We start from the raw sequence: 50,367 nt of genomic DNA, 5'->3' as shown, positions 1-50,367 counted from the left end.
GTGCATGAGTGCTCCATGGCGGGCGGGTTGGCTGGGCGGGTTGTGGCGGCATCCCGTACGATGCGGCTTGTCATTTTCCACGCCCATCGTGCCATGCGCCAAGCTGTCCTGAACCTCGAAGAATCCCGTATCCGTGAAGTTGCCAATGTTGGCTTGGGGCGCAGCGATGTGCTGGCCTTCTGGTTTGGCGAGAGTGATGAGGGCACGCCCGATGTGGTGCGCCAGGCGGCTATCGACTCGCTGCAGCGCGGCGAAACGTTTTATGCGCACAACCTGGGCTTGCCCGAGTTGCGCGCCGAAGTGGCGGCCTACACCAGCCGGTTGCACCGGCCCGTGGGCGCTGACCGCATTGCCATCACTTCGGGCGGCGTCAATGCGCTGATGCTGGCGGTGCAGGCGCTGGTGGATGCGGGCGATGAGGTGGTCGCCATCACGCCGGTGTGGCCCAACCTGACGGCGCAGCCCTTGATCATGGGGGCAAAATTGCGCTGCGTGTCGTTGCGCCCACAGCCGGGCGGCGCCTGGGCGCTGGACATGCCCGAGTTGCTGGCGGCCATCACCCCGGCCACGCGGTTGCTGGTGGTGAACGCGCCCAACAACCCCACGGGCTGGACGCTAACCGCGCAGGAGCAACAAACCATATGGGCGCATTGCCGCGCCACAGGCACCTGGATCCTGGCCGACGAGGTGTATGAGCGCCTGTATTACGAGCCCACCGCCAACGGCTGTGCGCCCAGTTTTTTGGACATTGCCGAGCCCGAAGATCGCCTGGTGGTGGTGCACAGCTTTTCCAAAAGTTTCTTGATGACGGGCTGGCGACTGGGCTGGCTGGTGATGCCGCCATCAATGACGCACCACATGGGCAAGCTGGTGGAGTTCAATACATCGTGCACCAGCGTGTTCGCACAGCGGGCGGGCATTGCCGCCTTGCAGCATTCCGACGAGATCACGCCGCGTGTGGTGGCGCACCTGCAGCAGTGCCGCGACACCCTGGTGCCGCTGTTGCAGGCGCTGCCCGGCGTAGAGGTGGCCAGCGCGCGCGGTGGCATGTATGCGTTCTTTCGCCTGCCGGGGCATGGTGATTCGCTGACCACCGCCAAACGCCTGGTGGCTGAGGCGGGGCTGGGCCTGGCGCCCGGCAATGCCTTTGGCGATGAGGCGCAGGGCTGGCTGCGCTGGTGCTTTGCCTCCAAAGACCCGCAGCGCCTGGTGCAGGGGGTGGGGCGGCTAAAAAACTGGCTCGGGTTATAATTTGCGGGTTTTGCACGGTGCAAGACGCACGCCAATGGCCGTTCCAGCCGCTGGCGCAAGTAAAAACTATTGACCTGCGGCATTGCTGCCGGTCTCCATCAAGGAAAAATCAATGATCGCATCCTCTATCAAGGCCGAAGTTGTCAAGGCCAATGCACGCGCTGCCAACGACACGGGCAGCCCAGAAGTGCAAGTGGCCCTGCTGACGGCCCGCATCAACGAACTGACCCCTCACTTCAAGACGCACGCCAAGGACCACCACGGTCGCCGCGGCCTGCTGCGCATGGTGAGCCGTCGTCGCAAGCTGCTGGACTACCTCAAGGCCAAGGACGCCGACCGTTACACCGCACTGATCGCCAAGCTGGGTCTGCGCAAGTAATCTGATTTGCATGTCAAAACGCCTGGGTTAGTCCGCTAGCTCAGGCGTTTTTTACTTCGGAGCCGCAAAACAGAGCGAAGCTGTGTCATTCCAATGGCCTTGATCCCACACTGGTGGCAGGCAAGTTCACTGGAATGGCATCGTGTTCTGAATTGCCCTCCAAGCCAATCTGGCAGAGCGCTGCCAGCTATTAAAACAGGAGCTGAACATGAGCATTTTCAACAAAATCACCAAGACTTTCCAATGGGGTGACAAGACCGTCATCATGGAAACGGGCGAAATCGCCCGCCAGGCCGGCGGCGCCGTGCTGGTGAACATCGACGACACCGTGGTGCTGGCCACGGTGGTGGCGTCCAAGGTAGCCAAGGCGGGGCAAGACTTCTTCCCGCTGACGGTGGATTACATCGAGAAGACCTACGCTGCAGGCAAGATTCCCGGCAGCTTTTTCAAGCGCGAAGCCAAGCCCAGCGAGCACGAAACCCTCACCAGCCGCCTGATCGACCGCCCGATCCGCCCGCTGTTCCCCGAAGGTTTCTACAACGACGTGCATGTGGTCATCCACACGGTGTCGCTGAACCCTGAAGTCGATGCCGACATTGCCGCCCTGATTGCCACCAGCGCTGCGCTGGCCATCTCGGGCATTCCGTTCAGTGGCCCGATTGGCGCTGCGCGCGTGGGCTATATCAACGGCGAATATGTGCTCAACCCCGGCCAGACGGCGCGCAAGAGCTCGCAGATGGATCTGGTCGTCGCCGGCACCGAAGCGGCTGTGCTGATGGTCGAATCCGAGGCGCAGCAACTGTCCGAAGAAGTCATGCTGGGTGCCGTGGTGTTTGGTCACCAGCAGGGCAATGTGGCCATCAATGCCATTCATGATCTGGTGCGTGAGGCTGGCAAGCCCATGTGGGACTGGAAGGCGCCCGCCAAGGACGAGTCGCTCATCGCCAAGGTGACGGCCCTGGCCGAAGACAAGCTGCGCGCTGCCTACCAGATCCGCAACAAGCAGGCCCGCACGCACGCTTGCCGCGAAGCCTATGCCGTGGTCATGGCCGACCTGAAGGAAGACGGCGTTGCATTCGACAGCGTCAAGGTCGAAGGCATGCTGTTCGACATCGAGGCACGCATTGTGCGCAGCCAGATCCTGGCCGGTGAGCCCCGCATCGACGGCCGCGACACGCGCACCGTGCGCCCTATTGAGATCCGCAGCAGCGTGCTGCCCCGCGCGCACGGCTCGTCGCTGTTCACGCGTGGCGAAACCCAAGCGCTGGTGGTGACCACGCTGGGCACCGAGCGCGATGCACAGCGCATTGATGCGCTGGCAGGCGAGTATGAAGACCGCTTCATGATGCACTACAACATGCCTCCCTTTGCCACGGGCGAAGTGGGTCGCATGGGCAGCACCAAGCGCCGCGAAATCGGCCACGGCCGTCTGGCCAAGCGTGCTCTGGTGGCGGTGTTGCCAACCAAGGAAGAATTCCCCTACACCATGCGCGTGGTGTCGGAAATCACCGAGTCCAATGGCTCGTCGTCGATGGCTTCGGTCTGCGGCGGCTGCCTGTCCATGATGGACGCTGGCGTGCCCATGAAGGCGCATGTGGCCGGTATCGCCATGGGCCTGATCAAGGAAGACAACCGTTTTGCCGTGCTGACCGACATCCTGGGCGATGAAGATCACCTGGGCGACATGGACTTCAAGGTGGCGGGCACCACCGCCGGTATCACGGCGCTGCAGATGGACATCAAGATCCAGGGCATCACCAAGGAAATCATGCAGGTTGCCCTGGCACAGGCCAAGGAAGCGCGCATTCACATCCTGGGCAAGATGCAGGAAGCCATGGGCGAAGCCAAGACCGAAGTGAGCAACTTCGCGCCCAAGCTGTACACCATGAAGATCAACCCCGAGAAGATCCGTGACGTGATCGGCAAGGGCGGCGCCGTGATCCGTGCGCTGACCGAAGAAACCGGTTGCCAGATCAACATCGAGGAAGACGGCACCATCACCATCGCCGCCACCGACAACGCCAAGGCCGACGAAGCCAAGCGCCGCATCGAGCAGATCACGGCCGAAGTCGAAATCGGCAAGATCTACGAAGGCCCGGTCACCAAGATCCTGGACTTCGGCGCCCTCATCAACCTGCTGCCCGGCAAGGACGGCCTGCTGCACATCAGCCAGATCGCGCACGAGCGTGTCGAGCGCGTGGGCGACTACCTGACCGAAGGCCAGATCGTCAAGGTCAAGGTCATGGAAACCGACGAAAAGGGCCGCGTCAAGCTGTCCATGAAGGCCCTGGCCGAGCGTCCCGCTGGCGGCAGCGATCGTCCAGCACCGGCTGAGCGTGGTGACCGTGGTGGCGATCGCGGTGGCGAGCGCCGTGACAGCGGTCGTGATCGCCAGTCCGCCGATCAGCAGCAACAGCAGCAGCAAGCGGTGCCTTCCGAAGGCAGCGCAGGCCAGTTGAACGGTTGATTGATCTGCTATTGATATGAGAGCTGCTGGCGCTTATCCATCAAGCGCTAGCGGCCAAAATCATTCAGATTGACGTGCGAAGGATTCCTGTATGCGCGCTGTAGAAATCACTGCCTTTGGCGCCGCCGATGTGCTGCGCCTGGGCGAGCGCCCCAAGCCCCAGGCGGGGGAGGGCGAGTTGCTGATTCGCGTCAGTGCGAGCGGTATCAATCGGCCCGATGTGCTGCAACGCCTGGGGCATTACGCGCCTCCACCTGGCGCCACCGATCTGCCGGGGCTGGAGGTGGCGGGTGTTGTCGAAAGCGGCGATGCGGCGGCCCTGTTGCGCGCCGGCTTGCAGGTGGGCGACCGCGTTTGCGCGCTGGTGGCTGGTGGCGGCTACGCCGAGTGGTGCGTGGCGCCTGTCGAGCAGTGCCTTCCAGTGCCCGCGGGGCTTTCCGACATTGAGGCGGCATCTCTGCCCGAAACCTTCTTCACGGTGTGGAGCAATGTGTTTGACCGGGGTCGCCTGCAGGCAGGCGAAACCCTGCTGGTGCAGGGCGGCACCAGCGGCATTGGCGTTACCGCCATTCAGTTGGCGCGCGCTATGGGTGCCACGGTGATCGTGACGGCGGGCAGCGATGAAAAATGTGCAGCCTGCCTGGCACTGGGCGCGCACCACGCCATCAACTACAAGACCCAGGATTTTGTCGAGGAAGCAAAACGCATCACTGCCGGCAAAGGCGTGGATGTGGTGCTCGACATGGTTGCTGGCGACTATGTGGCGCGCGAGGTGGAGTGCCTGGCCGAAGATGGCCGCCTTGTCATCATCGCCGTGCAGGGCGGGGTCAAGAGTGCCCTCAATGCGGGCTTGGTGCTGCGGCGTCGGCTGACCATTACGGGCTCGACCCTGCGTCCACGCCCGGTGGCGTTCAAGGGAGCCATCGCGCGTGCGCTGCGTGAGCATGTCTGGCCCCTGATCGCGGCGGGCACGGTTCGTCCCGTCATCTATCGCACTTTCGCGGCGGTGGATGCGGCGCAGGCCCATGCGCTGATGGAATCCAACCAGCACACAGGCAAGATTGTTTTGACGTGGTCATCATGAAAAAGAAACTCATCGCTGGAAACTGGAAGATGAACGGCAGCCTGGCTGCCAACGAGGCACTGGTGCGGGCCCTTGTCACCGGCATGGGGCAGCAACCCGTCTGTGATGTGGCGGTGGCCGTGCCGGCGCCGTATCTTGCCCAGGTGGCGGGCATCGTGGCGGGGTCTGCGCTGGCGCTGGCCGCGCAGGATGTTTCGGTGCATGAGGCGGGCGCCTACACAGGCGAAACGTCGGCCGCCATGCTCAAGGAGTTTGGCGTGCGTTATGTGCTGGTGGGGCACTCGGAGCGGCGCCAGTACCATGGCGAGAGCGATACCGTGGTGGCCGTCAAGGCGCAACGGGCGCTGGCGCAGGGCATCACGCCCATCGTGTGTGTGGGCGAAACCCTGGCCGAGCACGAAGCCGGGCAGACCGAGGTGGTCGTCAAGCGCCAGTTGGCGGCGGTGATTCATCTCAATGGCCATTGCATCAGCGAGATCGTGGTGGCGTATGAACCCGTCTGGGCCATTGGAACAGGGCGCACGGCGTCGCCAGAGCAGGCCCAGCAAGTGCATGCCGTTTTGCGTGCCCAGCTGGCAGCAGCCAGTGAACACGCCGACCGGATTCGCCTGCTGTATGGCGGCAGCATGAACGCCGCCAACGCCGCGCAATTGCTGGCACAACCGGACATCGACGGTGGCTTGGTTGGCGGCGCGGCCTTGAAAGCCCAAGACTTTTTGCAAATTATTGCCGCAGCCCAATAAGGGCGTGCGCTTCAAGCTATCAAATTAGGAGTAAACAGAGAATGAGCGTGCTTGTAAATGTGATTTTGGGTGTGCAGATGCTGACGGCTCTGGGCATGATTGGCCTGATCCTGGTTCAGCATGGGAAGGGCGCAGACATGGGGGCAGCGTTTGGCAGTGGCAGTTCGGGTAGCCTGTTTGGCGCCAGTGGCAGTGCCAACTTTCTTTCGCGCACCACGGGCGTGCTGGCAACGGTGTTTTTTGTGGCAACTCTGGCGCTGGCCTATTTTGGCAACGCGCGCCCCACCGGTTCGGGCAGCGTGCTGGAAACGCCAGCCGCTGTGGCTCCCGCTGCGCCGGTAAATGGGCCTGCAGATGCTGGTTCTAACGCAGCGGTGCCCGCACCTGCGGCTGCTGCTTCGGGTGCCGGTCAGATCCCGACGAAATAATCTGCACTAAATTGGGTTTCAGGCTCTGGGGAAGGGTTTTTCCGGAGTAGAATCCCGGATTGTCTGGGAAGCCAAAACCGCAAGGTTCCTCATGCCATCCAGATAAAAAACAGCCGTCGTGGTGAAATTGGTAGACACGCTATCTTGAGGGGGTAGTGGCGAAAGCTGTGCGAGTTCGAGTCTCGCCGACGGCACCAAAACATAGGCCAGCCTGTATGACCCGGCCAGGGTTCTTGCAGGCTAGGCCACAGCGGTGAGCACATCCTCCAGATGAATCTCGAACAGTACCTCCCCGTCCTCTTGTTTATCCTGGTTGGCATTGCTGTAGGTATAGTGCCGCTGGTTCTAGGATATGTGCTGGGCCCCAATCGCCCGGACGCCGCAAAAAATTCCCCTTACGAATGTGGGTTTGAAGCCTTCGAAGATGCGCGCATGAAGTTCGATGTGCGCTATTACCTCGTGGCCATTCTTTTCATTCTGTTCGATCTGGAAATCGCCTTTCTTTTCCCCTGGGCTGTCTCGCTGCAGGAGGTGGGGGTGACCGGCTTTGTGGCCGTGGTGATCTTCCTCACCATCCTTGTCGTGGGTTTTGCCTACGAGTGGAAAAAAGGCGCCCTGAATTGGGAATGAACGGGCTGCAACAAGGACTGATGCAATGATTGAAGGCGTGATGAAGGAAGGCTTCATCACCACGAGTTACGACTCTGTGGTGAACTGGGCCAAGACCGGATCCCTGTGGCCCATGACCTTTGGTTTGGCGTGCTGTGCGGTCGAGATGATGCACGCGGCCGCTGCGCGCTACGACATTGGTCGTTTTGGCGCCGAGGTGTTTCGCGCCAGCCCGCGCCAGTCCGATCTGATGATTGTGGCGGGCACCCTGTGCAACAAGATGGCTCCTGCCCTGCGCAAGGTATATGACCAGATGTCGGAGCCCCGGTGGGTGCTGTCGATGGGGTCGTGCGCCAATGGCGGTGGTTACTACCACTACAGTTATTCCGTGGTGCGTGGCTGCGACCGTATCGTGCCGGTCGATGTGTATGTGCCTGGCTGCCCACCCACGGCCGAAGCGTTGATCTACGGGATCATCCAGTTGCAGCAGAAGATTCGCCGCACCAACACCATTGCTCGTGTCTGAAGGGTTGATGATGACTGCAGTTGCCATTCGGCCTGAAAAACTCAAAGACAACATTGCTGCGGCGCTGGGTGCCAAGGTGCGGCAGATCACGGTGGCTCTGGAAGAGGTGACCGTGGTGGTTGCCGCTGCTGATTACCTGGATGCCATGCGTGTGTTGCGCGATGCCGATGGCTGCCGTTTTGAGCAGCTGATCGACCTTTGCGGGGTGGATTACTCGGCCTACGCAGATGCCGTGAACGAAGGTGCGCGCTATTGTGTGGTGTCGCATCTGCTGTCTGTCAGTCTCAACCAGCGCGTGCGCGTCAAGGTGTTCTGCCCGGACGATGATTTTCCGGTGGTGGCCTCGGTCACCGAGTTGTGGAATTCGGCCAACTGGTTTGAGCGCGAGGCGTTCGACCTGTTTGGTATCGTTTTCGATGGTCACAACGATTTGCGCCGCATCCTGACCGACTACGGGTTTATTGGTCATCCCTTCCGCAAGGATTTCCCGCTGTCCGGACATGTGGAGATGCGCTACGACGCCGAGCAGCGGCGAGTGGTTTATGAGCCAGTTTCCATCGAGCCGCGAGAAATCACGCCCCGCATCATTCGCGAAGACAAGTACGGAGGCCTGCACTGAGCCGCTGGGCGACTCATGTGATCCATCATGGCGGAAATCAAGAACTATTCCCTGAACTTTGGTCCGCAGCACCCGGCCGCGCACGGTGTGTTGCGCTTGGTGCTGGAGCTGGACGGCGAAGTGGTGCAGCGCGCCGACCCGCACGTTGGTCTGCTTCATCGCGCCACCGAAAAGCTGGCCGAGCACAAGACCTATATCCAGTCGCTTCCCTATATGGACCGGCTCGATTACGTCTCGATGATGTGCAACGAGCATGCCTATTGCCTGGCAATTGAAAAGCTGCTGGGCATCGAGGTGCCGCTGCGTGCGCAATACATCCGGGTGATGTTTGCTGAAATCACGCGCCTGCTCAATCACCTCATGTGGCTCGGTTCGCACGGCAACGACTGCGGCAGCTCCACCATCCTGATCTACACCTTCCGCGAGCGCGAAGACCTGTTCGACATGTACGAAGCAGTGTCGGGCGCGCGCATGCATGCGGCCTACTTCCGTCCTGGTGGTGTGTACCGCGATCTGCCGGACAGCATGCCGCAGTACAAGGTCAGCAAGATCAAGAATGCCAAGGCGCTTGAGGCGATGAACCACAATCGCAAAGGTTCGTTGCTGGATTTCATTGACGACTTCACGCAGCGCTTTCCGGGCTGTATGGATGAGTATGAAACCCTGCTCACCGATAACCGCATCTGGAAGCAGCGCACCGTGGGCATTGGTGTGGTCCCACCCGAGCGCGCGCTGAACCTGGGTATGACCGGGCCCATGCTGCGGGGCTCGGGCATTGCGTGGGACTTGCGCAAGACCCAGCCGTACGATGTGTACGACCGAATGGACTTTGATGTTCCGGTTGGCAAAACCGGCGACTGCTACGACCGGTATCTGGTCCGCATGCAGGAAATGCGCGAGTCCAATCGCATCATCAAGCAGTGCGTCGACTGGCTGCGCGTCAATCCGGGCCCGGTGATTACGGACAACCACAAGATCGCCCCCCCCGATCGCGAGTCCATGAAGTCCAACATGGAAGAGCTGATCCACCACTTCAAGTTGTTCACCGAGGGCTTCCATGTTCCCGAAGGCGAGGCCTATGCTGCGGTCGAGCATCCCAAGGGAGAGTTCGGTATCTATCTGGTGAGCGACGGAGCCAACAAGCCGTATCGACTGAAGATCCGTGCCCCTGGCTTCGCGCATCTGGCCACGCTGGACGAAATGGCCCGTGGCCACATGCTGGCCGACGTGGTTGCCATCATCGGCACCATGGATATCGTGTTCGGAGAGATTGATCGATGATTACCGAAGCGACCAAAGCGCGATTTGCGCGCGAAGTAGCCAAGTACCCGGCCGAGCAGAAGCAATCTGCCGTGATGGCCTGCCTTGCCATCGTGCAGCAGGAACAGGGATACGTGAGCGAGGCCAGCGAAGCCGGCATTGCCGAATATCTTGGTATGCCGCAGATCGCCGTGCACGAAGTCACCACGTTCTACAACATGTACAACCAGCAAGCGGTGGGCAAATACAAGCTGAACGTTTGTACCAATCTGCCATGCCTCTTGCGTGATGGTGGCAAGGCGCTGGAGCATCTTGAGCACAAGCTGGGTATTTCCATGGGCGAAACGACGCCAGACGGCATGTTCACCCTGCAGCAGTGCGAGTGCCTTGGCGCCTGTGCCGATGCACCCGTGATGCTGGTGAACGATCGCAGCATGTGCAGCTTCATGGGCAACGACAAGCTCGACCAGCTGGTGGACAACCTGCGTGCGGCGGAGGCAAAGCAATGACTACAGCTGCCCAGGTGCTTGCACAATTTCAGGCAGCAGGTGTCGAAACCTGCTTCCATGACCGGCATATCGCGCCGCAGATTTATGTCGACCTGAATGGTTCCAACTGGGGCATCAAGGACTATGAAGCCCGTGGCGGATACCAAGCCCTGCGCACCATTTTGGGCGCGAATGGCGGCGAAGGTCTGACGCAGGATCAGGTGATTGCGACCGTCAAGGAGTCCGGACTTCGGGGGCGCGGCGGTGCAGGGTTTCCCACGGGATTGAAGTGGAGCTTCATGCCCCGGCAGTTCCCGGGGCAAAAATACCTCGTGTGCAACTCTGACGAGGGTGAGCCGGGTACATGCAAGGATCGCGACATCCTGATGTACAACCCGCACATCGTGATTGAGGGCATGATCATTGCTGCTTACGCGATGGGTATCAGCGTGGGCTACAACTACATTCACGGCGAAATCTTCCAGACGTACGAGCGCTTTGAGGCGGCTCTGGAAGAGGCCCGTGCGGCAGGCTACCTGGGCAATGGCATTCTGGGCAGCAGCTTCAGCTTTCAGCTGCATGCGCACCACGGTTTTGGTGCCTACATCTGCGGCGAGGAAACCGCCCTGCTCGAATCCCTGGAAGGCAAGAAAGGCCAGCCACGATTCAAGCCGCCGTTTCCGGCCAGTTTTGGCCTGTACGGCAAGCCTACGACCATTAACAACACCGAGACGTTCGCTGCGGTGCCTTGGATCATCCGCAACGGCGGAGCTGCCTACCTGGCGTGCGGCAAGCCCAACAACGGTGGCACCAAGATCTTTTCGGTCAGTGGCGATGTGGAACGGCCCGGCAACTACGAGGTGCCCATGGGCACGCCGTTTGCCAAGCTGCTTGAGCTGGCTGGCGGTGTGCGCACGGGTCGCCAGCTCAAGGCGGTGATTCCTGGTGGTTCTTCGTCTCCCGTTTTGCCGGCATCCATCATCATGGAATGCACCATGGACTACGACTCGATTGCCAAGGCCGGTTCCATGCTGGGTTCTGGGGCGGTGATCGTGATGGACGACTCGCGCTGCATGGTGGAGTCGCTCAAGCGCCTGTCATATTTCTACATGCATGAGTCGTGTGGGCAGTGCACCCCTTGCCGGGAAGGTACGGGTTGGCTCTGGCGCCTGGTGGACCGCATTCACCGCGGCGACGGGCGTCCCGCCGACATGGATGTGCTGGATTCCGTTGCCAGCAACATCATGGGGCGCACCATCTGCGCCCTGGGCGACGCGGCAGCGATGCCCGTACGCGCCATGATCAAGCACTTCCGTCCCGAGTTCGAAGCGTTGATCCGGAACAAGACCCCTCAGGCTGCACCCTCTGCCTGATCGCGAGAAAAGCATATGGTTGAAATTGAACTGGACGGTCAGAAGGTAGAAGTCACCGAGGGTTCCATGGTGATGCATGCTGCCGAAAAGGCCGGCACCTACATACCCCACTTCTGCTACCACAAGAAGCTCTCGATTGCGGCCAGTTGCCGCATGTGCCTGGTGGACGTTGAAAAGGCGCCCAAGCCCATGCCCGCATGTGCCACGCCAGTCACGCAGGGTATGGTGGTGCGAACCAAGACCGACAAGGCCATTCAGGCGCAAAAGTCGGTCATGGAATTTTTGCTCATCAACCATCCGCTGGATTGCCCCATCTGTGACCAGGGGGGTGAGTGTCAGTTGCAGGATCTGGCGGTGGGCTACGGAGCATCGTCGTCCCGCTACGAAGAAGAAAAGCGCGTAGTACCAGTTAAAGATGTGGGCCCGCTGATCTCTATGCAAGAGATGTCGCGTTGTATCCACTGCACACGTTGCGTGCGCTTTGGCCAGGAAGTGGCCGGCGTGATGGAACTGGGCATGATTCATCGCGGCGAGCACGCCGAGATCACCACCGTGACGGGGGAAACGATCGACTCCGAGCTCTCGGGCAACATGATCGACATCTGCCCGGTAGGTGCGTTGACCAGCAAGCCGTTCCGCTACAGCGCCCGCACATGGGAGCTCTCACGCCGCAAGTCGGTCAGCCCGCACGATTCCACAGGCGCCAATCTGATTGTCCAGGTCAAGAATCACAAGGTCATGCGTGTCGTGCCTTTTGAAAATGAGGCAGTCAACGAATGCTGGATTGCAGACCGCGACCGTTTTTCGTATGAAGCACTCAACAGCGACGAGCGCCTGACCCAGCCCATGCTCAAGCAGGGCGGAACATGGCGCGAAGTGGACTGGCAGACGGCACTGGAGTACGTTGCCAATGGGTTGCGATGCGTTCGCAACGACCACGGTGCTGGCGCCATTGGTGCTTTGGTCAGTCCGCACAGCACTCTCGAAGAAATCTATCTGGCCGGCGCACTGGTGCGTGGGCTAGGTAGTGAAAACATTGACTATCGACTTCGCAATGCCGAATTCCCCGCTCCCTCCGGGATTCGCTGGCTGGGAACGTCGATTGCGTCTTTGTCCACCTTGCAGCGTGTGCTGGTGGTGGGCTCCAATCTGCGCAAGGACCACCCGCTGTTTGCACAGCGGATTCGTCAGGCAGCGCGCCATGGTTGTGCTGTCAGCGCTGTCAATTCAGAAGTTTTTGACTGGGCCATGCCTGTCGCGCACTCTTTGGTGCTGGCGTCTGGCGCATGGGAGCAGGCGCTGGCCGGCGTAGCCGCAGCGGTCGCCCAGGAAAAGGGCGTGCAGGCTACTGACGACACGGTTCAGGTGGGCGATTCTGCCTTGGCTATTGCTCGCTCGCTGCTGGGCGGCGAACGCAAGGCAATATTGCTCGGTAACGCAGCCGCCCACCATGCGCATGCCAGCCGTTTACTGGCACTGGCGCAGTGGATCGGAGAGCACACCGGTGCCACGGTGGGCTATCTGACCGAGGCTGCCAATACGGTCGGTGCACAGTACGCTGGCGCAGTGCCCGTCAATGGCGGCCACAATGCAGGTCAGATGCTCGCAGGGAGCCTCAAGGCCGCCATTCTTTTGAACACGGAACCTGCCTTTGACTCTGCTGGCGGTGAGGCGGCCTGTCAGGCGCTTGCCAATACCGACATGGTTGTCACCCTGAGTCCCTTCAAGGCCAACATGGCTTTCAGCGACGTACTGCTGCCAATTGCCCCGTTTACTGAAACCTCGGGCAGTTTTGTGAATGCCGAAGGCCGGTTGCAGAGTTTCCATGCGGTCGTCCGGCCGTTGGGTGAAACCCGGCCTGCCTGGAAGGTGTTGCGAGTGCTCGCCAACCTTTTGAATGTTCCGGGCTTTGATTTCGAGACATCTCAGGATGTACTGGCCCGGGCAACCAACACACCGGCGGGTGGCATCGCTGAAGTTTCGTCCGTACAGCTGAGTAACGCCCAAGCTTTGCTGCCACAGGCGGCAAGTCCTGCGACCGGTGAGCCGGCAGTGGCATCCATCTACCAGCTGGATGGAATCGTGCGTCGGGCCACTTCATTGCAACTGACGGCGGATGCCCGTCGCACGCAGGAAGGAGCCGCGGCGTGATTGATGCTATCCACAACGCAGGTCTGAATCTGTTGAGCTACGGCTGGTGGACAGCCATCGTCTGGCCGGTTCTCTGGATTCTTTTGAAGATTGTTGTCATCCTGGCGCCGTTGATGGGGGCTGTTGCCTACCTGACACTTTGGGAGCGCAAATTGCTGGGTTTCATGCAGGTTCGCCATGGTCCGAATCGTGTCGGTCCCATGGGCTTGCTGCAGCCCATTGCGGATGCGCTCAAGCTGCTGACCAAGGAAATCATCCAGCCTACCGCTGCCAGCAAGGGTTTGTTTGTGCTGGGGCCGGTCATGGCGATCATGCCCGCATTGGCGGCCTGGGTTGCGATTCCTTTTGGCCCGGATGTTGCGTTGGCCAATGTGAACGCGGGTTTGCTGCTGGTGATGGCCATCACGTCCATTGAAGTCTACGGCGTGATCATCGCTGGATGGGCATCCAACTCCAAGTACGCATTTCTGGGCGCCTTGCGAGCTTCCGCGCAGATGGTCAGCTACGAAATTGCCATGGGGTTCTGCTTCCTGGTGGTAATCATGGTGTCTGGCAGCATGAACCTCACGGAGATCGTGATGGGGCAGGGGCGTGGCATGGCAGCCGACAAGGGACTGGTCTTTCTGTCTTGGAACTGGTTGCCATTGCTGCCGATTTTCCTCGTGTACCTGATTTCTGGTGTGGCAGAAACCAACCGCCATCCCTTCGACGTTGTCGAGGGCGAAGCCGAGATTGTTGCCGGGCACATGGTGGAGTACTCCGGCATGGGGTTTGCCATCTTCTTCCTTGCCGAATACGCCAGCATGTGGCTGGTGTCCATCCTGGCTGCGCTGATGTTCCTGGGGGGCTGGCTCTCGCCAATCGACAGCGCATTGTTCAACTGGATTCCGGGCTGGATCTGGCTGGGCCTCAAAACCTTTGTGGTGGTGTCGATGTTTATCTGGATCCGGGCGACTTTCCCCCGCTTCCGTTACGACCAGATCATGCGTCTGGGCTGGAAGATCTTTATTCCGGTCACGCTGGTGTGGTTGCTCATTGTTGGCGGGTGGTTGCTCTCGCCTTGGAATATCTGGAAATAAGCGGGGACACAAATGACTGCTGTTGCTGCTGCTGCACCTTTTTCGTTCAAAGACTTTCTCAAGAGCTTCATGCTCGTGGAGCTGCTCAAGGGCATGGCCCTGACTGGGCGCTATGCCTTTCGCCGTAAGGTGACGGTGCAGTTCCCTGAGGAAAAGACGCCCTTGTCACCACGGTTTCGGGGGTTGCACGCGTTGCGTCGCTATGACAACGGTGAAGAGCGTTGCATTGCCTGCAAGCTGTGCGAAGCCGTTTGCCCTGCGATGGCCATCACCATCGAATCCGATGTCCGTGACGATGGGTCACGCCGCACCACGCGCTATGACATTGATCTGACCAAGTGCATCTTCTGCGGCTTTTGCGAAGAGAGTTGCCCGGTGGATTCGATTGTTGAGACGCACATCCTCGAATACCACGGCGAGAAGCGCGGCGACCTGTATTTCACCAAAGACATGCTTTTGGCGGTGGGTGACCGCTACGAGGGTGAAATTGCTGCGGCCAAGGCCGCTGACGCCAAGTACCGTTAACGCGCTACTGCTGCGAATCCCTTAGGCCAGACTTTATACAAAGACCCGATTCATGGACGCCAAGACTGGTTTTTTCTATCTCTTCTCGGTAGTGCTGCTGTTTGCAGCCTTCCGGGTGATTACTGCGCGCAATCCAGTGCATGCGGTGCTGCACCTCATCCTTGCCTTCTCGCAGGCTGCGGCAATCTGGTTGCTGCTCAAGGCGGAGTTCCTTGCCATCGTGCTGGTCCTTGTGTATCTGGGCGCAGTCATGGTGCTGTTCCTGTTCGTAGTGATGATGCTCGACATACACATCGACACGATCCGCAAGGGGTTTTGGAAGCATTTTCCACTGGCCGCCTTTGTCGGTGCCGTGATCGCCCTGGAAATGGCAGCGGTGGTCATCGGAGGGTTCCGTGGTATGGACGAACCCAAGGCTGCAGCGGTGGTGCTGGATGCCGCGGGGCAGGTGGTCCCTTACTCCAACGCGAAGGCGCTTGGCAAATTGCTCTACACGGAATATTTGTATCCCGTGGAAATTGCCGCTGTCATTTTGCTCGTGGCCATGGTTGCCGCCATTGCTTTGACGCTGCGCCAACGCAAGGACACCAAGGCGATCGACCCCTCGATGCAGGTCAGGGTGCGGGCGCGTGATCGTCTGCAAGTGGTCAAGCTGACGGCAACCCAGAAGCCTGGCCCGGAAGTCGCCAGCGAGCCTGCGGGCGAGGAGAAAAAAGCATGACATTGACGCTGGGCCATTTTCTTTCACTGGGCGCCATGCTGTTCGCCCTTGCAGTGATCGGTATTTTCCTGAATCGCAAGAATCTGATTGTCTTGCTGATGGCGATTGAGTTGATGCTGTTGGCGGTCAACATGAATTTCGTGGCGTTTTCGCACTATCTTGGCGATATGCACGGTCAGGTTTTCGTGTTCTTCATCCTGACAGTGGCGGCTGCCGAGTCGGCCATTGGTCTGGCCATTCTGGTGCTGCTGTTCCGCAATAACTCCAGCATCAACGCGGAAGATCTCAACACCCTCAAGGGTTGAGTCGCCCACATTCCCAAGGTTCTCAAGAATGAGTCAAACCCTCTCTGCTTCAACGCTTTTGGCGGTTCCTTTGGCACCGCTGGCAGGCGCATTGCTGGCCGGTATATTTGGTACCACGTTTGGCGGCAACTGGATTGGTCGTCGCCTCAGCCACACGCTGACCATCCTGGGCGTGTTGGTTGCATTCATCCTGTCTGCCATGACGCTCAAGAGCGTGGCACTGGATGGTGCGCGCTTCAATGAGACGCTGTACACCTGGATGGTCGTAGGAGGCCTCAAGATGGAGGTGGGCTTCCTGGTGGACAGCCTTACAGCCATGATGATGGTGGTAGTCACTTTTGTGTCGCTCATGGTGCACATCTACACCATTGGCTACATGGAAGAGGATGACGGCTACAACCGTTTCTTTGCCTACATCTCGCTGTTCACGTTCTCCATGCTCATGCTCGTCATGAGCAACAACTTGCTGCAGCTATTCTTTGGCTGGGAAGCGGTGGGCCTGGTTTCCTATCTGCTGATCGGCTTCTGGTTCAATAAGCCCTCTGCCATCTTCGCCAACATGAAGGCCTTTCTGGTCAATCGCGTGGGTGACTTCGGTTTCATCCTCGGCATTGGCCTGATCGCGGCCTACGCTGGCACGCTCAATTACGCCGAGGTGTTTGGCAAGACCGCCGAGCTGGGCGGGCTTGCGTTCCCCGGCACCGACTGGATGCTAATTACGGTCATCTGCATCTGCCTGTTCATCGGCGCAATGGGTAAAAGCGCCCAGTTCCCTCTGCATGTGTGGTTGCCTGATTCCATGGAAGGCCCAACTCCCATCTCCGCCTTGATTCACGCGGCGACCATGGTGACGGCCGGCATTTTCATGGTGGCCCGCATGTCGCCGCTGTTCGAGCTGTCGGATACGGCACTCAACTTCATTTTGGTGATTGGTGCGATCACTGCGCTCTTCATGGGCTTTCTGGGCATCATTCAGAATGACATCAAGCGTGTGGTGGCTTACTCCACCTTGTCGCAGCTCGGTTACATGACGGTGGCCCTGGGGGCATCGGCTTACTCTGTGGCGGTGTTCCACTTGATGACCCACGCATTTTTCAAGGCGCTTTTGTTCCTTGGTGCTGGTTCGGTCATCATGGGCATGCACCACAACCAGGACATCCGCTGGATGGGGGGCGTGCGCAAGTACATGCCCATTACCTGGATTACCTCGTTGCTCGGCTCTTTGGCACTGATCGGCACACCTCTGTTCTCGGGGTTCTACTCCAAGGACAGCATCATTGAGGCTGTTCACTTCAGTCAACTTCCGGCTGCAGGTTTTGCACACTTTGCGGTGTTGGCCGGGGTGTTCATCACGGCGTTTTACTCGTTCCGCATGTACTTTCTGGTTTTTCACGGCAAAGAACGCTATGACCAGAATCCAGACGCACACCATGCGGGCGACCATGGCCACGGTCATGATGACCACCATGAACCGCACGAATCGCCATGGGTGGTTACCGTGCCCCTGGTTTTGCTGGCGATTCCTTCAGTCGTGGTGGGCTTCATGTTCATCCAGCCGATGCTGTTTGGAGATTTTTTCAAGGATGTGATTTTTGTGGATGCAGTCAAGCATCCCGCGATGGCCAAGCTGGCCGAGATCTTCCACGGTCCCATGGGCATGGCCCTGCATGGGCTGCAGACAGCGCCGTTCTGGCTGGCGTTGGCGGGTGTTGGGCTGTCCTATTACATGTACATGGTCAATCCCGCATTGCCAACGGCCATCAAGGCGCGAGTGCAGCCCCTGTATGCGTTGTTGGAAAACAAATACTACCTGGACTGGATCAACGAAAACATCCTTGCGCGTGGTGCACGTGCCTTGGGCACCGGTCTTTGGAAGGTGGGAGATCAGGCCATCATCGACGGTGCCATGGTCAACGGTTCATGGAAGCTGGTTCGCTGGGTTTCCAGTGTGGTGCGGTGGATGCAGACGGGTTTCATCTTCCACTATGCCCTCGTGATGATTCTGGGGGTGTTTGCGCTGATGACCTGGTTTGTCTGGCGCGACTATTTCCTGCAGCTCATCAAATAAGGAAAAGAACAAAATGGGTTTGTTGAGTCTTGCAATCTGGACGCCAATCGTTTTTGGTGTTCTGCTGCTGGCGGTGGGTCGGGATGAACATTCCCGTGCTGTCCGCTGGATCGCCCTGATTGGCGCTGTCATCGGCTTGTTGGTAACGCTGCCTCTGTATGACGGCTTCAAGCTGGGCACTGCTGCCATGCAGTTTGTAGAGAAGACCACGTGGATTGAACGTTTTAACGTCCACTACCACCTGGGTGTGGACGGCCTTTCCTTCTGGTTTGTGCCCCTCACCGCCTTCATCACGGTCATTGTGGTGATCGCTTCCTGGGAGTCGATTACTGAGCGGGTCAACCAGTACATGGGTGCCTTTCTGATCCTTTCAGGATTGATGATTGGTGTGTTCTGTGCACTCGACGGCCTGCTGTTCTATGTGTTTTTTGAGGCAACCCTGATTCCGATGTACCTGATCATTGGTATCTGGGGCGGGCCTAACAAGATTTACGCGGCCTTCAAGTTTTTCTTGTACACGCTGCTCGGCTCGCTGCTGATGCTGATTGCGCTCATCTTTCTGTACAACCAGTCGGGTGGCAGTTTTGATATTGCGGCGTGGCACAAGTTGCCCCTCAGCTCCACGGCGCAGACGATGCTTTTCTTCGCATTCTTTGCGGCCTTTGCTGTGAAAGTGCCTATGTGGCCTGTGCACACCTGGTTGCCTGATGTGCACGTGGAAGCCCCCACAGGCGGTTCTGCTGTCTTGGCGGCCATCATGCTTAAGCTGGGCGCCTACGGTTTCCTGCGCTTCTCGATGCCGATTGCCCCGGATGCTTCCCGGGAATGGGCGTGGTTGATGATCGCGTTGTCGCTGGTGGCCGTGATTTATGTCGGTCTGGTGGCCATGGTTCAGAAAGACATGAAGAAGCTGGTGGCTTATTCGTCCGTTGCACACATGGGTTTTGTGACGCTCGGCTTTTTCATCTTCAACGATCTGGGTGTTTCGGGTGGTCTGGTGCAGATGATCGCGCACGGCTTTGTTTCCGGTGCCATGTTCCTTTCGATCGGTGTTCTTTACGATCGAGTGCACTCGCGAGAAATCTCCGCCTATGGCGGCGTGGTCAATACCATGCCCAACTTCACGGCATTTGCCTTGCTGTTTGCCATGGCCAACTGCGGGCTTCCAGGAACCGCCGGGTTTGTGGGCGAGTGGATGGTGATCCTTGGCGCAGTGAAGGCCAACTTCTGGATTGGTGTTGCAGCTGCCACAGCACTGATTTTCGGTGCAGCCTACACGCTTTGGATGTTCAAACGGGTTTATCTGGGTCCCGTGGGTAACGACCATGTCAAGGCACTGCAAGACATCAACAGCCGTGAATTCTTGGTGATGGCATTGCTGGCTTTGGCTGTTCTGGCCATGGGCCTTTATCCACGCCCCTTCACCGACGTGATGGACACCTCCGTGGCGGAGTTGCTCAAGCATGTGGCCCTGTCCAAGCTGAACTGACCAGACTGAACTGAGAGATTCGAGATGATTGACAACATCAGCTGGCTTGCCATTTACCCCGAGATCGTGCTGTTGGCCATGGCCTGCGTGATCATGCTTGTGGACCTGGGGGTTCACAGTCCTCGCCGTACCGGCACCTATGTGCTCACCATGCTCACGCTGGCAGTGGTTGCTGTTCTGCAGGGTGTGTACGCCAGCAGTGGAAACACGTTCTATGGTTTCGGCAACATGGTGGTCAGTGATGCGATGGGCAACTGGCTCAAGTGCTTCGCCACTGTGGCAGTGATGGTGACGCTGGTTTACGGCCGTCCTTATGCCGCCGATCGTGGAATGCTGCGCGGTGGCGAGTTGTTCACCCTGTCGATGTTGGCTTTGCTGGGCATGTTCATCATGATCTCCGGTAACAACTTCCTCGTGATTTACCTGGGCTTGGAACTGCTCACCCTGTCCAGCTACACGCTGGTGGCATTGCGTCGCGACAACGCCATGGCAACGGAAGCTGCCATGAAGTATTTTGTGCTGGGGGCCATGGCAAGCGGGTTCCTGCTTTATGGTTTGTCGATGCTTTACGGTGCCACGGGATCCCTGGATATCGGGCAAGTGTTCAAGGCCGTCAATTCTGGCCAGATCCGCCACCAGGTGCTGGTGTTTGGATTGGTCTTCGTGGTGGCAGGTCTGGCTTTCAAGCTGGGCGTGGTGCCTTTCCACATGTGGATTCCCGATGTCTATCAAGGTGCCCCCACTGCAGTCACGCTGATGATTGGTGGCGCACCCAAGCTTGCTGCGTTTGCAATCACCATTCGGCTTTTGGTGGACGGTTTGTTACCACTGGCCATCGATTGGCAGCAGATGCTGGCAGTGCTGGCCATTGGCTCGCTGCTGGTGGGTAACCTTGCAGCCATTGCCCAGACCAATCTGAAGCGCATGCTGGCTTACTCCACCATTTCTCAGATGGGTTTTGTCTTGCTGGGCCTGTTGTCGGGTGTCATCAACGGCAATGTGGATGCCGCTGCCGTTGAGAGCGCCTACAGCTCCGCCATGTTCTACGTGGTGAGCTATGTCCTTACAACCCTGGCAGCGTTCGGCGTGATTTTGCTGCTGGCCCGTGAAGGCTTTGAGAGCGAAGAAATCGCAGATCTGGCGGGTCTCAATCAGCGCAGCCCCCTGTATGCGGGCGTGATGGCTGTCTGCCTATTCTCCATGGCCGGCATTCCACCGCTGGTGGGTTTCTATGCCAAGCTGTCTGTCTTGCAGGCCTTGGTGGCGTCCGGACAGGGGCTTTACATTGCGTTGGCGGTGTTTGCTGTCCTCATGTCGTTGATTGGCGCTTTCTACTACCTGCGCGTCGTGAAGGTCATGTATTTTGATGCCCCTCTGACGGCAACCAGCGTGTCTGCGCCCCTGGATGTTCGCGTGGTGTTGACTGTCAACGGTGCACTGGTGCTGGTGCTCGGCTTGTTGCCCGGTGGTTTGATGGCCCTGTGTGCAGATGCCATCGTGCGTGCCCTGGCCACCTGAACCCAATCAAAGTACTTCTGTGTCTCAAACTGGATCGATCTGGCTTGTCATCGTGGCCGCGTTCATCGCGGCCAACCTGCCGTTTATCAACCACCGGATGATGGTGGTCGGGCCCTTGGCCCAGACCAAGAAGGCGTTGATTGTTCGTCTTGTTGAGCTGGTGGTGCTGTACTTTCTGGTCGGCGGCATTGCCCTTCTGCTGGAACGGCGTGCCGGGCAGATTGCACCACAGGGGTGGGAGTTCTATGCCGTTACTGGAACCTTGTTTCTTACGCTGGCATTTCCGGGTTTTGTTTACCGCTATCTGCTGCGTCGCCACGATTGACCACGGTTCAAAGAGACTGCCTTCATGAAGGTGCTTGACCTGCATTGTCAGCAGGGCCACGTATTTGAGGGGTGGTTCGCCTCGGAAGAAGATTTTCAGGGGCAGCTGCGCGATTCGCTCGTGCAGTGCCCGTTGTGCGCTGACGTCCACATTTCCAAAAGACTGAGTGCGCCCAGGCTGAATCTGGGTGCTCGGCAATCCACTGCCACACCCGTCGTTGCGGATTCGTCGGTGGCAAGCAGCACTGTCGACGCGTCTGGCGCTGATCGTCAGGCGGCATGGTTGTCGCTGGCGCGCAAGATCATGGCCACCACAGAAGACGTAGGTCCACAATTTGCGCAAGAAGCCAGGCGCATCCACCGCGGAGAGGTTGAAGAGCGGGCGATTCGGGGCCAGGCGTCACCCGACGAGACCCTGCAGTTGCTCGATGAAGGCATTGCGGTTCTGCCACTCCTGTTGCCAGAGGCAGCGAAAGAAACCTTGCAATAAGGCCACGCCGTGCGGCTGCGCTGGCCCTTTCGCATCGATCTTACTGCTGTCACTACGGAGTCGGTCATACGGTGAATTGCAGTGCAGCAAGACGCGCATAGATACCGCCCTGCGTCAGCAGCACGGCGTGGGTACCCTGTTCGACGATGCGTCCATTTTCCAGCACGACGATCCGGTCAGCGTTTTGAACTGTGGCGAGACGGTGTGCAATCACCAGTGTCGTGCGCTGGCCGGTGTGTCGCTGCATGGCCATCTCCAGTGCGGCTTGCACCATGCGTTCGCTTTCCGCGTCGAGCGCGCTGGTGGCTTCATCCAGTAGCAGCAGGGGAGGATTTTTCAGCATCGCGCGCGCAATGGAGATGCGCTGGCGTTGTCCGCCAGAAAGGCGCACGCCCCGCTCTCCCAGAAAGGTGGAGTATCCCTCCGGCAGGGCTTCAATGAAGTCGTGGGCGAAGGCCGCCTTGGCAGCAGCGATCACCTCATCGGTAGATGCATTGGGGCACCCATACCGGATATTGTCGAAAGCAGAAGCCGAAAAGATCACGGCGTCCTGGGGCACGGTACCAATGTTGGCGCGCAACTCCTCCAGTGCCAACTGCCGGATTTCGACGCCGTTGAGAGCAATGCGGCCTTGCAACGCGCCATTGGCACGCTGGTCTACGTCGTAGAAGCGTTGGAGCAGTTGAAAAACGGTGGTTTTTCCTGCACCGCTGGCTCCGACCAGCGCGATCGTTTCTCCCGGTTGCAGGTGCAGCGTGAAGCCTTGCAATGCCGGTTGGTCGGGCCGCGACGGGTAGTGAAAATCAACCGCTTCAAAGTCCACCCGAAGGCCTTGGTTTCCCGTGGGCAGCGGTTGGGGTGCCCGAGACTCTGCCACGGGGGACTCACTCGCTATCAGTTCCATCAGGCGTTCTGTCGCGCCTGCGGCGCGCAGCAGGTCGCCATAGACCTCGCCGAGCACCGCCACTGCGCCAGCCAGCAAGATGACATACACCACGGTCTGCCCCAGGTGACCCGCTGTCATTTGTCCGTCCAGCACAGCCTGGGTTCCCCGGTAGAGGCCCCACAGCAGCAGGCCGGCGTTGGCAATGATGATGAACGCCACAAGAAAAGCGCGCGCACGTGTGCGCCGGATGGCGGTCAGAAAGGCGTTTTCGGTGGCTTTGCCAAAGCGAGCCGACTCACGCGCTTCGGCCGTGTAGCTTTGCACCACTGGAACGGCATTGAGCACCTCGGCCGCGATGGCGCTGGAGTCGGCCACGCGGTCCTGGCTGTCGCGCGAGAGGCGCCGTACGCGCCGCCCTATCCACATGCTGGGCAAAACCACCAGTACCAACACCAATAGGACAACCGCCATCACGTACGGGTTGGTCCACACCAGCATCACCAGTGCGCCCACTCCCATGACGGCGTTGCGCAGCCCCATGGAGAGTGATGAACCGACCACCGTCTGTACGAGCGTGGTGTCGGCTGTCAGCCGCGACAAAACCTCTCCGGTCTGCGTGGTTTCAAAGAACTGCGGGCTTTGCCGCAGCACATGGCTGTAGACGGCATTGCGCAGGTCGACGGTGATTCGTTCGCCCAGCCAGCTCACCATGTAAAAGCGTGCCGCCGAAAAAATGCCCAGGGCGATGGCGACGCCGAACAGTGCCAGAAAATGCCCGCGCAGCGCCATCGTCTGGTCGCTATGGTCGGATGCCATCAGGCCTCCATCGATCAGATTGCGCAATGCCAGCGGAAACGCCAACGTGGCCCCCGCCGCCAGCACCAGAAAAATCAGCGACAGACCAATCTGGGCGCGGTAGGGCCGCAAAAAAGGAAGCAGGCCAGACAGAGAGCGCGGAGCGCCGCGCGCGCGCAGGGGAGAAGATGTTGCCATCAGGGCAGTGTAGGCTGCCCCGAAGGGTGGTGGACAGTGGGCACGCGTGCCTTTTGGGCCCTGTGCTTTTACACGGTGGTGGCAGCTCGGGTGGTGCATAGCGGCGGCCGCGGCCGGTGGTGCCGGATGCACCCCGTCCACCCGACAAAAAACGAAGCCGCAGGCGCACCCCATTTGGTGACCCGAAGCTGCGCCATCGCCCGCTTGAATGCTCCGCACGGACCATTGCGACGCCCGTTGCGCAAACGCGTGTTGGCGCGGTGGGGTGGGCGTTCTTACGTAGGCATTTATACATAGGCATTTGTCCCAGTACCTGCGTGCCCATGCCGGGACTTACGATGCAACTCAACAAAACGCATCTTCCGAGACCTTGCGGCAAGGCTCTTTCCTCAGCATCCCCATGGAGCGATCAAGGCGCAATGAGCGACGTCATTCTTGAAACACAAAGCCTGACCAAAGAGTTCAAAGGCTTCACCGCGGTCAGCAACGTGACCCTGTCGGTGCGCCGTGGCTCCATCCACGCCCTGATTGGACCCAATGGCGCCGGCAAGACCACCTGCTTTAACCTGCTCACCAAATTTCTGGAGCCCACCTCGGGTCTGATCCGTTTTAACGGGCAGGACATCACGCGCGAAAAGCCCGCTGAGATCGCGCGCCGCGGCGTGATCCGTTCGTTCCAGATATCAGCGGTGTTTCCGCACCTGACGCTGATGGAGAACGTGCGCATTGGGCTGCAGCGCAAGCTGGGCACCGCCTTTCATTTCTGGCGCAGCGAGCGCAGCCTGCGCCAGCTCGATGCCCGCGCCATGGAGCTGCTCACCGAAGTGGGCCTGGAAGACCTGGCCGACGAACTCACGGTGAACCTGCCCTATGGCCGCAAGCGCGCCCTCGAAATCGCCACCACGCTGGCCATGGAGCCAGAGCTCATGCTGCTCGATGAACCCACGCAGGGCATGGGTCACGAGGACGTGGACCGCGTCACGCAACTCATCAAGAAGGTCTCGGCTGGCCGGACCATCCTGATGGTCGAGCACAACATGAAAGTGGTGTCCACCATTGCCGATTGCATCACCGTGCTGCAGCGTGGTGCCGTGCTGGCAGAAGGGCCTTACGCCGAAGTTTCGAATAACCCCCAAGTGATGGAAGCCTACATGGGCACGACCGATGGCCAACTGCAGGGAGCCCACTGAAATGGCCACCACTGCCTCCAACACCCCTGCGCTGGAAATCAGCCATCTGGAAGCCTGGTACGGCGAGTCGCATGTGCTGCATGGCGTGGACATCATGGTGCGGCCCGGCGAAGTCGTGACCTTGCTCGGGCGCAACGGCGCTGGTCGCACCACCACCATGCGGGCTGTCATGGGCCTCACCGGCGCCCGCAAGGGCTCTGTGAAGATCAATGGTGTGGAGACCATCCACATGCCGACGCACCGCATCGCCCACCTGGGCGTGGGCTATTGCCCGGAAGAGCGGGGCATTTTCTCCAGCCTGTCGTGCGAAGAAAACCTGCTGCTCCCGCCGGTCCTCAAGACCGGCACGCAGGGCATGTCGCTCGACGAAATTTACGCCATGTTCCCCAACCTGGCAGAACGCCGCAACAGCCAGGGCACGCGCCTGTCGGGCGGCGAGCAGCAGATGCTGGCCGTTGCGCGCATCCTGCGCACCGGCGCCAAGCTGCTGCTGCTCGACGAAATCTCTGAAGGCCTGGCGCCGGTCATCGTGCAGGCGCTGGCCCGCATGATCATCATGCTGCGCGAGCGTGGTTACACGGTGGTGATGGTCGAGCAGAACTTCCGCTTTGCCGCACCGCTGGCCGACCGCTTTTATGTGATGGAGCATGGCCGCATCGTCGAGAAATTCGGCGCCAGCGAGCTCGAAGAAAAGATGCCGGTGCTCACCGACCTTCTCGGCGTCTGACCGGTCAGGCCGCCACCTCCCGTGTTTTTGCAATCCCCCTCACCACAACAGGAGACACTCATGAAATACAAACTCAAAGCACTGGCATTGATGCTGGGCGCAGCCGGTCTGGCCACTTCGGCCGTCCAGGCGCAGGAAAAGGTCAAGATCGGCTTCATCACCGACATGTCCAGCCTGTATTCGGACGTCGAAGGCAAGGGCGGCGCCACCGCCATCCAGATGGCCATCGATGACTTCGGTGGCAAGGTGCTGGGGCAGCCGATCGAGTTGCTCACGGCCGACCACCAGAACAAGGCCGATATCGCCGCCTCCAAAGCCCGTGAATGGATCGATACGCAAGGCGTGACGATGGTGTTCGGTGGCACCAATTCCGGCACCGCACTGGCGACTGCCAAAGTGGCCCAGGAAAAGAAGCGCGTCTATTTCAACAACGGCGCCGGCAGCTCTGCATTGACCAATGAGCAATGCACTCCTTACACCGTGCATTACGCCTACGACACGGTCGCGCTGGCCAAGGGCACGGGCGGTGCCGTGGTGGACAGCGGCGGCAAGAGCTGGTTCTTCCTGACCGCCGACTACGCGTTCGGTCATTCGCTGGAAAACGACACCTCCGCAGTGGTCAAGGCCAAGGGCGGCACCGTGGCGGGTGCCGTGCGCCACCCGCTCAACGCATCCGACTTCTCCTCGTTCCTGCTTCAGGCACAAAACTCCAAAGCTCAGATCCTGGGGCTGGCCAACGCGGGCGGCGACACCATCAACGCCATCAAGGCCGCCAAGGAATTTGGCATCAATAAGACCATGAAGACCGCGGGTCTGCTGGTTTTCCTGAGCGACATCCACAGCCTGGGCCTCAAGAACACCGAAGGCCTGCTGCACACCACGAGCTGGTACTGGGACAAGGACGACGATTCGCGCAAATTTGCCAACCAGTACTTTGCCAAGATGAAACGCATGCCTACCGACGTGCAGGCAGCAGACTACTCTGCCACGATGACCTATCTGAAGGCGGTTGCCGCCGTCAAGAGCACGGATGCCGACAAGGTCATGGAATACCTGAAGAAGACGCCCATCAATGACTTCTACGCCAAGGGCGGTGTGATTCGTCCGGACGGCCGCATGGTTCACGAGATGTACCTGGTACAGGTGAAGTCGCTGGCTGAATCCAAGAAGCCCTGGGACTACCTGAACATCGTCAAGAAGATCCCGGGCGACCAGGTGTTCACCGCCAAGGCCGACAGCAAGTGCGCGCTCTGGAAATAACCCTTTAACCTGAACTCTCCCCACCTGCCGTCTGCCATGGAAATTTTTGGTGTCTCATTGCCGGGTCTATTGAGTCAGCTCCTGTTGGGGCTGGTCAATGGCTCGTTTTACGCAATCCTCAGCCTTGGGCTGGCCGTGATATTCGGCCTGCTCAACGTCATCAACTTTGCGCACGGTGCGCTGTTCATGATGGGGGCTGTGATTACCTGGATGGCCATGAACTACTTCGGCATCAACTACTGGTTGATGCTGGTGCTGGCGCCGCTCGTGGTGGGGGTGTTCGGGGTCGTGATCGAGCGGCTGCTGCTGCGCTGGATCTACAAGCTGGACCATCTTTATGGCCTGCTGCTCACACTGGGCCTGACGCTGTTGATCGAGGGCATCTTTCGCTCGATCTATGGCGTATCGGGCCTGGGTTACGACACGCCCGAGTTGCTTGAAGGAGCCACCAACCTGGGCTTCATGATCATGCCCAACTACCGTGCCTGGGTGGTCGTTGCTTCCATCACGGTATGCATTGCCACCTGGTACGTGATCGAGAAGACCAAGCTGGGCGCCTACCTGCGCGCCGGCACCGAGAACCCGCGTCTGGTGGAGGCATTCGGCGTCAACGTGCCGCTGATGATCACGCTGACCTATGCGTTTGGTGCCGGTTTGGCGGCCTTTGCCGGTGTGCTGGCTGCGCCGGTGTACCAGGTGTCGCCGCTGATGGGGCAGAACCTCATCATCGTGGTGTTTGCCGTGGTGGTGATCGGTGGCATGGGCTCCATCATGGGCTCCATCCTGACCGGTCTGGGCCTGGGCATCGTCGAAGGATTCACCAAGGTGTTCTATCCCGAAGCCTCCTCGACCGTGGTGTTTGTCATCATGGTCATCGTTCTCCTGATTCGCCCCGCCGGCCTGTTCGGCAAAGAAAAATAAGGGGCTGTTCACATGAATTCCAAGAACCTTACCGCTATTGGCTACGGCCTGTTGTTCATCGGCCTGCTGGTGGCGCCGTTGCTGGGCGCCTACCCGGTGTTCGTGATGAAGCTGATGTGCTTCGCGCTGTTTGCCTCCGCCTTCAACCTGCTGCTTGGCTACACCGGCATGCTGTCTTTTGGCCATGCGGCCTTTCTGGGGGGCTCGGCCTATGTGGCAGGCCAGTCCATGAAGGTGTGGGGCTTTACCCCCGAAATCGGCCTGCTGCTGGGCACGGCCAGCGGCGCGTTGCTGGGCCTGGTGGTCGGTTTCTTTGCCATTCGCCGCACAGGCATCTACTCCACGATGATCACGCTGGCACTGGCGCAGATGCTGTTCTTCATCTGCCTGCAGATGCCCTTTACCGGTGGTGAAGACGGGCTGCAAGGCGTGCCACGCGGCAAGCTGTTTGGCGTGTTTGATCTGCAAAATGACCTGGCCATGTACTACGTGGTGCTGGTCGTGGTGGTGGCGGCGTTTTTGCTGATCGTGCGCACCGTGCACTCGCCCTATGGTCAGGTGCTCAAGGCCATCAAGGAAAACGAGCCGCGTGCCATTTCGCTGGGCTACGACACCAACCGCTTCAAGCTGCTGGCGTTTGTGCTGTCGGCTGCGCTGTCGGGGCTGGCAGGCTCGCTCAAAACCCTGGTGCTGGGCTTTGCCACGCTCAGCGATGTGCACTGGTCGGCATCAGGCCACGTGGTGCTGATGACGCTGGTGGGTGGCCTTGGCACGCTGTCGGGGCCGCTGGTGGGCTCGGCCGTGGTGGTGTTGCTGGAGAACAAGCTGGGTGAAATCGGCAGCTTCCTGGCCACGCTGACCAGCGTGGAATGGTTCAACACGCTGGGTGAGTCGGTCACCATGGTGACGGGCCTGATTTTTGTGATCTGCGTGCTGGCATTCCGCCGCGGCATCATGGGTGAAATCATTGCCTGGCTGGCCCGCCGCAAGGCCGGCAGCAAGGGCTGAGTTTCACGTTTTCTTGCGCGCTTTGTAAAGGCCGCTGCGTCACAAGCGCAGCGGCTTTTTGTATCCCGTCATTTCCAGATAACCCCGGCCAACGGCTTCGCCTGCGCCATTGCGCAACTCCGACAGGCCTTCCCAGTAAATCGCCCCGGTAGAGCTGCTGCTGTCGAGCTCCTGGTCGTCCAGCAGTGCACGCACACCGAACTGGCCGGCGGGGGTTGTCACCAGCCATTGCACCGGGTAGCGGGCGCCGCTCAAGGGGCTGCTCCAGTGGCGTTGTGCGGCAAACACCACGGTGTTGTCGGCAAATACCTGGGTCTGCTGGCGCGCCGGGCGGAACGAGCCACCCGTCCACAGCGTTGAGCCATCGGCGCGCCGCAAGCGAAACGCCGTGAGCGCGCTGCCGTCGTAGAGGTTCATGCCTATCCAGTCCCAGCCCACGGCGTCGGGGTGCATCAGCGCATCGCTCCATTCATGGTCCAGCCAGGCGCGGTTGGTGCCGTTGTCGGTGGTGCTGCTTTCAATGACCATACGGCGCCCGTTCAGCACAATGGCGCCGCTCACGGCCAGCTGTGGCTGGCTGTAGTAATAGCTGGCCTGGGCAGCCTCAGGGCCTTTGCGGGACAGGCCCTGCCGGCCCTGCAGCAGTGGCGGCTGGGCCGTGTCGCAGCGCAAGTCGAGCCCGAAGCCGTCGCCCTCGACCCGTGCGAGATAGCGGCTGCCGCTGGTGATGGGGCTTTGTCCAGCGCTGCCGGGCGCTGCACGCTGGGTGCCGTCGGGCAGGGCGGTTCTGGCAAGCGACCAGTCGCGCAGCTTGACGGCCGTGTCGGACTCGCTGGCCTGCGCCACGCCAAAGCCCGCGCGGGCGATGCGCTGGTCGTGGTGCAGGCGCTGGCCGTGGATGTCCGTCAGCGCCGCGTGGGCGAACAGCAGCTGCCTGGCCGCAAAGGCCGACTGCATGCCTTGCGTGGCATCCACCCGCGAGCGGAAAAACGTCACCTGAAACCCCCACAACCTGCCCTCGGCCTGCACATGGCCCGTGAGGTACCACCATTCGGTGTGCAGATCCGGGTGGCTGCCATGGTCGCGCGGAAATTGAAGGGCTCGCGCGGGCAGCGCCAGCGCATTGGCCGCGCCCGCTCCCAGGGTCAGCGCCAGCCATTGGCGGCGCGTGCACAGGGCAAAGCGCCCGGGCGGCGGTGTGAGGGGCATGGGCAGCTGCGCGACGGGCATGTCAGGCTTGACTGGCATACCGGCGCTGGTGGGGCGGGGTGCCGTGGCCAGAGCCGCAGGCGGCGCCGTGGGGTTCGAAAAATGGGGGCTGCGCGGTCATGGCGTGAATTGTCTTTCAATGCTTGCGGGCCGGTTGTGGGGTTTAGCGGGCATCCGGCCTGACCTACCAGTCTTCCTTGACGGCCAGCACCGCATCCTGTCCGGCTGCCGCCCGGCCCGCCAGCCATGCCGTGAGGGTGCCTGAGGCCACCACGACGGCGCACAGTGCCAGCAGGCGGGCTGCGGGCACGCGCAGGTCCATGGTCCAGTGAAAGCTTTGCGGGTTGACCACATGCACCAGCACAAATGCCACGGCCAGGCCCAGCAGCACCCCCACGGCTGCGCCCACGCCGGTCCATGCCGCGCCTTCGCCGGCTACCACGGCCAGAATCTGGCGGCGTGTGAGGCCCAGGTGGGCCAGCAAACCGAACTCCTTGCGCCGTGCCAGCACCTGCGCGCTGAAGCTGGCCGCCACACCAAACAGGCCGATACCAATGGCCACCGCCTGCAGCCAGTAGGTGACGGCAAAGCTGCGGTCGAAGATGCGCAGCGAGCGCTCGCGGATGGCACCGGACGAGACAAATTCCAGCCCTGCTGCGCCTGCCTCCGTGGGGGCCTCTGTGCCAGCATCGGGCCCGGCCAGCGCGCGGATCGCCTGCTGTAACTGCGCCAGGTCGGTGCCGTCGCGCGGCCACAGTGCCAGATCGCTGGCGCGTGTGTCGCCCGTCAGGCGCAGGTAGTCGGCCCGGTCCATGGCCACGGTGCCCGACTGGCGGGCATAGTCGCGCCATACGCCTGCTATAAAAAATAGAGCTGCTTGCGCTTGCCCATCATGCTTCAGAGGGCTAAAAGACCTTGAAAGTGCAGGCCACTCCATGCCGGGCTGCAGGCCATACAGGTCCACCACCGCCTCGCTGATGTAAACCCCCATGCGGCCTTCGGGCACGGGCAGTGCCGCCGCCACCAGCGGCAGCGCGCGCGCGGGATCGCTGCCCAGCGGGCGACTCATCAGCGTGAGGGCGGGGCGTGCGGCGTCCAGTTGCAGGGGGCCGATGCGCAGCGGTTGCACGCGGTCCACGCCGGGCAACTGCGCCACGGCTTCGTCGAACCCCGGCGGTAGCAGGGCCGATTCGCCCCCTGCCGCACTCAGGGCCGAGCGAACATACAGCGGAGATGGCAGCACCGCATCGAGCCATTGGGTGACCGAGCCGCGAAAACTGGCCACCATCACCGTCAGCGCGACGGCCAGGCTCAGGCTGGCCACTACGCCGCCCACCGCAATGGCGGCCGTGCCGCGCATGCGGCGCGCGCGCTCCAGGGGCAGCATCAGCAGCAGATGGCTGGCCGCCAACGGGCGCAGGCGGTGCAACAGCCAGGCCATGCCCCAGGGCAGCAGCGCAATGCCACCCAGCAGCAGCAGGCCAATCGCGACGTAGGCGGCCAATGCAATGCCAAATACGGGTGGAGCGCTTGCCAGTAAAGCGCCAGCAGCTATCAAAATGATACCTGTGGTGGCGCCTGGCCCTGGGCCGACCGGGGCGCCCAGACCCTTGAGCGTTTGCGCCGGCGGCAGCTGGCGGGCCGCACGCGCGGGCCACCAGCCACCCACCAGCGCGGCGGCCACACCCAGCGCGCCGTAGAGCAGCGCGGCCGGGCCGCTCCAGTGCAGCGTCGGTTGTACGCCGGCAAAGTAGCCGCCACCCAGGTCGCCCCCCAGCAGTTGCAGCGCGGTGGCCGCCAGCGCCGTGCCCAGCGCAATGCCGGCGGCACTGCCCACCAGCCCCAGCAGGGCCGACTCGGCCAGCACCAGCGCCAGGCGCTGGCCTGGCGTGGCGCCCAGCACCGCCAGCAACGCAAACTGCGGCGCACGCTGCGCCACGCTGAGCGCCAGTACCGAAAACACCAGAAATGCCCCGGTGAACAACGCCACCAGCGCCAGCACCGTGAGGTTGACGCGGTAGGCGCGCGACAGGTTGCCGATGCGCTGCACGGCATCGCCAGGCTCGGCCAGCACGGCGTTGGCGGGCCAACCCGGCAGGGATGGCAGCGTCTGCGCAAACGCCGTGCGGTCGGTGCCCGGTTGCAGCTGCAGATCGATGCGGGTCAGGTGCCCCGCCTGGCCCCACAGGTCCTGCGCTGCACCGATGTCCATCACGGCCAGCGGCGCGCCGCCTGCGGCCACGGTGCCGGCCACGCGCACCGTGTGCGACCCGTGTGGGCCGGCCGGCAGCCGAAGCTGTGCCGGGCCCGCGCCATCGCTCGGCAGGCCCAGGGCCTGCAAGGCCGCCGCGTTGAGAAACACCGTGGCGGGCGCCAGCATGGCCAGTCGCTCGCTGCTGGCGAAGGCGCGGGGCATCAGTGCGGGCGCCACGGCAGGCAGCAGCAGCGCATCGGCCCCCACCACCCGCAGCACCACGCGGGCGGGTGCGGGCGCGGGTGCCACCGCTGGTGCGGTGGCTGGTGGCGTGGCGGGCTGTGTGGTCGGTGGGGCATCCACCTGGGCCATGGTGGACAGCTCCAGCCAGGGGCTGGCACGCGCCACCTGTGGGTGGTTGGCCAGCTGCGCATAAAGCGCTTCGGGCAACGGGCCCTGCATGGCGCGCAGCTCCAGATCGGGCTGGCCGTTCACGGCGCGCACGGCCTGCGAAAACTCATCGAGGGCCGAGGTGTTGATCACATGCACGGCAAAGGCCAGCGCTACGCCCAGCATCACGGCGGCCACTGCGGCGGCGCTGCGCCAGGGATGGTGACGCAACTCTTGCCAGGAGAAGGTGCGAAGCAGTGCAAGCATGACCCGATTGTGACGGCCCAGCACAGACAGGGCAGGCCATTGAGGAAGATCAAACGCACCCGCAGCGGCTCTTGAAATCGGGCCAGGCTGCTCGTATGTTGGACTTAGGGCTGGTGCTCTTCCTTGCCGGCCCGGTTGTCCAACCCGTTCAGGAGCTTCACCATGAATTCTCTGGTTACACGTGGCAGTTTGTTTGATGACTTCTTCAAGGACATCGCCCCCGGCTTTTATGTGCGTCCACTGCATGGCGACGGTGTCCCGACGCCCTCGCAGATCAAGGTGGATGTGAAAGAAACCGATGGCGGCTACACCGTGCAGGCCGAAGTGCCCGGTGTGCCCAAGGAGGACATTCATGTCTCGATCGACGGCAATGTGGTCAGCCTGCGCGCCGAGGTGCGCCAGCACGACCAGAAGACAGAGGGCGAGAAGGTGCTGCGTTCCGAGCGCTATTTCGGCTCGGTGGCGCGCAGTTTTCAGTTGCCCGTCGATGTGGATGCCGCGCAGGCCAAGGCCAAATACGACAACGGCGTGCTGACGCTCACGCTGCCCAAAAAGCAGGGCGGCAACGCGCAGCGGCTCTCCATCGAATAAGCGGGGCCGGCGGCAGGCTGTCGCTCGGCATGGCTGGCGCCGTGCTCAGTTGGCGATACCGTCGGCTGTGAGGCGCAGCACCCGGTCGGCGCGCGCGGCAGCGGCGTCGGAGTGCGTGACCAGCACCAGCGAGGCGCCGTGTTCGCGCGTCTGGGCGAGCAGCAAGTCCATCACGCGGGCGGCCGTGCCGGGGTCCAGGTTGCCGGTGGGTTCATCGGCCAGCAGCAACCCGGGGCGGTGCACCAGGGCGCGGGCAATGGCCACGCGCTGCAGTTGGCCACCGCTCAGTTGCTGGGGCAGGCGCTCGCCCAGGTCGGCCAGGCCCACGGCCGCCAGCATGTGCTGCACCCGATCGGGTTCGGTGCGGCCCAGCAGCATGAGCGGCAAGGCCACGTTCTGCGCCACGCTGAGGTGGGGCAGCACATGAAAGGCCTGAAACACAAACCCCACATGGGCGCGCCGCCACAGGGCGCGCTGCGTCTCGTCGAGCGGTGCCAGGTCGGTGTCGCCATGCACGATGCGCCCTGCATCCCAGTGGTCCAGTCCCGCCAGGCAGTTGAGCAGGGTGGATTTGCCCACGCCCGAGTCGCCCACGATGGCCACAAACTCCCCCGGCTGCACCGTGAACTGCACGTTGGCAAACACGGGTGTGCCGCCGTAGTGCTTGGCCAGGGCCTCGACGTGAAGAACGCTGTTCATGGCGCGACGTGCTCTGTGCGCTCCAGGCGCTGCAGCACGGCCTGCACCAGGCGCGCGGTGGCGTCGGGCTGGTCGCAGGCAATGGTGTGGCGGTGCGGCATGCTGCGCAGCCAGGTGATCTGGCGCTTGGCCAGCTGGCGGGTGGCGGCTATGCCGCGCTCGCGCAGCCCGGCCAGGTCCAGCGGTGCTTCGGGGCCGGCCGCCGTTTGGGCATCGAGCGCTTCCCAGGCCTGGCGGTAGCCCACGCAGCGCATCGACGGCAGGTCGGGGTGCAGGTCGCCGCGCGCACGCAACTGGCGCACTTCGTCCACAAAGCCTTCCGTGAGCATGGTGTCAAAGCGCCGTGCAATGCGCTCGTGCAGCCAGGCGCGGTCTTCGGGTTCCAAAGAAAAAAGGGCGGTAGCGCTTATGGAGTCTGCGCTAGTAGCTCTCTTTTTTGTAGTGTGAAAGTGGGAGATGGGTTGGCCCGAAACATGCCACACCTCCAGCGCACGCTGGATGCGCTGGCTGTCGGCGGGCGCCAGTCGTGCGGCGGTGGCGGGGTCCACGCGGGCCAGTTCAGCGTGCAGCGCGGGCCAGCCCTGGTCAAACGCCTGGGCCTCCAGCCGCGCACGCACGGCAGGGTCGGCGGGGGGCATGTCGTCAATGCCGTCAAACAGTGCCTTGAAATACAGCATGGTGCCGCCCACCAGCAGCGGCAGGGCGCCGCGCGCGCGGATTTCTGCGATGAGTCGCTCCGCGTCCTGCACGAACTCGGCGGCGCTGTAGGCCTGCAGCGGGTCGCGGATGTCGATCAGGTGGTGCGGCACGGCGGCCAGCTCGGCGCGCGTGGGTTTGGCGGTGCCAATGTCCATGCTGCGGTACACCAGGGCCGAATCCACGCTGATGATCTCTACCGGCAGGCGCGGTGCCAGCACGGCCGCCAGCGCCAGCGCGCCGGCCGTTTTGCCTGAGGCCGTGGGCCCGGCAATGGCGATGATGGGTAGCGGTGTGGTCATGCCTTGGCCGGCTCCCCGAATTTCTGCACCAGTGTCCACGCGGCCAGGGCGGCGCACACGCCCCAGAACCACACGCCCAAGGCAAGCGGCAGCACCGTGCCGTCCATGCGCTGGCCCAGCCATTGGCCCACACCAAACGCCACCAGCATCATGACAAAGCCGTTCAGTGCGGCGGCCGTGCCGGCGGCATGCGGAAAGGGGCCCACGGCGCCGCTCTGGCTGCAGGGCATGTGGATGCCATGCGCGATCTGGTAGAGCAGAAACGGCAGGGCATAGGCCCAGCCGTTTTGTACGCCAGCAAGCGCGAATACACCCATCAGCGTGCCCCCTGTGGCGCTGAGCAGGCCCGCCAGCGCGATGCTGCGGCGCAGCCCCCAGCGCACCAGCAGGCGCCGGCACAGCACCGTGCCGGTGATGTACATCGCTGCGTTGCACGACAGCAGCAGCCCATAGGCCGTGGGGCTCCAGCCCAGCACCTGGATGAAGGTGAACGACGAGGCCGCCAGGTACGTGAACAGGCCCGCATAGGTGAAGGTCGTGGTGGCCGAGTAGGCCAAAAAGGTAGGGTGGCGCAGGATCTGCACCCAGGTGCGCGCCAGGTGCGCAGGGCGCAGGGCCTGCGGATTGGGGCGGGCCAGGGTTTCTTCAAAACGCAGCAGGACCAGCAGCAGCGCCATGCCGCCAAAGCACGCCAGTGCCACCATCGTGGCGCGCCAGCCGAGGTGCCCCGCCAGCAGGCCGCCCAGCGGCGGGCTCAGGCACGCAATGATGCCCAGGCCGGTGAGGGCGCGCGACATGGCGTGCGCCCCTTCCACCGGGGCATACAGGTCGCGCACCACGGCGCGTGCGCCCATCACGCCGGCGCCCATGGCGGCGCCCTGTACGGTGCGCCAGAAGATCAGCGCTTCCATGGACTGCGCCAGCGCGCAGCCCAGCGCGGCCAGCACATAGGCCACCAGCCCCGCTTGCAGGATGGGGCGGCGCCCCCAGCGGTCCGACAGCGGCCCCCACACCACCTGCGAGCAGCCAAACGCCAGCAGCAAGGCCGTGAGCGTGAGTTGCGATTGGGCCATGCTGGCCTGGAGTTGTGCCTTGAGCGTGGGCAGCGCTGGCAGATAAAGATCGGTGGTGACCGGCTGCAGGCCCAGCAGCAGCGCCAGCAGGCCAATGACCAGCCAGGCTGGCATGGCCGCAGCACCCGTGTGTGCCGGGGCGTTGGAAGCGTCAGACATGCGCTGGAGGGTAGCAGATGCCGGCAGCAGACAAAGCCTTGCCAGGCCCCGGGTACAACCCGTTTTGGAGGCCGCTCAAGACAGTCGGGACGCCGACTGCAGGGGCGTGGACGTGTCGATGGACAGCTCCCCCGCATCCGATGTGCTCACGCCGGCTGCCAGCCGCACACGCAGGGCCAGATCGGTGCGGGAATCGGCATTGTGCAGGGCTTCCTCCAGCGAAATCCGGCCTTCCGTGTATAGCGCGTACAGCGCCTGGTCAAAGGTGCACATGCCGATTTCGGTGCTGCGCCCCATGGTCTCTTTGATGCCCGAAAACTCGCCCTTGGCGATCAGATCGGCGATGTAGGGCGAGTTGAGCATCACCTCGACCGCCGGCACCAGCTTTTCGTGCAGACCCGGAATCAGCCGCTGCGACACCACGCCTGCCAGGTTCATGCTCAGGTCCAGGAGCAACTGGTGGTGCGCGTCTTCGGGGAAGAAGTTGATGACCCGTTCCATCGCCTGGTTGGCATTGTTGGCGTGCAGCGTGGACAGGCACAGGTGGCCGGTCTCTGCGTAGGAAATGGCCTGTTTCATGGTCTGGCGGTCGCGGATCTCGCCGATCATGATCACGTCGGGCGCCTCGCGCAGCGCGTTCTTGAGCGCATCTTCATACGACAGGGTGTCGATACCCACTTCCCGCTGGTTCACCACCGAGCGCTTGTGGGCGTGCAGAAACTCCAGCGGATCCTCGATGGTGAGGATGTGCCCGGTCACGTTTTCGTTGCGGTAGTTGATCATGGAAGCCAGCGTGGTCGACTTGCCCGACCCGGTGGCCCCGGTCACCAGCACCAGCCCGCGCTTGCGCAGCACGAGCTTTTCAAGGATTGGCGGCAGGCCCAGTGCCGCCAGCGGCGGAATCTTGCTCTTGATGTAGCGCACCACCATGCCGGTCTCGCCGCGCTGCACAAACACATTCACCCGAAAGCGCCCCAGGTTTTCTGCCGAGATGGAGAGGTTCATCTCCATCTTTGCCTCGAACGCGCTGATCTGCTTTTCGTTCATGACCGAATAGGCCAGCTGCTTGACCTGGCCGGGTTGCAGCGCAGGCATTTTCAGGGGGTGGGTGACGCCTTCGATCTTGAGATTGACGGGCGCGCCCACGCTGAAGAACAGGTCGGAGCCGCCTTTCTCGACCATGGCGTTCAGAAAGCTGAATATTTCCACTGTGAGTCCCGTGACTTGTGGCAATTTGTATCAAGCATCAAGCATAGCCTGCAAGCTGCCGCAGCCAAAAAAAAGGGGCCGAAGCCCCTTGATGCTGGTGCGCGAATGCGCGTGGGTGGCTTACACCACACCCTGTGCCAGCATGGCGTCGGCCACCTTCACAAAGCCGGCGATGTTGGCGCCGTCGATGTAGCTGATGGAGCCATCGGCGCGCTGGCCATACTTCAGGCAGGCGGCATGGATGCCTTGCATGATTTGCAGCAGGCGGGCGTCCACTTCTTCGGCGGGCCACGACAGGCGGGCCGCATTCTGGCTCATCTCCAGGCCCGAGGTGGCCACGCCACCGGCATTCGATGCCTTGCCGGGCGCGTACAGCACGCCAGCGGCTTCAAACGCCTTGGCGGCTTCGATGGTGGAGGGCATGTTGGCGCCTTCTGCCACGCACAGCACGCCGTTTTTGATCAACGTGGCGGCATCGTCGGCGTTGAGCTCGTTTTGCGTGGCACAGGGCAGGGCCACGTCCACGGCGATATGCCAGGGCGTCTTGCCCGCCTGGAACTCGGCGCCTACCAGCTGGGCGTAGTCGTTGACGCGGCCATATTTGTGGTTCTTCACTTCCATCAGGATGGCCAGCTTTTCGGCCGTGAACCCGTCCTTGTCGTACACCGTGCCGCTGGAGTCGGACACCGACACCACCTTGGCACCCAGGGCCATGGCCTTTTCCACGGCGTACTGCGCCACGTTGCCCGAGCCGGACACCGACACCGTTTTGCCGTCGAACGACTGGCCACGGGTCTTGAGCATCTCCTGCGCAAAATACACCGTGCCGTAGCCGGTGGCCTCAGGGCGGATCAGCGAGCCGCCGAACGACAGGCCCTTGCCCGTGAACACGCAGTCGGCACGGTTGCTGAGCTTCTTGTACATGCCGGCCATGTAGCCCACTTCGCGGCCGCCCACGCCGATGTCACCGGCCGGCACGTCGGTGTCGGCGCCCACATGGCGGAACAGTTCCGACACGAAAGCCTGGCAAAAGCGCATCACTTCGCCGGGGCTTTTTCCCTTGGGATCGAAATCGGAGCCGCCCTTGCCGCCACCCATGGGCAGCGTGGTCAGCGCGTTCTTGAAAGTCTGCTCGAACCCCAGGAACTTCAGCACCGACAGGTTCACCGAGGGGTGAAACCGCAGACCGCCCTTGTAGGGGCCGATCGCCATGCTGTGCTGGATGCGGTAGCCGCGGTTGACCTGCACGCTGCCGTGGTCGTCCACCCACGACACGCGGAACATCACGGTGCGCTCGGGCTCGACCAGACGCTCCAGCAGGCCGTGTTCGGCGTAGCGGGGGTGCTTTTCAATGAAGGGCCACAGGCTTTCCATGACTTCGGTGACAGCCTGCAGAAACTCAGGTTGACCAGGGTTGCGCTGTGCGACCTGCGCGAGGAAGCTGTCTACGGAGTCGTACTTCATGAAAAAGGGCTTTCTGTGCAAAAAAACGAAGAATGCGGCGTTGCAGCATCGAATTATGTCAAAAAGACATGCGCTCATGCATGGCAGCGCACGGTGTTGGGGCATTGCTTGCGTGTGTTGCCAGTTTTTGGTGCGTTCTGATGGTCGATTTTGGTGCGTGTACGTCAGGCGTTTGTCTCCATGCCGTACCACAGCGGTCCGCTTCAACAACCTACGAGAGGGCTGGACGACATGCATCAACAACAAGCCGCAAATGCCGCCGTTCTGCTGCCGCCAGTGGCCGCCGCGCTGGTGGCGTGCAGCGGCAGCGGTGAGTCGAATGACCCCACGCTCAGCGGCGACGGGCCGTTGGTGATCGGCCACCCACCACGTCAATCTGGGCCTGAAGCTGGAAGACAGGCGGCTGACCATCCTGGTCAGGTAGGGCATCACCACGAAGACGTCACCGGTCTTATGACTTGGCCGTGGCGGGCGATGCACGCACCTTTGCCAGCCTGCTCACCCCCGCGGGGCTGAAGGAAGTGAAGACCTATGCCGACGGCGTAGGCCCATGGAAGCCACATCTCATCCCTTCCAGGCAGGTGGACGCCAACCACGATGGCAAGCCGGAAGACCTCAATGGTGACGGCAAGATCGACGAACGCGACCGCGTGATGATGGCGCCCACAGAGGTGGTGAAGAACGCCCACGCCGCCGGCCTGTTCGTGCATGCCTACACCTTCCGCAGCGAGGCCAAGCGCCTGGCATCGGATTTCAAGGGTGACCCCAAGGCCGAATACCAGCTGTTCTACCAGCTGGGCGTGGATGGCGTATTTAGCGACTTTGCGGACCACGCCGTCGCGGCACGCAACCGTTGATCAGGTCGTTGTCCGATTGTCCGCAGGGCTGAGCGCAGCCGTGCGCCGCTGGATTGCTATGAAAATAAAAGCATTCAGTGCTTATGAATAAAGCGCCTGCTGCGGTTTGTTCACAAAAATAACGTCCACCTGACTCGCCGCAGGTGCCCGTCAGCATCGGGGCGGTTGTGACATGGTCGCCCGCTTGCCGATGGCATGCGGGCGATGTCAGTGTCCGTGGGCACCGGGCGCCCTCCAGAGGCTGTGCGAATCCAGCAGCAGCCGGGCATGGGACTGCATTTCATCCAGCGCTGCCGAATCGGCGGCCAGTTGGGCTTCGAGTGCGTTGCGCCGTGCCAGCAGCAGATCCGCCAGCGGGCTCTCGCCCAGCGTGTAGGCGCGTGCCTGCAGCTGGGCGCTGCGCTCGATTTGCCGCTGTGCGCGTTGCAGTTGCACCCGAGTGTGGCGGGTCTGCTCCAGTACACTGGCGGTGCGCCAGGCTTCGGCTTCTATGCGCACCCGCTTTTGCGCCAGCTCCTGTTCGGCCATTTCGGCCTGTGCCAGTGCTGCCTGTGCATCGGCCCTGCGCCCGGCGCTGCCCAGGGGGATCGACACGTAAACGCCCAGCACGCGCTCCTGCCCGCCGCGCTCGCGGCTGGCCCGCACGCCTACGGTGGGGTCGCCATGCCGTTCCAGCGCGGTGCGTTGTGCCTGCTGGCGGGCCTGTTGCGCTTTGGCCTGTGCCAGTTTCAGCTCGTGGTTGTCGTCCAGAATTTTGGAGGCCCACTCGGCGGCCGTGAAATCTGCGGCGGCCGAGGTGGCCGTCCCAGCTGGGCTGCCGGTGGGGGCCATGTCCACGGGTTTTGGCAGGCCCGGGTACAGGCGCTCCAGTGTCTGCAGCCGCACCTGCAGTTGCCCTTGCGCCCGTGCAGCCAGGGCGTCTATCCGGGCGGCTTCGGCCTGGGCTGCCAGCCGCTCCAGTGTTGCGGCCTCGCCAGCCGCCACGCGCCGCTCGGTACTGGCCATTTGCTGGGTGACCAGCCGGGCCTGGTCCTGAAGTACGGAGGCGGTGCGCATGTCGCGCAGAGCATCAAACCATGCCGCCATCAGGCCGCGCGCGGCCTCGTGCCAGGCGTCGGCCAGGGCTAGCTCGCCCAACTGGATTTCGGTGGCGCCCAGTTGCCGGTCTGCGGCGGCCTTGGCGGGCCAGCGTAGCCCAGTCTCCAGGGCCACATCGGCTTCGGAAAAACTGGGGCCCTGGCGTTCGGTGCGCCGGTTGGTGCCCGCCTTGGCCACCCAGTCGTGGGGCCCCGCTTCCAGGCGCTGGTTTCGCGCCTGGGCCAGGGGAACGCCCGCGCTGGCCGCGCGCACCTGAGGCAGTTGCGATAGCACCTGCATCACCGTCTCTGCGGGTGGCAGCACGGGCGGCAGGGTGAGCGCGGGAGGCGTCTGGGCCATCGCCACGCTCAGCCCTGCGGCGCCGGCCCAGGCCAGGCACACCGCCGCAGCGGTGCGCCGCAGCATGGCGAGCGGGGAACGAGGTTGCAATCGCGTCATGGCAGGTCTCCAAATCTTCCAAAAGTCAATAACGGAACCACCCAGTAGGCGACCTGGGGGCTGGGCAATGCCGCCCGCAGGGTGTCGATCAGGGGCTGTACCTGGGCCTGCTCCATGGCCACTTGCACCAACACGCGGCGGGCACGGCCCTGCACCTGTTCCATGGTCGATGCCAGCTCCACATGCCAGCCGATGCCTTGCCCGGGCACGACCGTGAAACCGGGTGCCAGTGTGGGCAGCGACAGGAGTGCGTCGAGGATCTCCTCTTCGAGGGCCTTGGGCACGGCCAATGTGAGCAGGCAATCGGGCGTACTGCGGGATGGCGGGGTGGGAGTGAGGGTAGGCGTATTCATGAGGCCAGCTGGGGTTGGGGGGCCGAGAAACGGCGGTACAGAATGGGCAGCAGCACCAGCGTGAGCAGTGTGGAGCTGACGAGCCCGCCAATCACCACAATCGCCAGCGGGCGCTGGATCTCCGAGCCCGGACCGGTGGCTAGCAGCAGCGGAATCAGCCCTAGGGCCGTGATGCTGGCCGTCATGAGCACCGGGCGCAGGCGGCGCAGAGCGCCCTGGCGCACTACTTCCTGGATGGGCATGCCGCGTGCCGACAGCTGGTTGAAGCAAGTCACCATCACCAGTCCGTTGAGCACGGCGATACCCATCAGCGCAATGAAGCCCACCGATGCCGGCACCGACAGGTATTCACCCGAAATGACCAGCGCCACGACGCCGCCCACCAAAGCGAGCGGGATATTGGCAAACACCAGCACGGCCTGGCGCAGGCTGCCCAGTGTGGCAAACAGCACGCCCACAATCAGGGCCAGTGCCACGGGCACCACCAGCCCCAGGCGGGCAGCAGCGCGCTGCTGGTTTTCGAACTGGCCGCCCCAGGTGATGCGGTAGCCCGCAGGCAGGGGCACCTTCTGGGCCACGGCTGCCTGGGCATCGGCCACGAAACCCACCAGATCCCGGCCCCGCACATTGGCGCGCACGACCGACATGCGTGACGACTGCTCGCGCTCAATCTTGACCGGGCCATCGGTCACCTCCAGCCGGGCCAGCTGGCTCAGCGCCACGGCCTGTCCATCGGGCGTCGGAAGGCGCAGCTGGGCAAACTGCTGGGGTGAGATGCGCAGGTCCTCGCTGCCACGCAACACCAGCGGCACACGGCGCGCCTGCTGCATCACCACGCCCACTTTCTGTCCTTCGACCAGGGCGCGCAGGTCGTTCTGGATCTGGTCCACCGTCATGCCCAGGCGTCCTGCCGCCTGGCGGTCGATGTCGATGCGGTAGTACTGCACGCCGCCGTTTTGCGCGGTGATCACATCCTCGCTGCCCGGCAGCGCTTGCAGAGTCTGGACGATTTCACCGGCCAGGCGCGCCAGCTCTTGGGTGTCGGGGCCAAAGATCTTGACCGCCAGGTCGCCTCGCACGCCCGACAGCATCTCCGAGGTGCGCATTTCAATGGGCTGGGTGAAGCTCAGTTTCACGCCCGGAATCGCCTCGCCAGCCTGCCGGATGGCGTCGATGAGTTCTTCCTTGGTCTTGAAGCGCCATTGCTCGCGGGGCTGCAGCACCAGAAAGCTGTCTGTTTCGTTGAGCCCCATGGGGTCGAGGCCGAGTTCATCGGAACCGACCCGCGCAACGATGTTCTTGACCTCAGGAACCGCTTCCAAGATGCGCCGCTGCAGTGCCAGATCGGTGGCCACCGACTGCGCCAGGTGAATGGAGGGGAGCTTTTCCACCTGCATGATGATGTCGCCTTCGTCCAGCGACGGCATGAACGATTTGCCGATCAGCGGAAACAGCGCCACCGCGCCGGCCAGCGCTACCAGCGATACCGCCACCACCACCTTCGAGTGGCGCAGCGCGGCTTCGAGCAGCGGCGCGTAGCCCGCTTCGAGCTTGCGCACCAGCCAGGGTGCGGCATGGTGACCCGTTCGCAGGGCCACCGATGCCAGCACCGGGATCACGGTGAACGACAGCAATAGCGAGGCGCCCAGCGCAAACACAATGGTCAGCGCGACCGGGCCAAACAGCTTGCCCTCCAGCCCCTGCAGGGTCAGCAGCGGCAGGAACACGATCATGATCACCACTACACCCGCACTCACCGGCGTGGCCACTTCCTGCGTTGCGCGGTAAAGGTTGTGCAGGCGCGAAATGCCGGGTTCGGCCTGCCGTGCCTCGATGTTCTCCACCACCACCACGGCTGCATCCACCAGCATGCCGATGGCAATGGCCAGGCCGCCGAGCGACATCAGGTTGGCCGACAGCCCCCATTGCTGCATCAGCACGAAGGTGGCCAGGGCCGACAAGGGCAGGATCAGGGCCACCACCAGCGCTGCGCGCAGGTTGCCCAGAAACAGCAGCAGCAGCACCAGCACCAGCACGATCGCTTCGCCCAGGGCCTTGGTGACGGTGGAGACGGCGCGCTCGACCAGATTGCCCCGGTCGTAGAATGGCACGATCTTCACGCCCTGCGGCAGGGTGGGCTCCAACTCGGCGATCTTGGCCTTGACGTCGCGCACCAGTTTTTGCGCGTTGGCGCCGCGCAGGCCCAGCACCAGGCCCTCCACGGTCTCGCCCTTGCCGTCCTGGGTGACGCTGCCGTAGCGCGTCAGTGCGCCCAATTGCACCGTGGCCACATCACCCACGCGCACCGCTTCGCCGTTGCGCTGGATCACCGCAATGGTGCGCACATCGCCCAGGCTGCGGATGCTGCCGTCGCTGCGCACCAGCAGTGATTCTTCGCCGCTCGACAGGCGACCGGCGCCATCGTTGCGGTTGTTGGCGGCCAGGGCATCCTGCAGCTGCTGCAGCGACACCCGGCGGGCGGCCAGCGCCGCCACATCGGGCACCACCTCAAAGGTCTGAACCTCGCCGCCCAGCGTGTTCACGTCGGCTACGCCAGGAATGCCGCGCAGGCGGGGGCGGATGACGTAGTCCAGCAGCTTGCGCCGCTCCGCCAGGCTGGCATCGCCATCGACCTTGAACATGAACATCTCGCCCAGCGGCGTGGTGATGGGCGCCAGCCCACCCGACAGGCCGGGCGGCAGGTTGCCCATGACGCCCGACAGGCGTTCGCTGACCTGCTGGCGGGCCCAGTAGATGTCGGTGCCATCGGCAAAGTCGAGCGTGATGTCGGCAATGGCGTACTTGCTTTGCGAGCGCAGCATGACCTGGCTGGGTATGCCCAGCAGTTCTTGCTCGATGGGGGCCACGATGCGTGCCTCGACCTCGGCGGGAGTCATGCCGGGGGCCTTGAGGATGATCTTGACCTGGGTGGTCGATACGTCGGGAAACGCGTCGATTGGCAGGTTGCGCAAGGCCATGACACCGGCGGCCAGCAGCGCCAGCGACAGGATGCCCATCAGCAGGCGTTGCGAGAGTGAAAAGGCAATCAGGCGTGACAGCATCATTGGGCTCCGCCGCCCATGCCCTGCCACGCTCCCTTGAGCGCGGCCAGGCCTTGCACGGCGACCACGTCACCCGCTTTCACGCCCGAGCGCACCAGCGTCTGGCCCGCCCCCTCGGTGCCCAGCACCACCGCCGTGGGCACAAACCCCTGGGGGGTTTGCACGAACACATAGGCCTTCCCCTCGTGGCGTACCACGGCTTGGGCCGGCAGGCTGAGGTTGCCTGCCGCCTGGGTGTCGGTGCGCCCGGCCACGGTGACCTGCACGAACTGATTGGCGCGCAGGCAGTCTTCGGCCGCGGTGAAGTCGGCCCGCATCTGCACGGCCTGGTTGCCCGCGCTCACCTGCGGCACGATGGCGGCCAGGCGTGCGGGTGCCTTGCAGCCCTGCACGGCAAGAAGGTCGCCCGTGCGCAGGTTGTGGGCCTGATCGGGTGTGGCCTGCAGGGCAATGGACCATTGGCCGCCGCGCGCCACCTTGGCCACGGGCATCCCGGCATCCAGGCGCTGGCCGGGGGTGGCGGTGACTTCCAGCACCGTGCCCGCCGCACTGGCACGCAGGGTCAGGCCCGGCTGCAGCGTGGTGCTGGTGGTGCTGGCGCCAGCCATTTGCAGGGCCTGACGGCGCTCGCGCAGAGCCAGTTGGGCCAGTTCGTTCTGGGTGCGGCTTTCCTGTACACGCAACCCGGCAATGATGCCCTCAGCGTGCAGTTTTTCGTCGCGTTCGAGCTTGCTGGCCGCCAGCCGCGCCTGGGCCTGGGCCTGGAGCAGATCGCGCTGCCATGCCACCAGCTCGGGGCTCAACAGGCGGGCCACGGCTTCGCCGGCCCTGACCTTCTGGCCAGCGCCCACCAGCACCTGCTGCACCACGCCGGCCACGGGGGTGCTGAGCAGCTCTGTGGCCTGCGGGGGCAGTTCCACGGTGCCTTGCAGCACCAGGCCGGCAGCGGCACCCGCGCCACTGCTGCCCACCACCTGCGTGGCCACGCCAGCCGCTTGAGCCTGTGCGGCGGTCCAGGCGATCGCCGGGTGGCTGGCAGGGGCCGAGGGGCTGGCCGCAGGGCCTGCCGCCACGCTCAGAGAGGCGCAAAAGCACAAAATGGCTGCGCTGAGTGGGTTGCGAAAAATGGGGCGTGTGGGCGCGTGTGAGCGGGAGTGCAGGGGCATGGGATGTCAACCTTTCGTCGCTGGGGCAGCGAGTTCGGATGAATGATACCGTGCCTACCTGAAGGGAGCATGAACTCCTGCCGTCAGCCGCCTGGCCGTCTGTCCACCTTCGGAATGGAGAAGGGCGTTCCCGGCGGTCAGCGGTCGGCGCGCAGGTGCAAATCCACTTGCAGTCCCGTGCCATGACCGGGTGGGGGCGAGTGCAGTGTGCAGGTGCCGCCCTGGCGCGCCACGATGGTGGTCACGATGGACAGCCCCAGGCCATAACCAGGCGTGTACAGCGCGCTGGCAGTGTGCCCTTCGCGGTAATGGCGCTGCTGCAACAGCCCGAGCTGCTCTGTGGTGAGGCCTGGCCCGCTGTCGCGCACGCTGCAGGTGGCCGGTAGCGCCACCTCCAGCACGATGGGGCCATGGGGGGCGTAGCGCACCGCGTTTTCCACCAGATTGCGCAGGGCAATGGCGAGGGCGTCGAAGTCGCCGCGCACCCACACGTCATCGTCTTCGGGCAGCACCAGTTGCAGGCGCTGCAGCAAGGTGCCATCCGACCAGAACTCCTGCGCCACGGCTGCAGCGACCTGTGCGAGGTTGACGCGGTCCTGCGCCAGTGCTGCCCCCGAGCCTGCGCGCGAAAGCTGCAGCAGCTTCTCGCAGCGGCGGCTGAGGCGGTCGAGCGACTGCAGTGCGCCCTGGATGTCGGTGTAGGCCGCCCCCGTGGGTACGTGCACCAGGGCGGTCTGCAGGTTCAGGCGCACGGCGGCCAGCGGGGTGCGCAATTCGTGAGCGGCATTGGCGGCCAGGGCGCGCTCGGTATCGAGCGCGTCGGACAGGCGGGCGAGCAGGTGGTTGGCGCTGTCCACAATGGTCTGCAGCTCGTCGGGCAGGCCCTGGCCGGGCAAGGCGGCCAGGTGGTTGCCGTCGCGCAGCTGCAACTCGGCCGCCAGCGTGCCTGCGGGCGCCAGCGCGCGCTGCGTGACGGCGCGGATCAGCAGCCCCAGCAGGGGCAGGATGACCAGCAGCGGCACCAGCAGCCCGAGCAGGACCTGGGTGCGTGCGGCGCTACGGTGTGCCAACGGGTCGCCTACATGGATGAACATAGGAAGCGATGGATGTGCCAGCGTGTAAGTGCGAAGTTTGGGCGTATCGAAAAAGCCCGTGTTCAAGGGCACCGGCAGTGGGGTGAGCGGGGCGTCTGCCGAACGCAGCAGCAGCTCGTTGCGGTCATTGACCACCTGGTACAACAGCACATCGTGGTGGGCCCCGCTCAGGTTGCTGTGGGGAACTTCCAGCCGATACAGCGTGCCATCGCGCTCGGAGGGGTTTTGGTGGTTGCGCGCGTCGTGCGCCGCCAGGTCCAGCAGGCGCTCGGCGCTCTCGACCAGGCCCGCATCGAGCTGTTCGGTGAGTTCGTGCTGCATGTACCAGCCCACGGCGGCACTGGTGGCCACCCAGAGCATGGCGATCCAGGGCAGCAGGGCCCGGGTCAGGGCGCGGGAAAGGCTATGCCGGGCGCGGGCCATGGTCATGCGCTGGTGTTGAGTTTGTAGCCCAGCCCGCGCAGCGTCTGGATGCGGTCGCGGCCGATCTTGCGGCGCAGGTTGCTGATGAAGACCTCCAGCGTGTTGCTGCTGGCATCGGCATCCAGGCCGTACAGCGCATCCTGCAGGCTCTCGCGGGTGTGGATCCGGTCGGGCCGCAGGGCCATCACGCGCAGCAGGGCCCATTCCTTGGCCGTCAACTCCACCGGGTGTCCGTCGAGCAGGACCACCATGCGTGCAAGGTCGATCGACAAACCCTGCAGCTGCAGCACCGCGCTGCCCGCTCCGCTGCGGCGGCGTTCCACGGCACGCAGCCGCGCCAGCAGCTCGTCGGGGTCATAGGGCTTGACGAGGTAGTCGTCGGCGCCGGCATCGAGGCCGCGGATGCGGTCGGTGATCTGGTCGCGTGCGGTGAGCATGATCACCGCGCTGTCCGGCAGGGCGCGGCGCAGCTGGGGCAGCAGCGCCAGACCTTCGCCGTCTGGCAGTTGCCAGTCGAGCAGCACGGCCGCCCAGTGCGCCGCGGGCAGCAGGGCACGAGCACTGGCCAGGCTGCCAGCGCATTCGCACACGAAGCCGCGGGCGTTCAGGAAGGCCATCAGCGCCCCTGCCAGCGGGGCATCGTCTTCAATCAGCAGTATGCGCAAAGGGGTCTCCCGAGGTCGTGATCGGACCAGCCACCGCAGAGCGGGGCTAGCGCCCCGCATGGTGCCGCAGCGACCTGAAGGCAGGCTGAAGCCGCCGTGCTTACCGGCCCCGCAAAAACAGGGCGTCCAGCTCGCGCATCGACAGCTGCCGCCAGGTGGGGCGGCCATGGTTGCACTGGTCCGACCGGTCGGTGGTTTCCATCTGCCGCAGCAGCGCGTTCATCTCGTCGATGGTGAGCTTGCGGTTGGCCCGCACGGCGCCGTGGCAAGCCATGGTGCCCAGGATGTCATTGCGCGCGCGCTGCACCACGGTGCTGGCGTCATGGGCGGCGAGCTCGGCCAGCACGCTGCGGGCCAGCTCCACCGGGTCGCCAAACCCTGACGCTGTGGCCAGGGTGGTGGGCACGGCGCGCACGGCCAAGGTCTTGGGCGAGAAGGGCACCACCTCCAGGCCCAGCGTGGCCAGCACCTCGGCCGACGCTTCGGCGGTAGCCACTTCTTCGGGCGTGGCGGCAAAGGTGGCAGGAATCAGCAGCGGCTGGCTGGCTATGCGGGCGCCGCTGTCCACCTGGGCCTTCAGGCGCTCATAGACGATGCGTTCGTGGGCGGCGTGCATGTCCACCACCACCAGGCCCTTTGCGTTCTCGGCCAGTATGTACACGCCGTGGAGCTGGGCCACCGCGCGGCCCAGCGGCCAGGTGGCTTCGTCGCTATCGCGGCCCGCAGACCCAGCCGCATCCGCCACAGTCGGTGCGCGATAGGCGGGCTGCGCTGTGCCGCTCGCCGCGCCCGGGCCCGTGCCTGGCGCCACCGGGCCCGGGTTGATGAAGGCAACGCCTGCATTGCCAGCAGGAACCGTTTCTGTCCTGGGCCCCCACAGGGCCTGCAGGTCAGCCACATGGTGGCCACGTTCTTCAAATTTGATAGCTGCTTGCGCTTGCCACATATGCGCTAGCGGCTGTTTTGGCTTGAAATCGTCAGCGCCACCGGGGGCGGTAGCTGTTTCGGGGGCGGCAGCGGTCCCGGCGGCGAGCGCTGCGGCGCGCGGGGCGGCCAGCGCGTTTTCGACCGCGTGGCGCACGGCCTGGTGCACTTCGCGGCTGTCACGAAAGCGCACCTCGATCTTGGTGGGGTGCACGTTCACGTCCACACGGGCCGGGTCGATCTCCACATACAGCGCATACACCGGCTGCTTGTGGCCATGCAGCACGTCTTCGTAGGCGCTGCGCGCCGCGTGCGTGAGCACCTTGTCGCGCACGAAGCGGCCGTTGACATAGCAGTATTGCTGGTCGGCGCGCGAGCGGGCGGCGTCGGGCAGGCCTGCGCGGCCCGTGACGGTGACGGGGCCGGCGCGGTGCTGCACGGCCACCGACTGCGCCACGAAGTCTTCGCCCAGCACGTCGGCCAGGCGGCGCGCCAGGGCGTCCTGCAGGTGGGCGTCGCCGGGCACGAAGGTGGCGCGCCACTGCTCCACCAGCTTGCCCTCGTGCCAGATGGCAAAGCCCACATCGGGCCGCGCCAGCGCGTGGCGGCGCACCGATTCGATGCAGTGGGCCAGCTCGGTGGCGTCGGTCTTCAAGAACTTGCGGCGCGCGGGGGTGCTGAAGAACAGCTCCTTCACCTCCACCGTCGTGCCGCCGCTGCGCGCCACGGGGCGCAGCTCGCCGCTGCGTGCGTCGAGCAGGAAGGCGCTGGCCTGCGCGCCCGGGCGCGAGAGCAGGGCCATGTCCGATACCGAGGCAATGGCCGCCAGCGCCTCGCCCCGAAAACCCATGGTGGCCACGGTTTCCAGGTCGTGCAGGTTGGTGATCTTGCTCGTGGCGTGGCGGCGCAGCGCGATGGGCAGCTCGTCCTGCGGGATGCCGCAGCCGTCGTCCTCCACGGCGATCAGGCGCACGCCGCCCGCGAGCAGGCGCACGGTGATTTGCGTGGCGCCCGAGTCCAGCGCGTTGTCCACCAGCTCCCGCACCACCGAGGCGGGGCGCTCGACCACTTCGCCTGCGGCGATCTGGCTGATGAGTTCGTCGGGCAGGTCGCGGATGGGGCGGCGTGCGCCTGATCGCCGTGGAGGACGAC

43 protein-coding genes, 1 tRNA gene and 1 pseudogene are annotated in these 50,367 nt (G+C 63.0%); 30 read left to right on the top strand and 15 right to left on the bottom strand.

Translation table 11 applies throughout. The features are described from left to right. The first annotated feature begins 93 nt into the window (after nucleotides 1-93). The 23 genes from DTW89_RS07035 to DTW89_RS06925 all read left to right on the top strand — a co-directional run bounded on the left by DTW89_RS07035 (nucleotide 94) and on the right by DTW89_RS06925 (nucleotide 21,897). Entirely contained in the window at nucleotides 94-1,251 is a 1,158-nt protein-coding gene (locus tag DTW89_RS07035; protein ID WP_114655412.1) for a pyridoxal phosphate-dependent aminotransferase, read from the top strand. Between the two features lie 112 nt (nucleotides 1,252-1,363). After that, nucleotides 1,364-1,630, top strand: coding sequence for a 30S ribosomal protein S15 (rpsO, locus tag DTW89_RS07030; RefSeq protein ID WP_005793232.1), 267 nt, complete (start codon nucleotides 1,364-1,366; stop codon nucleotides 1,628-1,630). Between the two features lie 208 nt (nucleotides 1,631-1,838). Then, nucleotides 1,839-4,097, top strand: coding sequence for a polyribonucleotide nucleotidyltransferase (pnp, locus tag DTW89_RS07025; RefSeq protein WP_114655411.1), 2,259 nt, complete (start codon nucleotides 1,839-1,841; stop codon nucleotides 4,095-4,097). Nucleotides 4,098-4,188: 91 nt separating this feature from the next. Next, entirely contained in the window at nucleotides 4,189-5,181 is a 993-nt protein-coding gene (locus DTW89_RS07020) for an NAD(P)H-quinone oxidoreductase (RefSeq protein WP_114655410.1), read from the top strand. After that, on the top strand, nucleotides 5,178-5,924 hold the full coding sequence (gene tpiA, locus DTW89_RS07015; protein ID WP_114655409.1) for a triose-phosphate isomerase: 747 nt from the start codon (nucleotides 5,178-5,180) through the stop codon (nucleotides 5,922-5,924). The genes DTW89_RS07020 and tpiA overlap by 4 nt, the downstream gene beginning before the upstream one ends. A gap of 41 nt (nucleotides 5,925-5,965) precedes the next feature. Further along, nucleotides 5,966-6,352 (top strand): preprotein translocase subunit SecG, encoded by a 387-nt coding sequence (gene secG / locus DTW89_RS07010; protein ID WP_114655408.1) that lies wholly within the window; start codon nucleotides 5,966-5,968, stop codon nucleotides 6,350-6,352. Between the two features lie 112 nt (nucleotides 6,353-6,464). Next, nucleotides 6,465-6,549: transfer RNA gene (locus DTW89_RS07005), tRNA-Leu, on the top strand. Between the two features lie 73 nt (nucleotides 6,550-6,622). Then, nucleotides 6,623-6,982, top strand: a complete 360-nt coding sequence (locus DTW89_RS07000; protein WP_114655407.1) for an NADH-quinone oxidoreductase subunit A — start codon at nucleotides 6,623-6,625, stop codon at nucleotides 6,980-6,982. Nucleotides 6,983-7,007: 25 nt separating this feature from the next. After that, entirely contained in the window at nucleotides 7,008-7,487 is a 480-nt protein-coding gene (locus tag DTW89_RS06995; RefSeq protein ID WP_007849129.1) for a NuoB/complex I 20 kDa subunit family protein, read from the top strand. 10 nt (nucleotides 7,488-7,497) lie between these two features. After that, nucleotides 7,498-8,106, top strand: a complete 609-nt coding sequence (locus DTW89_RS06990) for an NADH-quinone oxidoreductase subunit C (RefSeq protein ID WP_114655417.1) — start codon at nucleotides 7,498-7,500, stop codon at nucleotides 8,104-8,106. 27 nt (nucleotides 8,107-8,133) lie between these two features. Further along, the gene (locus DTW89_RS06985) at nucleotides 8,134-9,387 is read left to right on the top strand and encodes an NADH-quinone oxidoreductase subunit D (RefSeq protein ID WP_024814475.1); all 1,254 of its coding nucleotides are present in this window, start codon (nucleotides 8,134-8,136) and stop codon (nucleotides 9,385-9,387) included. Beyond that, a complete protein-coding gene (nuoE, locus tag DTW89_RS06980) occupies nucleotides 9,384-9,875 on the top strand; it encodes an NADH-quinone oxidoreductase subunit NuoE (RefSeq protein ID WP_024814476.1) in 492 nt (163 codons plus the stop codon). Before DTW89_RS06985 ends, nuoE begins: the two co-directional genes overlap by 4 nt. After that, complete coding sequence (nuoF, locus tag DTW89_RS06975) at nucleotides 9,872-11,227, top strand: NADH-quinone oxidoreductase subunit NuoF (RefSeq protein WP_114655406.1); 1,356 nt, start codon at nucleotides 9,872-9,874, stop codon at nucleotides 11,225-11,227. Before nuoE ends, nuoF begins: the two co-directional genes overlap by 4 nt. A 15-nt stretch (nucleotides 11,228-11,242) precedes the next feature. After that, complete coding sequence (gene nuoG / locus DTW89_RS06970; RefSeq protein WP_114655405.1) at nucleotides 11,243-13,378, top strand: NADH-quinone oxidoreductase subunit NuoG; 2,136 nt, start codon at nucleotides 11,243-11,245, stop codon at nucleotides 13,376-13,378. Further along, nucleotides 13,375-14,457, top strand: a complete 1,083-nt coding sequence (gene nuoH, locus DTW89_RS06965) for an NADH-quinone oxidoreductase subunit NuoH (protein ID WP_024814479.1) — start codon at nucleotides 13,375-13,377, stop codon at nucleotides 14,455-14,457. The genes nuoG and nuoH overlap by 4 nt, the downstream gene beginning before the upstream one ends. A gap of 12 nt (nucleotides 14,458-14,469) precedes the next feature. Further along, nucleotides 14,470-14,982 (top strand): NADH-quinone oxidoreductase subunit NuoI, encoded by a 513-nt coding sequence (gene nuoI / locus DTW89_RS06960; protein ID WP_024814480.1) that lies wholly within the window; start codon nucleotides 14,470-14,472, stop codon nucleotides 14,980-14,982. 52 nt (nucleotides 14,983-15,034) lie between these two features. Further along, nucleotides 15,035-15,703, top strand: coding sequence for an NADH-quinone oxidoreductase subunit J (locus tag DTW89_RS06955; protein WP_114655404.1), 669 nt, complete (start codon nucleotides 15,035-15,037; stop codon nucleotides 15,701-15,703). Beyond that, nucleotides 15,700-16,008 carry an NADH-quinone oxidoreductase subunit NuoK gene (gene nuoK, locus DTW89_RS06950; RefSeq protein ID WP_024814482.1) on the top strand — a complete coding sequence of 103 codons (309 nt, stop codon included), beginning with the start codon at nucleotides 15,700-15,702 and terminating at the stop codon, nucleotides 16,006-16,008. Before DTW89_RS06955 ends, nuoK begins: the two co-directional genes overlap by 4 nt. Nucleotides 16,009-16,036: 28 nt before the next feature. Next, nucleotides 16,037-18,076, top strand: a complete 2,040-nt coding sequence (gene nuoL / locus DTW89_RS06945; RefSeq protein WP_024814483.1) for an NADH-quinone oxidoreductase subunit L — start codon at nucleotides 16,037-16,039, stop codon at nucleotides 18,074-18,076. A 13-nt stretch (nucleotides 18,077-18,089) separates the two neighbouring features. Next, nucleotides 18,090-19,565, top strand: coding sequence for an NADH-quinone oxidoreductase subunit M (locus tag DTW89_RS06940; protein ID WP_114655403.1), 1,476 nt, complete (start codon nucleotides 18,090-18,092; stop codon nucleotides 19,563-19,565). Between the two features lie 24 nt (nucleotides 19,566-19,589). Next, on the top strand, nucleotides 19,590-21,083 hold the full coding sequence (gene nuoN, locus DTW89_RS06935; protein WP_024814485.1) for an NADH-quinone oxidoreductase subunit NuoN: 1,494 nt from the start codon (nucleotides 19,590-19,592) through the stop codon (nucleotides 21,081-21,083). A 19-nt stretch (nucleotides 21,084-21,102) separates the two neighbouring features. Further along, nucleotides 21,103-21,408 (top strand): DUF2818 family protein, encoded by a 306-nt coding sequence (locus DTW89_RS06930; protein ID WP_024814486.1) that lies wholly within the window; start codon nucleotides 21,103-21,105, stop codon nucleotides 21,406-21,408. A gap of 24 nt (nucleotides 21,409-21,432) precedes the next feature. Then, nucleotides 21,433-21,897, top strand: coding sequence for a DUF1178 family protein (locus DTW89_RS06925; RefSeq protein ID WP_024814487.1), 465 nt, complete (start codon nucleotides 21,433-21,435; stop codon nucleotides 21,895-21,897). 64 nt (nucleotides 21,898-21,961) lie between these two features. Here the strand turns inward: DTW89_RS06925 and DTW89_RS06920 are convergent, their stop codons facing one another. Continuing rightward, complete coding sequence (locus tag DTW89_RS06920) at nucleotides 21,962-23,776, bottom strand: ABC transporter transmembrane domain-containing protein (RefSeq protein ID WP_114655402.1); 1,815 nt, start codon at nucleotides 23,774-23,776, stop codon at nucleotides 21,962-21,964. Nucleotides 23,777-24,195: 419 nt separating this feature from the next. On the opposite strand from DTW89_RS06920, the gene DTW89_RS06915 reads away from it, so the two are divergent. Genes DTW89_RS06915 through DTW89_RS06895 form a run of 5 tightly spaced genes read left to right on the top strand, consistent with a single transcriptional unit; the run spans nucleotide 24,196 to nucleotide 28,882 of the window. Continuing rightward, nucleotides 24,196-24,966 carry an ABC transporter ATP-binding protein gene (locus tag DTW89_RS06915; RefSeq protein ID WP_111865408.1) on the top strand — a complete coding sequence of 257 codons (771 nt, stop codon included), beginning with the start codon at nucleotides 24,196-24,198 and terminating at the stop codon, nucleotides 24,964-24,966. Between the two features lies 1 nt (nucleotide 24,967). Further along, nucleotides 24,968-25,693 carry an ABC transporter ATP-binding protein gene (locus tag DTW89_RS06910; protein WP_114655401.1) on the top strand — a complete coding sequence of 242 codons (726 nt, stop codon included), beginning with the start codon at nucleotides 24,968-24,970 and terminating at the stop codon, nucleotides 25,691-25,693. Between the two features lie 60 nt (nucleotides 25,694-25,753). Next, nucleotides 25,754-26,953, top strand: coding sequence for an ABC transporter substrate-binding protein (locus DTW89_RS06905; protein WP_111865405.1), 1,200 nt, complete (start codon nucleotides 25,754-25,756; stop codon nucleotides 26,951-26,953). Between the two features lie 36 nt (nucleotides 26,954-26,989). Then, complete coding sequence (locus tag DTW89_RS06900) at nucleotides 26,990-27,874, top strand: branched-chain amino acid ABC transporter permease (RefSeq protein WP_114655400.1); 885 nt, start codon at nucleotides 26,990-26,992, stop codon at nucleotides 27,872-27,874. Nucleotides 27,875-27,886: 12 nt separating this feature from the next. After that, nucleotides 27,887-28,882, top strand: a complete 996-nt coding sequence (locus tag DTW89_RS06895; RefSeq protein ID WP_114655399.1) for a branched-chain amino acid ABC transporter permease — start codon at nucleotides 27,887-27,889, stop codon at nucleotides 28,880-28,882. Nucleotides 28,883-28,921: 39 nt separating this feature from the next. Here the strand turns inward: DTW89_RS06895 and DTW89_RS06890 are convergent, their stop codons facing one another. Further along, nucleotides 28,922-30,112 carry a lipocalin-like domain-containing protein gene (locus DTW89_RS06890; RefSeq protein WP_442858100.1) on the bottom strand — a complete coding sequence of 397 codons (1,191 nt, stop codon included), beginning with the start codon at nucleotides 30,110-30,112 and terminating at the stop codon, nucleotides 28,922-28,924. 163 nt (nucleotides 30,113-30,275) lie between these two features. Continuing rightward, nucleotides 30,276-32,942: an FtsX-like permease family protein gene (locus tag DTW89_RS06885; RefSeq protein WP_114655398.1), complete on the bottom strand. Its 2,667-nt coding sequence runs from the start codon at nucleotides 32,940-32,942 to the stop codon at nucleotides 30,276-30,278. Nucleotides 32,943-33,104: 162 nt separating this feature from the next. Between DTW89_RS06885 and DTW89_RS06880 the strand changes: the two genes are divergently transcribed. Beyond that, on the top strand, nucleotides 33,105-33,533 hold the full coding sequence (locus DTW89_RS06880; RefSeq protein ID WP_024814496.1) for an Hsp20/alpha crystallin family protein: 429 nt from the start codon (nucleotides 33,105-33,107) through the stop codon (nucleotides 33,531-33,533). A gap of 45 nt (nucleotides 33,534-33,578) precedes the next feature. Here DTW89_RS06880 and DTW89_RS06875 read toward each other — a convergent pair whose 3' ends face one another. The 5 genes from DTW89_RS06875 to gdhA all read right to left on the bottom strand — a co-directional run bounded on the left by DTW89_RS06875 (nucleotide 33,579) and on the right by gdhA (nucleotide 39,135). Beyond that, the gene (locus tag DTW89_RS06875; RefSeq protein ID WP_114655397.1) at nucleotides 33,579-34,232 is read right to left on the bottom strand and encodes an ABC transporter ATP-binding protein; all 654 of its coding nucleotides are present in this window, start codon (nucleotides 34,230-34,232) and stop codon (nucleotides 33,579-33,581) included. Beyond that, nucleotides 34,229-35,230: a tRNA (adenosine(37)-N6)-dimethylallyltransferase MiaA gene (miaA, locus tag DTW89_RS06870; protein ID WP_114655396.1), complete on the bottom strand. Its 1,002-nt coding sequence runs from the start codon at nucleotides 35,228-35,230 to the stop codon at nucleotides 34,229-34,231. The genes DTW89_RS06875 and miaA overlap by 4 nt, the downstream gene beginning before the upstream one ends. Continuing rightward, nucleotides 35,227-36,462, bottom strand: a complete 1,236-nt coding sequence (locus DTW89_RS06865; RefSeq protein WP_236637060.1) for a multidrug effflux MFS transporter — start codon at nucleotides 36,460-36,462, stop codon at nucleotides 35,227-35,229. The genes miaA and DTW89_RS06865 overlap by 4 nt, the downstream gene beginning before the upstream one ends. Nucleotides 36,463-36,537: 75 nt before the next feature. Next, entirely contained in the window at nucleotides 36,538-37,671 is a 1,134-nt protein-coding gene (locus DTW89_RS06860; protein ID WP_114655395.1) for a PilT/PilU family type 4a pilus ATPase, read from the bottom strand. A 120-nt stretch (nucleotides 37,672-37,791) separates the two neighbouring features. After that, complete coding sequence (gene gdhA / locus DTW89_RS06855) at nucleotides 37,792-39,135, bottom strand: NADP-specific glutamate dehydrogenase (RefSeq protein ID WP_114655394.1); 1,344 nt, start codon at nucleotides 39,133-39,135, stop codon at nucleotides 37,792-37,794. Nucleotides 39,136-39,581: 446 nt separating this feature from the next. Between gdhA and DTW89_RS06850 the strand changes: the two are divergent. Next, nucleotides 39,582-39,992 (top strand): annotated as a pseudogene (locus DTW89_RS06850) (glycerophosphodiester phosphodiesterase family protein); the annotation flags it as partial. Nucleotides 39,993-40,199: 207 nt separating this feature from the next. Here the strand turns inward: DTW89_RS06850 and DTW89_RS06845 are convergent. The 7 genes from DTW89_RS06845 to mutL all read right to left on the bottom strand — a co-directional run bounded on the left by DTW89_RS06845 (nucleotide 40,200) and on the right by mutL (nucleotide 50,332). Next, nucleotides 40,200-41,528, bottom strand: coding sequence for a TolC family protein (locus tag DTW89_RS06845; protein WP_114655393.1), 1,329 nt, complete (start codon nucleotides 41,526-41,528; stop codon nucleotides 40,200-40,202). Continuing rightward, nucleotides 41,525-41,881: a DUF3240 family protein gene (locus DTW89_RS06840; protein ID WP_066696255.1), complete on the bottom strand. Its 357-nt coding sequence runs from the start codon at nucleotides 41,879-41,881 to the stop codon at nucleotides 41,525-41,527. The genes DTW89_RS06845 and DTW89_RS06840 overlap by 4 nt, the downstream gene beginning before the upstream one ends. After that, the gene (locus DTW89_RS06835; protein ID WP_114655414.1) at nucleotides 41,878-44,943 is read right to left on the bottom strand and encodes an efflux RND transporter permease subunit; all 3,066 of its coding nucleotides are present in this window, start codon (nucleotides 44,941-44,943) and stop codon (nucleotides 41,878-41,880) included. The genes DTW89_RS06840 and DTW89_RS06835 overlap by 4 nt, the downstream gene beginning before the upstream one ends. Continuing rightward, nucleotides 44,943-46,109 carry an efflux RND transporter periplasmic adaptor subunit gene (locus DTW89_RS06830; RefSeq protein WP_066696258.1) on the bottom strand — a complete coding sequence of 389 codons (1,167 nt, stop codon included), beginning with the start codon at nucleotides 46,107-46,109 and terminating at the stop codon, nucleotides 44,943-44,945. Before DTW89_RS06830 ends, DTW89_RS06835 begins: the two co-directional genes overlap by 1 nt. Nucleotides 46,110-46,246: 137 nt before the next feature. After that, nucleotides 46,247-47,632: an ATP-binding protein gene (locus DTW89_RS06825; RefSeq protein WP_114655392.1), complete on the bottom strand. Its 1,386-nt coding sequence runs from the start codon at nucleotides 47,630-47,632 to the stop codon at nucleotides 46,247-46,249. After that, nucleotides 47,629-48,291, bottom strand: a complete 663-nt coding sequence (locus DTW89_RS06820; RefSeq protein ID WP_114655391.1) for a response regulator — start codon at nucleotides 48,289-48,291, stop codon at nucleotides 47,629-47,631. The genes DTW89_RS06825 and DTW89_RS06820 overlap by 4 nt, the downstream gene beginning before the upstream one ends. A 100-nt stretch (nucleotides 48,292-48,391) precedes the next feature. After that, nucleotides 48,392-50,332: a DNA mismatch repair endonuclease MutL gene (gene mutL, locus DTW89_RS06815; protein ID WP_114655413.1), complete on the bottom strand. Its 1,941-nt coding sequence runs from the start codon at nucleotides 50,330-50,332 to the stop codon at nucleotides 48,392-48,394. Between the last annotated feature and the right edge of the window lie 35 nt (nucleotides 50,333-50,367).

The organism is Acidovorax sp. BoFeN1 (assembly GCF_003345135.1).
Taxonomy (GTDB): domain Bacteria; phylum Pseudomonadota; class Gammaproteobacteria; order Burkholderiales; family Burkholderiaceae_C; genus Acidovorax; species Acidovorax defluvii.
This window is presented reverse-complemented; position numbering and strand designations above follow the sequence as displayed.

Coding starts and splice junctions, on each gene's coding strand:
- DTW89_RS06915 (WP_111865408.1), top strand. CDS start 24,196: ATGAGCGACGTCATTCTTGAAACACAAAGCCTGACCAAAGAGTTCAAA.
- nuoL (WP_024814483.1), top strand. CDS start 16,037: ATGAGTCAAACCCTCTCTGCTTCAACGCTTTTGGCGGTTCCTTTGGCA.
- DTW89_RS06940 (WP_114655403.1), top strand. CDS start 18,090: ATGGGTTTGTTGAGTCTTGCAATCTGGACGCCAATCGTTTTTGGTGTT.
- DTW89_RS06875 (WP_114655397.1), bottom strand. CDS start 34,232: ATGAACAGCGTTCTTCACGTCGAGGCCCTGGCCAAGCACTACGGCGGC.
- DTW89_RS06995 (WP_007849129.1), top strand. CDS start 7,008: ATGATTGAAGGCGTGATGAAGGAAGGCTTCATCACCACGAGTTACGAC.
- DTW89_RS07000 (WP_114655407.1), top strand. CDS start 6,623: ATGAATCTCGAACAGTACCTCCCCGTCCTCTTGTTTATCCTGGTTGGC.
- nuoI (WP_024814480.1), top strand. CDS start 14,470: ATGACTGCTGTTGCTGCTGCTGCACCTTTTTCGTTCAAAGACTTTCTC.
- nuoK (WP_024814482.1), top strand. CDS start 15,700: ATGACATTGACGCTGGGCCATTTTCTTTCACTGGGCGCCATGCTGTTC.
- DTW89_RS06840 (WP_066696255.1), bottom strand. CDS start 41,881: ATGAATACGCCTACCCTCACTCCCACCCCGCCATCCCGCAGTACGCCC.
- DTW89_RS06955 (WP_114655404.1), top strand. CDS start 15,035: ATGGACGCCAAGACTGGTTTTTTCTATCTCTTCTCGGTAGTGCTGCTG.
- DTW89_RS06885 (WP_114655398.1), bottom strand. CDS start 32,942: ATGCTTGCACTGCTTCGCACCTTCTCCTGGCAAGAGTTGCGTCACCAT.
- miaA (WP_114655396.1), bottom strand. CDS start 35,230: ATGACCACACCGCTACCCATCATCGCCATTGCCGGGCCCACGGCCTCA.
- DTW89_RS06905 (WP_111865405.1), top strand. CDS start 25,754: ATGAAATACAAACTCAAAGCACTGGCATTGATGCTGGGCGCAGCCGGT.
- DTW89_RS06830 (WP_066696258.1), bottom strand. CDS start 46,109: ATGCCCCTGCACTCCCGCTCACACGCGCCCACACGCCCCATTTTTCGC.
- gdhA (WP_114655394.1), bottom strand. CDS start 39,135: ATGAAGTACGACTCCGTAGACAGCTTCCTCGCGCAGGTCGCACAGCGC.
- DTW89_RS07035 (WP_114655412.1), top strand. CDS start 94: ATGCGCCAAGCTGTCCTGAACCTCGAAGAATCCCGTATCCGTGAAGTT.
- nuoE (WP_024814476.1), top strand. CDS start 9,384: ATGATTACCGAAGCGACCAAAGCGCGATTTGCGCGCGAAGTAGCCAAG.
- DTW89_RS06835 (WP_114655414.1), bottom strand. CDS start 44,943: ATGCTGTCACGCCTGATTGCCTTTTCACTCTCGCAACGCCTGCTGATG.
- DTW89_RS06925 (WP_024814487.1), top strand. CDS start 21,433: ATGAAGGTGCTTGACCTGCATTGTCAGCAGGGCCACGTATTTGAGGGG.
- pnp (WP_114655411.1), top strand. CDS start 1,839: ATGAGCATTTTCAACAAAATCACCAAGACTTTCCAATGGGGTGACAAG.
- tpiA (WP_114655409.1), top strand. CDS start 5,178: ATGAAAAAGAAACTCATCGCTGGAAACTGGAAGATGAACGGCAGCCTG.
- DTW89_RS06845 (WP_114655393.1), bottom strand. CDS start 41,528: ATGACGCGATTGCAACCTCGTTCCCCGCTCGCCATGCTGCGGCGCACC.
- nuoF (WP_114655406.1), top strand. CDS start 9,872: ATGACTACAGCTGCCCAGGTGCTTGCACAATTTCAGGCAGCAGGTGTC.
- DTW89_RS06910 (WP_114655401.1), top strand. CDS start 24,968: ATGGCCACCACTGCCTCCAACACCCCTGCGCTGGAAATCAGCCATCTG.
- DTW89_RS06825 (WP_114655392.1), bottom strand. CDS start 47,632: ATGACCATGGCCCGCGCCCGGCATAGCCTTTCCCGCGCCCTGACCCGG.
- DTW89_RS06990 (WP_114655417.1), top strand. CDS start 7,498: ATGACTGCAGTTGCCATTCGGCCTGAAAAACTCAAAGACAACATTGCT.
- nuoG (WP_114655405.1), top strand. CDS start 11,243: ATGGTTGAAATTGAACTGGACGGTCAGAAGGTAGAAGTCACCGAGGGT.
- DTW89_RS06890 (WP_442858100.1), bottom strand. CDS start 30,112: ATGCCCGTCGCGCAGCTGCCCATGCCCCTCACACCGCCGCCCGGGCGC.
- DTW89_RS06920 (WP_114655402.1), bottom strand. CDS start 23,776: ATGGCAACATCTTCTCCCCTGCGCGCGCGCGGCGCTCCGCGCTCTCTG.
- DTW89_RS06985 (WP_024814475.1), top strand. CDS start 8,134: ATGGCGGAAATCAAGAACTATTCCCTGAACTTTGGTCCGCAGCACCCG.
- DTW89_RS06880 (WP_024814496.1), top strand. CDS start 33,105: ATGAATTCTCTGGTTACACGTGGCAGTTTGTTTGATGACTTCTTCAAG.
- secG (WP_114655408.1), top strand. CDS start 5,966: ATGAGCGTGCTTGTAAATGTGATTTTGGGTGTGCAGATGCTGACGGCT.
- nuoN (WP_024814485.1), top strand. CDS start 19,590: ATGATTGACAACATCAGCTGGCTTGCCATTTACCCCGAGATCGTGCTG.
- DTW89_RS06900 (WP_114655400.1), top strand. CDS start 26,990: ATGGAAATTTTTGGTGTCTCATTGCCGGGTCTATTGAGTCAGCTCCTG.
- DTW89_RS07020 (WP_114655410.1), top strand. CDS start 4,189: ATGCGCGCTGTAGAAATCACTGCCTTTGGCGCCGCCGATGTGCTGCGC.
- DTW89_RS06895 (WP_114655399.1), top strand. CDS start 27,887: ATGAATTCCAAGAACCTTACCGCTATTGGCTACGGCCTGTTGTTCATC.
- rpsO (WP_005793232.1), top strand. CDS start 1,364: ATGATCGCATCCTCTATCAAGGCCGAAGTTGTCAAGGCCAATGCACGC.
- DTW89_RS06865 (WP_236637060.1), bottom strand. CDS start 36,462: ATGTCTGACGCTTCCAACGCCCCGGCACACACGGGTGCTGCGGCCATG.